The sequence below is a fragment of the Bacteroides sp. AM10-21B genome (assembly GCF_003472565.1).
In the GTDB taxonomy this organism is placed as follows: domain Bacteria; phylum Bacteroidota; class Bacteroidia; order Bacteroidales; family Bacteroidaceae; genus Bacteroides; species Bacteroides propionicigenes.
In genome coordinates, this window is the sequence record NZ_QRME01000010.1 from 65,213 (window position 1) to 120,177 (window position 54,965).

At 45.8% G+C, this 54,965-nt stretch carries 40 protein-coding genes and 1 tRNA gene (1 of these 41 cut by a window edge); 9 read left to right on the forward strand and 32 right to left on the reverse strand.

Annotated elements, in window-relative coordinates; genetic code table 11:
• Nucleotides 1-2,024, forward strand: the 3' portion of a protein-coding gene (locus DW121_RS13550; RefSeq protein WP_118324080.1) for a TonB-dependent receptor. The gene continues 451 nt to the left of window position 1, outside the view; 2,024 of the gene's 2,475 nt are visible here — the last part of the coding sequence; the start codon falls outside the window, past its left edge; the stop codon is at nt 2,022-2,024.
• 169 nt (nt 2,025-2,193) lie between these two features.
• Here DW121_RS13550 and DW121_RS13555 read toward each other — a convergent pair whose 3' ends face one another.
• The 3 genes from DW121_RS13555 to metA are packed head-to-tail and all read right to left on the reverse strand — an operon-like array spanning nt 2,194 to nt 6,013.
• Nucleotides 2,194-3,231 (reverse strand): hypothetical protein, encoded by a 1,038-nt coding sequence (locus DW121_RS13555; RefSeq protein WP_117712969.1) that lies wholly within the window; start codon nt 3,229-3,231, stop codon nt 2,194-2,196.
• 3 nt (nt 3,232-3,234) lie between these two features.
• Nucleotides 3,235-5,094, reverse strand: a complete 1,860-nt coding sequence (locus DW121_RS13560; protein ID WP_118324115.1) for a peptidase U32 family protein — start codon at nt 5,092-5,094, stop codon at nt 3,235-3,237.
• 1 nt (nt 5,095) lies between these two features.
• On the reverse strand, nt 5,096-6,013 hold the full coding sequence (gene metA / locus DW121_RS13565) for a homoserine O-succinyltransferase (protein WP_118324081.1): 918 nt from the start codon (nt 6,011-6,013) through the stop codon (nt 5,096-5,098).
• Nucleotides 6,014-6,356: 343 nt separating this feature from the next.
• On the opposite strand from metA, the gene DW121_RS13570 reads away from it, so the two are divergent.
• The 5 genes from DW121_RS13570 to DW121_RS13590 all read left to right on the forward strand — a co-directional run bounded on the left by DW121_RS13570 (nt 6,357) and on the right by DW121_RS13590 (nt 12,327).
• A complete protein-coding gene (locus tag DW121_RS13570) occupies nt 6,357-8,270 on the forward strand; it encodes a fimbrillin family protein (RefSeq protein ID WP_118324082.1) in 1,914 nt (637 codons plus the stop codon).
• Nucleotides 8,271-8,360: 90 nt separating this feature from the next.
• Nucleotides 8,361-9,314 (forward strand): methylenetetrahydrofolate reductase [NAD(P)H], encoded by a 954-nt coding sequence (gene metF / locus DW121_RS13575; RefSeq protein ID WP_117713003.1) that lies wholly within the window; start codon nt 8,361-8,363, stop codon nt 9,312-9,314.
• A 15-nt stretch (nt 9,315-9,329) separates the two neighbouring features.
• Complete coding sequence (locus tag DW121_RS13580; protein WP_118324083.1) at nt 9,330-10,454, forward strand: ATP-binding protein; 1,125 nt, start codon at nt 9,330-9,332, stop codon at nt 10,452-10,454.
• A 63-nt stretch (nt 10,455-10,517) separates the two neighbouring features.
• Nucleotides 10,518-11,864, forward strand: a complete 1,347-nt coding sequence (locus DW121_RS13585; protein ID WP_117713002.1) for a stage 0 sporulation family protein — start codon at nt 10,518-10,520, stop codon at nt 11,862-11,864.
• Nucleotides 11,842-12,327 carry a gliding motility lipoprotein GldH gene (locus tag DW121_RS13590; protein WP_117712964.1) on the forward strand — a complete coding sequence of 162 codons (486 nt, stop codon included), beginning with the start codon at nt 11,842-11,844 and terminating at the stop codon, nt 12,325-12,327. The genes DW121_RS13585 and DW121_RS13590 overlap by 23 nt, the downstream gene beginning before the upstream one ends.
• Before the next feature lie 23 nt (nt 12,328-12,350).
• Here DW121_RS13590 and rodA read toward each other — a convergent pair whose 3' ends face one another.
• From rodA to DW121_RS13645, 11 genes are all read right to left on the reverse strand, one after another.
• Nucleotides 12,351-13,808 (reverse strand): rod shape-determining protein RodA, encoded by a 1,458-nt coding sequence (gene rodA, locus DW121_RS13595; RefSeq protein ID WP_118324084.1) that lies wholly within the window; start codon nt 13,806-13,808, stop codon nt 12,351-12,353.
• A 26-nt stretch (nt 13,809-13,834) separates the two neighbouring features.
• The gene (gene mrdA, locus DW121_RS13600) at nt 13,835-15,700 is read right to left on the reverse strand and encodes a penicillin-binding protein 2 (protein WP_118324085.1); all 1,866 of its coding nucleotides are present in this window, start codon (nt 15,698-15,700) and stop codon (nt 13,835-13,837) included.
• Nucleotides 15,701-15,725: 25 nt separating this feature from the next.
• Nucleotides 15,726-16,226 (reverse strand): rod shape-determining protein MreD, encoded by a 501-nt coding sequence (gene mreD / locus DW121_RS13605; protein ID WP_118324086.1) that lies wholly within the window; start codon nt 16,224-16,226, stop codon nt 15,726-15,728.
• A complete protein-coding gene (mreC, locus tag DW121_RS13610; protein WP_117712960.1) occupies nt 16,223-17,065 on the reverse strand; it encodes a rod shape-determining protein MreC in 843 nt (280 codons plus the stop codon). The genes mreD and mreC overlap by 4 nt, the downstream gene beginning before the upstream one ends.
• Before the next feature lie 2 nt (nt 17,066-17,067).
• The gene (locus tag DW121_RS13615) at nt 17,068-18,090 is read right to left on the reverse strand and encodes a rod shape-determining protein (protein WP_117712959.1); all 1,023 of its coding nucleotides are present in this window, start codon (nt 18,088-18,090) and stop codon (nt 17,068-17,070) included.
• 114 nt (nt 18,091-18,204) lie between these two features.
• Nucleotides 18,205-19,728 carry a bifunctional phosphoribosylaminoimidazolecarboxamide formyltransferase/IMP cyclohydrolase gene (purH, locus tag DW121_RS13620; protein ID WP_118324087.1) on the reverse strand — a complete coding sequence of 508 codons (1,524 nt, stop codon included), beginning with the start codon at nt 19,726-19,728 and terminating at the stop codon, nt 18,205-18,207.
• Nucleotides 19,729-19,950: 222 nt separating this feature from the next.
• The gene (locus DW121_RS13625; protein WP_118324088.1) at nt 19,951-21,987 is read right to left on the reverse strand and encodes a M13 family metallopeptidase; all 2,037 of its coding nucleotides are present in this window, start codon (nt 21,985-21,987) and stop codon (nt 19,951-19,953) included.
• A gap of 28 nt (nt 21,988-22,015) precedes the next feature.
• A complete protein-coding gene (locus tag DW121_RS13630) occupies nt 22,016-23,986 on the reverse strand; it encodes an ABC-F family ATP-binding cassette domain-containing protein (protein ID WP_118324089.1) in 1,971 nt (656 codons plus the stop codon).
• Nucleotides 23,987-24,469: 483 nt separating this feature from the next.
• A complete protein-coding gene (locus DW121_RS13635) occupies nt 24,470-25,381 on the reverse strand; it encodes a nucleotidyltransferase (protein WP_118324091.1) in 912 nt (303 codons plus the stop codon).
• A 68-nt stretch (nt 25,382-25,449) separates the two neighbouring features.
• Nucleotides 25,450-26,742 carry a sensor histidine kinase gene (locus tag DW121_RS13640; protein WP_118324093.1) on the reverse strand — a complete coding sequence of 431 codons (1,293 nt, stop codon included), beginning with the start codon at nt 26,740-26,742 and terminating at the stop codon, nt 25,450-25,452.
• Between the two features lie 11 nt (nt 26,743-26,753).
• Nucleotides 26,754-27,434, reverse strand: coding sequence for a response regulator transcription factor (locus DW121_RS13645; protein WP_117712953.1), 681 nt, complete (start codon nt 27,432-27,434; stop codon nt 26,754-26,756).
• Between the two features lie 154 nt (nt 27,435-27,588).
• On the opposite strand from DW121_RS13645, the gene DW121_RS13650 reads away from it, so the two are divergent.
• Complete coding sequence (locus DW121_RS13650; protein ID WP_118324095.1) at nt 27,589-28,605, forward strand: hypothetical protein; 1,017 nt, start codon at nt 27,589-27,591, stop codon at nt 28,603-28,605.
• Between the two features lie 101 nt (nt 28,606-28,706).
• Here the strand turns inward: DW121_RS13650 and DW121_RS13655 are convergent, their stop codons facing one another.
• The 6 genes from DW121_RS13655 to DW121_RS13680 all read right to left on the reverse strand — a co-directional run bounded on the left by DW121_RS13655 (nt 28,707) and on the right by DW121_RS13680 (nt 41,554).
• Nucleotides 28,707-31,052: a BamA/TamA family outer membrane protein gene (locus tag DW121_RS13655; protein WP_117713001.1), complete on the reverse strand. Its 2,346-nt coding sequence runs from the start codon at nt 31,050-31,052 to the stop codon at nt 28,707-28,709.
• Nucleotides 31,053-31,081: 29 nt separating this feature from the next.
• The gene (locus tag DW121_RS13660) at nt 31,082-35,635 is read right to left on the reverse strand and encodes a translocation/assembly module TamB domain-containing protein (RefSeq protein ID WP_118324097.1); all 4,554 of its coding nucleotides are present in this window, start codon (nt 35,633-35,635) and stop codon (nt 31,082-31,084) included.
• Between the two features lie 105 nt (nt 35,636-35,740).
• Complete coding sequence (locus DW121_RS13665) at nt 35,741-38,041, reverse strand: ATP-binding protein (protein WP_117713000.1); 2,301 nt, start codon at nt 38,039-38,041, stop codon at nt 35,741-35,743.
• Nucleotides 38,042-38,043: 2 nt separating this feature from the next.
• Nucleotides 38,044-39,396, reverse strand: coding sequence for an MATE family efflux transporter (locus tag DW121_RS13670; RefSeq protein WP_117712950.1), 1,353 nt, complete (start codon nt 39,394-39,396; stop codon nt 38,044-38,046).
• A 76-nt stretch (nt 39,397-39,472) separates the two neighbouring features.
• Nucleotides 39,473-40,708, reverse strand: a complete 1,236-nt coding sequence (locus tag DW121_RS13675) for a M16 family metallopeptidase (protein ID WP_117712949.1) — start codon at nt 40,706-40,708, stop codon at nt 39,473-39,475.
• Nucleotides 40,709-40,714: 6 nt separating this feature from the next.
• Nucleotides 40,715-41,554, reverse strand: a complete 840-nt coding sequence (locus tag DW121_RS13680) for a peptidylprolyl isomerase (protein WP_118324099.1) — start codon at nt 41,552-41,554, stop codon at nt 40,715-40,717.
• Between the two features lie 92 nt (nt 41,555-41,646).
• Here DW121_RS13680 and DW121_RS13685 point away from each other — a divergent pair, with 92 nt between their 5' ends.
• Nucleotides 41,647-43,068: a sigma-54-dependent transcriptional regulator gene (locus tag DW121_RS13685; RefSeq protein ID WP_118324101.1), complete on the forward strand. Its 1,422-nt coding sequence runs from the start codon at nt 41,647-41,649 to the stop codon at nt 43,066-43,068.
• Between the two features lie 225 nt (nt 43,069-43,293).
• Here the strand turns inward: DW121_RS13685 and DW121_RS13690 are convergent, their stop codons facing one another.
• From DW121_RS13690 to DW121_RS13710, 5 genes are read right to left on the reverse strand one after another with little or no spacing between them, the layout of a single operon-like run.
• On the reverse strand, nt 43,294-43,506 hold the full coding sequence (locus DW121_RS13690; protein WP_117712946.1) for a hypothetical protein: 213 nt from the start codon (nt 43,504-43,506) through the stop codon (nt 43,294-43,296).
• On the reverse strand, nt 43,507-46,044 hold the full coding sequence (locus DW121_RS13695; protein ID WP_118324103.1) for a prolyl oligopeptidase family serine peptidase: 2,538 nt from the start codon (nt 46,042-46,044) through the stop codon (nt 43,507-43,509).
• Between the two features lie 22 nt (nt 46,045-46,066).
• On the reverse strand, nt 46,067-46,738 hold the full coding sequence (locus DW121_RS13700) for an RluA family pseudouridine synthase (RefSeq protein ID WP_117712944.1): 672 nt from the start codon (nt 46,736-46,738) through the stop codon (nt 46,067-46,069).
• Between the two features lie 19 nt (nt 46,739-46,757).
• Nucleotides 46,758-47,504, reverse strand: a complete 747-nt coding sequence (fabG, locus tag DW121_RS13705; protein ID WP_117712943.1) for a 3-oxoacyl-[acyl-carrier-protein] reductase — start codon at nt 47,502-47,504, stop codon at nt 46,758-46,760.
• Between the two features lie 29 nt (nt 47,505-47,533).
• A complete protein-coding gene (locus DW121_RS13710) occupies nt 47,534-48,118 on the reverse strand; it encodes a TetR/AcrR family transcriptional regulator (RefSeq protein WP_117712942.1) in 585 nt (194 codons plus the stop codon).
• A gap of 232 nt (nt 48,119-48,350) precedes the next feature.
• On the opposite strand from DW121_RS13710, the gene DW121_RS13715 reads away from it, so the two are divergent.
• Nucleotides 48,351-48,423 (forward strand) — tRNA-Met (locus DW121_RS13715).
• Between the two features lie 260 nt (nt 48,424-48,683).
• Here the strand turns inward: DW121_RS13715 and DW121_RS13720 are convergent.
• The 7 genes from DW121_RS13720 to DW121_RS13750 form a co-directional block, all read right to left on the reverse strand.
• Nucleotides 48,684-50,129 (reverse strand): tetratricopeptide repeat protein, encoded by a 1,446-nt coding sequence (locus DW121_RS13720; RefSeq protein ID WP_118324105.1) that lies wholly within the window; start codon nt 50,127-50,129, stop codon nt 48,684-48,686.
• 5 nt (nt 50,130-50,134) lie between these two features.
• A complete protein-coding gene (locus DW121_RS13725) occupies nt 50,135-51,085 on the reverse strand; it encodes a PstS family phosphate ABC transporter substrate-binding protein (protein ID WP_118324107.1) in 951 nt (316 codons plus the stop codon).
• A 10-nt stretch (nt 51,086-51,095) separates the two neighbouring features.
• A complete protein-coding gene (locus DW121_RS13730; RefSeq protein ID WP_117712939.1) occupies nt 51,096-51,911 on the reverse strand; it encodes an energy transducer TonB in 816 nt (271 codons plus the stop codon).
• A 22-nt stretch (nt 51,912-51,933) separates the two neighbouring features.
• The gene (locus DW121_RS13735) at nt 51,934-52,587 is read right to left on the reverse strand and encodes an ExbD/TolR family protein (protein WP_117712938.1); all 654 of its coding nucleotides are present in this window, start codon (nt 52,585-52,587) and stop codon (nt 51,934-51,936) included.
• An 11-nt stretch (nt 52,588-52,598) separates the two neighbouring features.
• A complete protein-coding gene (locus DW121_RS13740; protein WP_117712937.1) occupies nt 52,599-53,204 on the reverse strand; it encodes an ExbD/TolR family protein in 606 nt (201 codons plus the stop codon).
• A gap of 53 nt (nt 53,205-53,257) precedes the next feature.
• A complete protein-coding gene (locus DW121_RS13745; RefSeq protein WP_117712936.1) occupies nt 53,258-54,070 on the reverse strand; it encodes a MotA/TolQ/ExbB proton channel family protein in 813 nt (270 codons plus the stop codon).
• 202 nt (nt 54,071-54,272) lie between these two features.
• Nucleotides 54,273-54,719: a hypothetical protein gene (locus DW121_RS13750; RefSeq protein WP_117712999.1), complete on the reverse strand. Its 447-nt coding sequence runs from the start codon at nt 54,717-54,719 to the stop codon at nt 54,273-54,275.
• Nucleotides 54,720-54,965: the final 246 nt, after the last annotated feature.

The following is a 54,965-nucleotide window of genomic DNA, read 5'->3' on the forward strand; positions in this document are numbered from 1 at the left end:
TGATTAAGATTCACACCAAATCACCTTTCTCCTATCAAGGCACAGACTTCCGTATGGGTGCAGGCACGCACAATGCCTACAACACTTCGTTGACGCACTACCACCGGATGTCCGAGCGTTTCGCTTTCTCCACAGGAGGTTTCTATGACTACGAAGGCGGCTTCTTCCGCAACGCAGCGCTGAACAACAAGAAGATAGATAAAGGCCAGTCGGCAGGCGGACGCTTCCGCGGCATCTACCTGCCCTCCGAAAACTGGAAAGCAGACCTGAACGTGAGCTATGAATACAGCGACCAAGGCGGATATCCGTACTATTATACAGGTAGCGTCAATCACGCCGCCCAAAGCGAAGACATGAAATCCTATATCGGTACAATCTCCAACAACCGTGAAAGCAGTTACTACCGCAACTTGCTGAATACAGGGCTGAACCTCGAATATCAGGCGCAGCGCTTCACCCTGAGCGCCGTAACGGGCTATCAGTACCTGAAAGACCGCATGTCCATTGACCAAGACTTTACGGCAAAAGACATTTATACACTGGAACAAAAGCAGCGCATCCATACCCTGAGCGAAGAGATTGTGATGAAAAGCAAAGGCAACAGCCGCTGGCAATGGGCTACGGGTGTATTCGGCTTCTACCAATGGCTGAAGACCGATGCCCCGGTGACCTTCAGAGAAGACGGCATGAGCATGCTGGGCCGGATGCTGGGCAGTGTAATCCCGTCTAAAATAGAAGTTGCCATGATGCCGGGTATGGGACTTAACATCTTACCGTCCTTGCAACTCAGCAGCAGTAACCTGCTCATTAACGGCAATTTCGACACGCCGCTTCTCAACGGAGCGCTGTTCCATCAATCCACTTTCAGAGACCTATTCGGCCTGACGGGATTATCGTTCACAGCCGGGCTGCGTCTGGACTACGAGAAAATGAAGATGAACTACAACTCCGGCACTGCGATGGACTATACGGTAGGCATCAAGGGAGAAATGGTACGGGGCGGACAGGTTATCAAAGAAATAGCGATGATGCCCGAAACAGCACTCACCGTACAGTCACGCTACCAAGGTTCCATCGATAAAGACTACTTGCAACTGTTGCCGAAGTTTGCCCTTCAATACGATTTCAAAGACAATCTGGGCAACGTCTACGCAACCGTAAGCAAAGGCTACCGTTCGGGCGGATATAACATCCAGATGTTCTCCGACCTGTTGCAGTCCAGCCTGCAGAACGACATGAAGCGACAGACGAAAGAAGAAATACTGAAAGCCATAGAGAACTCTCCCGGTGCATCTTACAAGGATTTTATCAGCGAGAAGTTCCCCGATGCAGGCGAAAACCCCGATGCCCGCTCTGCCACGGAGTACAAACCGGAGCAAACCTGGAACTACGAAATCGGAACTCACCTGAACCTTTTCAATAACCGTCTGCGTACCGACGCCGCACTCTTCTGGCTGGAGACACGCGACCAGCAAATCTCACGCTTCGCGGGAGCGAGCGGCTTAGGACGCGAAACGGTCAACGCAGGCAAAAGCCGCAGCCTCGGCGCCGAACTGGCTTTGGCTGCCGCCATCACCACTGATTTCACCCTAAACACCAGCTACGGCTATACGTACGCCACTTTTAAGGATTACGTAACCAACGCCCGCGTCAACGGTCAGCTACAAGAAATCAGCTACAACGGAAACTACGTGCCTTTCGTTCCCAAGCATACACTGACCGTAGGCGGGCAATACATTTTCCGCATCAATCCGGGATATTGGCTGGACCGCATCCAGCTGAATGCCAACTATACCGGTGCAGGACGTGTCTACTGGACAGAAGAAAACACCGTCAGCCAGTCGTTCTACGGTACACTGAACGGACGTGTCAGCTTCCAGAAAGGCCGCGGACAGATAGATTTCTGGGTACGCAATGCGCTGGATAAAGATTATGCCGCCTTCTACTTTGAAAGCATGGGCAACGGGTTCATGCAGAAAGGACGCCCCATTCAGGCGGGAATAGAAGTACGTTGCAGATTTTAGTAAAGGGAGTACCACACTTTGGTACACAAAATACCAACCGGTTGGTACGGGAAGTACCAACCATTGATACATCAAATACCAACCGTTGGTACATGGAATACCAACCGTTGGTATACAGCATACCTGCCTTTGGAACGGAATGTACCAACCTCCGATACCGATAAAAGACTTATTCGTTGATTGCTCCGCAATGCGGGCAAACTCCCTTCGCCCCTATCTTCTGCCCGCAATTGCCGCAGCGATAGCGGGATGCAGCCAGTGACGAACGCAGTTTCCTAAGGAACACCCACACAAATACAGCAATAAACAAATAGCCGATATATATCTGGGTAGTCAATATAAAGAAGAAATAACAGAAGATACAACAAGAAGCCAGTCCCAACAGATAGAACACTGCCGCCGCCGGACTTAGCAGGCGAAACAAATCATCGAGCACCGCCAGCAGAACAATGACAAACAACCAAAGGCTCATAAGGAAGACAGAAAGCACAAACGGAACTTTAAACGGCGAAAGCGTAGGATTGAAATAAAAATGCTGCCACGTCTCCGGTACAAAAACCTGCATAGACTCGTACACGGTGGCGCTAAACGCCAGCAACAGGCACAACAGCAACGGATATACACTGTCTATATCGTTGAAGTAGACCATCTGCAACTGCTTGCGCCGAAACGCACGAAACAACCATGCCGCCACAAACAAAGCAAAGATTACAATGAAATAGGAAGCATGCGTATCACTAAACAGATAAATGGCCTGCGAGATACTGTCCGTAGGAACAAAAGCGCGCATCATATCCTTTTCCCGAAGCCAGCCCTGCACTTCCTGAGAATGGGCGAGTTTTACCCATACGCTATCCACACTGTCCGCCGGATGGATGGCAAACTCCGCCACTACCACCCTATCTCCCTTGTACAGCGTGTTATAGCAATCTTTCACAGGCAGACAGGCTATCGTCACCGAATCATCCCGCACTTCCAGATTCGTATTCCACGTATAATGACGCTCGTACAGATAAGTCAGCGAATCGCGAGTCTTTGCTCCCAGCTTCTCGTTTTCCAAGTCGGGACGGGGATAATGGCAAGACGTAAAAACAAAAGCAGTGAATATGAAGTATAAGGCATGAAGTATAAAGTATGAAGGGCAAGGCACACGTCGGGCGATGACGTTGCGTTTACAGCTACTTATGTTTACTTCCTCTTTCTTCATACTTTACACTTTCTCTTCACAGACTTTCATCTGGCAGTTCTTGCAGTCAAAGGTAAGGCGGAAACGTTTGCCGTCTGTTCCTACCAGATAATAAGGTTCCCGATACGGAGACTGTCCCTTTTGATGCGTAGGACACCAGCCCATACTATAACGCAGGCAATGTTTGCAGAACATAAGTACGGCTTCGGGCACCGCCTGTTTCTCGTAAGCCGGTTCTATGGCAACTACTCCGTGAGTCTGATAAAAGCTGCGGGCGGCAGTATTCATCACATTGCCCAAATAGGTCAGAGATGCTGTCGGGAAACGATGGCGGGTAGCTTTCCACACGTGCAACTCACGGCGGTAAGTAATACGACGGGCGGCAGTCAGCCTGTCTATCGCTTGGCGGCGCCAGTCAGCTATCACCGAAGCGGGTATGAACCAGTTCTGCGACAGGCTGATTGCAATGGCGGGAGTTGCTTCCGGGGAGCTGTCCATTACCTCAAAAGGAGTGTTTCCCAATTTGCCAAGCTGGGTGCACAGGTTGTCCTGTTGCGGAGTACGCGCAAGTTCTTTTGAATAGGGGAATGACAAGGTTATGCGATTGTCGTCTTCGTCCGCAACTGTCAGTGCAAAACCCGAAGGGGTATCTGTCAGCTCCCATTTAATACCGATTTTACGCTCGGCGGACTTGCGTGCAAGGACACGCTCAAAGTCCTGGTCGAAATTACGGTAAAGACGGGTACGCGGTTTGATGCGGGGCATATCGCCTGCCGGATACAGCTTGTTGCCGTCCACCCGATTGATGCGGAAGCCTTGCAAACGCCCCTGTTCATCGAGGAAGCAAACACCGTCTCCGTTATGGAAAGGCTTCACTCCGGCTACGGTAAGGTAGTTACCGCGTTGCTCTTTCATCGTTCCCATCTCCTCGCCCAGTGATTTCGGCGTATCGAAAGAGGATATTTCCCGGTCGCGGCCTTGCAGGAAGTAATGGGTGAAACCACGGCTGAAACTCTTGTCCAACTGGGGCTTGAAGTCGAAACGGCAAGTGCCCGAGGAAGCGCGTACATACTCCTTGCGGCGGGCAAAAACAGCATCCAGTTTCTGACGGTAGGCGGCTGTGACATTCTTCACGTAAGAAACGTCTTTCAACCGCCCTTCTATCTTCAGGGAAGAAGCGCCGGCATCCAGCAGGTCTTCCAGTACTTCACTTTGATTCAAGTCTTTCAAAGAGAGCAGATGCTTGTCGCGGACGATGGTTTTTCCGTCAGCATCTGCCAGACTGAACGGCAGGCGGCAGAACTGGGCGCATTCCCCCCGGTTGGCGCTTCTGCCGAAGCACGCCTGACTGACGTAACACTGTCCGCTGTAGCTTACACAAAGCGCGCCATGTACAAAGACTTCCAAAGGCGTCTCCGGACAGGTCTCGTGGATATTGCGTATCTCCTGCAATGAAAGCTCGCGTGCCAGTACCACCTGACGAAAACCGGCATCCGCCAGAAAACGAACTTTCTCCGGTGTACGGTTGTCCATCTGTGTACTGCCATGCAACGGTATGGGCGGCAGGTTCAGACGGGTAATGCCCATGTCCTGCACAATCAGCGCATCTACACCGATACGGTACAGTTCCCAAATCATCTTTTCCGTTTCGGCCAGTTCTTCTTCTTTCAGGATAGTGTTTACCGTGACATAGATACGTACATTGTATAAATGGGCGTATGCCACCAAAGCGGCAATATCTTCCAAAGAATTAACCGCCGCAGCACGTGCACCGAACTTCGGAGCGCCTATATATACCGCATCCGCACCATGATTGACGGCTTCAATGCCACACTCCAAATTCTTGGCGGGCACCAACAGTTCTATTTTCCGTTGCTTTATCATGCTACTTAATATCTTCAATGTTGAATGGAGTTTCCTGATACACAAAGTAGTTCAGCCAGTTGGAGAACAACAGGTTGGCATGCGCACGCCAACGCACCAATACGCCTTTGTCCGGGGTATCATCCAGATAGTAATTGCGGGGCATCTCGATAGACAGTCCCTTATCCAAGTCGCGACGGTACTCCGTATCGAGCGTCAACGGAGAATATTCGGAATGACCGGTTACGAAAAACTCACGCCCGTTACGCGCCATCACCATGTAAACTCCCGCATCTTTCGATTCCGAAAGCAGTGTCAGTTCGGGAACTTTCAGAATATCTTCCTTGCGAACTTCCGTATGGCGGCTATGGGGTACATAGAACACATCATCAAAACCACGGAAAATGGGATAAAGAGGTTGCAGAGTACGGTGCTCGAATATGCCGAACATCTTTGCGTCCAACGGATATTTGGGCACACCGTAGTGGTGATAAAGTCCGGCCTGCGCCGCCCAACAAATATAAAGAGTGGACGTGACATGTGTACGCGCCCAATCGAAAATCCCGGTAATCTCGTCCCAATAGGTCACTTCCTCAAAATCCATCTGCTCCACAGGAGCTCCGGTGATAATCATACCGTCATACTTCTCGTCACGCATCTTCTCAAAATCCGTGTAGAAAGTCTTCATGTGCTCTATCGGAGTGTTCTTGGAGGTATGGCTCTTGATTTTCATAAACGAAATCTCCACCTGTAACGGAGTGTTGGACAGCAAACGCACCAAATCAGTCTCCGTCGTAATCTTCAACGGCATCAGATTCAATATAACAATCCGCAACGGACGAATGTCCTGTTGGGTGGCACGTGAATTATCAATAACGAAGATATTTTCCTCTTTCAGCAGCTCTATCGCGGGAAGTTTATCGGGTAAATTTAAAGGCATAAGCTCTGTTCTATGGTTTAACTAATTACTGTTTACGATTTTAGTGTGTAAAGTTAGATAAAAAATCAAAGTGCTATAAATAATTTATAGAAGTTTTTATCGAATTAGAATAGGCGATATGAAATATTAGTATACTTTTGCACCCTTGTTACTTAAAGATATATATAAAAAGAGAAGAAAAAGCACCAAGCTATCAAGCGTGATAACTCATAATAGAAATCCGGAAGCGTAAATAACTTTCTCATAATATTTGTGGTTCTGCCCAATCTGATATATCGACACATAAGCTTTTGAGTGTGAACCGAAGACGAAGAAATTTTCGTCTTGTAAAACTACTATAATTATGAATATAACGAGAAACGTTTTCAAGAGAGTCTGTAATGTACTGTGCCTGGTTCTTGCCTTATTGTCTGCATCCTGCGTTAATAAGATAAGCGATGAAATTCAGGAAAGTAATATTCCCATCACCTTTTCTACAAAAACAAGTAAGAGTGCTACCAAAGCAACAAATAACACTTTTGAAACCGGAGACAGGATGGGTATATTTGCCATGCTGACCGGAAATGACCTAAACAAAGAACGATATATCGACAATTTACTCTTGGAGTGTGGAGAAGGAACTACATTGCTTCCCCAAAAAGAAGTTTACTACCCGGAGGGAGACGCTACACTGGATTTTATAAGCTACTATCCCTATCAAACCAATGGAATATCCGAAGGTGGTTATTTACTGAACGTCACAGTACAGACAGACCAAAGCAAGTCTTCAAACTACAGCCTATCCAATTTTATGACCGCACGGACAGAGAATGTAGCCAACAATGAGGAAACCGTGCAATTGGAATACAAGCATCAGTTTGCGAAGATAAAGTTAGTTCTTACTCCCAAAGAAGGCGAGAATGCGGATGATATGCTCAAAGCCAATCCTAAAATCATAGCTACCGGCTTCAAGACACAAGCCGTATATGACCTGCAATCGGACAAATTATCAAAAGTGCACGAAGAAAGTGAAACAGATATTATACCCGCCGGTGTATGGAAGAAAGATGGCAACGGTCTGTCCGGCAAAGAGTTCATAGTCATTCCGCAAATACATTCCGACAGCGAACAGGCTTTCACTTTAGAATGGAATGGCAAAATTTATGCATGCTCTCTGCCTTCGGCTACTATCAAAGAAGATACAGAATTGGAAATTCGTATCGATGCACTCCAAAGCACAAGTGAAGCACTGACAGGCATCATCGCCAATATCAAAGAATGGGGATACAGCGAACAAGGTGAAAGTGAAAATAAATATGACATTACCACTGTCCACACAGCTTCCTTCTCATTCAAGACATCCGACGTGTACAGAATCTATTATCAAGGAAAACCAGTTGCAGAAGTCTGCCGGGAATTTCTCAACAGCACCGTTGCTGATGCAATCTACTCTAAAGCGATTGTCGTCTACCCCATGCAAGACAATGAGCAAACCGACCTAAGCAATGGGCTCGTCTTGCAACTCCCTGACAAAGAAGCCACGATACATGGCGGTAAAGTAAGTTGGGATAAATCTCAAAACTCACTAACCTATACTGCAGGACACTCCAAACCTATCGAGAAATTCTACATCAACGGAAACAAAGAAATAGTTACAGAAAAAACGTCTGCCGTATTGGCCATCAATATCAGCAACTATGTAATCAGGGATATGCGATTTAAAATACCGCAAATCTACCCCATTGTAAAAATAGGTACACAATACTGGATGAAGGAGGATTTGAGAGCTACCTATTACAACAACAGAGAAAGCATCCCCCTCAGAATGGTCTTAGGGCAAGGTGGAGGCTATTTTAAACAGGACAACTTCGACGCCCATTTTTATAACGGAGAAGCCGTATTGACCGGTAAATTAGCACCGGCAGACTGGAAGATACCCACGGAAAATGACTGGAACAGATTAATAGAGTATATAGGCGGGAGTGCCTCTACACTTAAAAAAGCAGAAAGCTGGAGCACCGACACTTACCCGGCAACAAACGAAAGCGGATTCAACTCCCAACCCAGAGGGCTGATTCTGGAGAATGAAAAAGGAAAAACCGTTATTGTGAATTCCAACTCATCCACTGCATACTGGGTATATGACGGCACACAAAAGCAATTGGACAAAACAATAATGCTTGACAACAAGAATAATGGCGTAGAATTCAAAACCAAAATCAAACCGGAAGGTAAAGATTATTATAACGCCTTTTCTATTCGTTGCATAAAAGAATAGCCTGTCAAAAAGGCATTTCTCATTTCTTTTTCGTATTTTTGTTCCCAATGTGCAAGATTTTGCCAATTAGACAAAGACAACGAAGAAGAAATGAGAGTAATCGATCTGATAAACAGTAACGAAAAAACAGCTTTTTCTTTTGAAATATTGCCCCCTCTGAAAGGTACAGGCATCGAAAAGTTGTACGAAACAATAGATACACTACGGGAATTTGACCCTAAATACATCAATATAACCACACACCGCAGCGAGTATGTGTACAAGGACCTTGGCAACGGACTGTTTCAACGCAACCGGCTTCGCCGCCGTCCGGGAACGGTATCTGTTGCCGCAGCTATCCAAAACAAATACAACATAACGGTTGTTCCACATATTCTTTGCAGCGGCTTCAGCCGTGAAGATACCGAGTATGTATTGCTCGATCTGCAATTTCTGAACATCACAGACCTTTTGGTATTGCGCGGAGACAAGGCAAAGCATGAATCTGTCTTTACTCCCGAAGGCAACGGCTATCATCATGCAGTGGAATTGCAAGAGCAAATCAACCAATTCAATAAAGGTATCTTTGTAGACGGTTCCGAGATGAAAGTCACCAATACTCCTTTCTCATACGGAGTGGCCTGTTATCCGGAGAAGCACGAAGAAGCTCCAAATATTGATACGGACATTTATTGGCTGAAAAAGAAAATGGAAACCGGAGCGGAATATGCCGTTACCCAATTGTTTTATGACAATCGGAAATATTTTGACTTTGTAGAACGTGCCCGCAAAGCCGGGGTCACTATCCCCATTATACCGGGCATCAAACCATTCAAGAAGTTGTCACAGCTCAGCATGATACCCAAAACATTCAAAGTGGACTTACCAGAAGAACTCACAAAGGAAATTTTGAAATGTAAGAATGATGCCGAAACACAGCAAGTAGGTATTGAATGGTGTGTACAGCAATGCAAGGAATTAATGGAACACCATATTCCCAGCATTCATTTCTATTCTATAGGTGCGGTAGACAGCATTAAGGAAGTAGCTAAACAAGTTTATTAACTAAATATCAATACCGTGTTTTTTAAAGATGTAATCGGCCAAGACGCAGCCAAACAGCGATTGATACAGGAAGTGCAGGAAGGACGTATTCCTCATGCACAACTGTTCTGTGGTCCGGCAGGAGTAGGCAAGCTACCTTTGGCTATGGCTTACGCACGCTACATCTGTTGCCCGAACCGTACGGAAGCTGATGCCTGTGGCACGTGTCCTTCGTGTGTGAAATGGAACAAGCTGGTACATCCGGATGTACACTTCGTATTCCCTATTGTAAAAAGCACCAAGGGGAAAAAAGAAGTCTGTGATGATTATATAGCCGACTGGAGGCATTTGGTACTGAACAATCCCTATTTCTCACTGAGCCATTGGCTGAACGAAATGGGAGCTGAAAACGGTCAGGCAATTATCTACGCAAAGGAAAGCGATGAGATTACCCGAAAACTCAGTTTGAAATCCAGTGAGGGCGGATATAAGGTGACCATTGTATGGCTGCCCGAAAAGATGCACGAAGTTTGTGCCAATAAATTGCTGAAGTTATTGGAAGAGCCCCCTGAAAAAACCGTATTTCTTTTAATCTCAGAAGCTCCCGAAATGATATTGTCCACCATACTCAGCCGTACACAACGTTTCAATATCCGCAAAATAGAGGAAATGAGTATAGCCAATGCCCTGCAGCAAAAGTATGGCGTACAGCCTGCGGACAGCCAGACCATAGCGCATTTGGCAAACGGAAACTTCATCAAGGCATTGGAAACAATTCATCTGAATGAAGGAAACGAACTCTATTTTGAACTGTTCGTCAGTTTAATGCGTCTTTCCTATCAGCGGAAAATACGGGAGATGAAGCAATGGAGCGAGCAATTGGCAGCTATGGGACGCGAACGCCAAAAGAACTTTCTGGAATATTGCCAGCGTATGATACGGGAAAACTTCATCTATAACCTGCATCGGAAAGAAATGAATTACATGACACTGCCTGAGCAAAACTTCGCTACCCGATTCGCCCCATTCGTCAACGAACGGAACGTTATGGGTATCATGGATGAACTCAGTGAAGCACAGGTACATATTGAACAAAATGTAAATGCCCGTATGGTTTTCTTTGATTTTTCACTGAAAATGATTGTTCTGTTAAAGCAATAGGGTAATCTTTTTCGGCCTGAATCTAAATAATAAACAGTAAATAGTCAAATAATAGATAGAATGATGGAATTTAAACTACATAACGGAAGCGGTGGTCTCTGCTGCAAAAGCTGCGGCAGACAGGACAAGCAACTAAATACCTACGATTGGCTTGCCGATATTCCCGGCAATGCAGAAGAATCGGATATGGTGGAAGTCCAGTTCAAGAATACCCGTAAGGGCTATTTCCGCAACAGCAACAAAATACCTCTGGAAAAAGGCGATATAGTAGCCGTAGAAGCTACTCCCGGACATGATATAGGTGTAGTAACTCTTACCGGACGACTCGTCCCTCTACAAATGCGCAAAACCAATATCAAGTCGGAAGCCGATATCAAACGTATCTACCGTAAGGCAAAACAGGTAGATATGGATAAATATAATGAAGCGAAAGCACGTGAACACAGTACGATGATTCGTGCACGTCAGATAGCCCTTGACCTCAACCTCAACATGAAAATCGGTGATGTTGAATATCAAGGAGACGGCAACAAAGCTATCTTCTACTACATTGCAGATGAGCGTGTAGATTTCCGCCAGTTAATTAAAGTTCTGGCTGACGCCTTCCACGTACGTATTGAAATGAAACAGATTGGCGCACGCCAAGAAGCCGGTCGCATCGGCGGTATCGGACCTTGCGGTCGCGAACTATGCTGTGCCACATGGATGACGTCTTTTGTATCCGTATCAACCAGTGCCGCTCGTTTTCAAGATATTTCACTGAATCCACAAAAGCTTGCCGGACAATGCGCCAAATTGAAGTGTTGTCTTAACTATGAAGTGGATTGCTATGTAGAAGCACAGAAACGCTTGCCTTCCAAAGAAATCGAATTAGAAACCAAAGACGGTGTATTCTATTTCTTTAAGGCGGACATCCTTAACAATCAGATAACCTACTCCACCGACAAGAACATTCCGGCCAATCTGGTTACAATCAGCGGCAGACGGGCTTTTGAAATAATCGGTCTGAACAAGAGAGGTATCAAACCGGACAACCTACTGGAAGAAACGCGTCGTACCGAACCAAAGAAACCGGTAGACCTACTCGAGCAGGAAAGTTTAACCCGTTTTGACCGTAACCGTAAAAATAAAAATGGAGGAGACGGCAACAACAGTAACGGCAATGGCAACAATGGCGGCAATCGAAACAAGAAGAAGAAAAAGAATGCCAATAACCGACCACAAGGTGGTGAACAGCCTGCCACTCCGCAACAACAAGAGCAGTCTAAACCGCAAGGAGACGAAAAACGGGTACAGGGAGACGAGAAACGCCCGCAACGAAATAACAACAATCGTAAACGTCCCCACAATAACAGACCTAAGTCTCAAGGAGATAAACCTGTTCAAAATGATAAACCTGTTCAAGAATAAGACAAAGTTTCTGAAAATCACCATACTACTGTTTGTTGCAGGCATATTAAACGCCTGCGACAAACAAACTGTATATCATGCATTCCAGTCTATCCCGCAAGAAGGTTGGAAACGACAGGACACACTATTTTTCAATGTCAGCATACCCGATTCACAAACTTACTATAAACTGACTATCGAAGTCCGTAACCGTAATACCTACCCTTATCAAAACATAAATTTATCCGTTTGTTACGATAGCCCGGAAGTCAAAAAGCTACAGGCTGACACACTGAAAGCCGTCATAGCCAGCGAGGAAGGCATCTGGAAAGGAGATGGTTGGGGCGGATTATATCAATCCGCATTCCCTGCCGGAAGTATCAAAATAGAGAAGCCCGGTGATTATCTTTTCAAAGTAGCCCATACAATGCCCGATGACATCCTTCCCGGCATCAACGACATAGGAATCAAACTACAACGGTAATATTACGTAAATCTATGACGAGGTTACACCAACCTCCTATTCCTTCCGGCATCAATACGCAGGAAAATAAACAGCAGTATCGTAAAACCCCATAACGACGAGCCACCATAACTAAAGAAAGGCAACGGAATACCGATTACAGGTGTAAGACCGAGTACCATTCCGATATTTATAAAAAGATGAAACAGGAAAATACTCAGTACCGAGTATCCATATACCCTGCCAAATGCCGACTGTTGCCGCTCTGACAACACTATCAAACGAAGTATCAGAATCAGAAACAATAGCAGCACAGCCGTTGAACCGATAAAACCCTCTTCCTCCCCCACTGTACAGAAGATAAAATCCGTATCTTGTTCGGGTACATATTTCAGTTTAGTCTGTGTACCGTTCAAAAAGCCCTTCCCGGTCAATCCGCCCGAACCAATAGCAATCTTTGACTGGTTTACATTATAACCTGCCCCTGCCAAATCTTCCTCCATGCCCAACACAACCTTGATACGTATCTGCTGATGAGGTTCCAACACTTTATTGAAGAAATAATCGCTGGAATAGAGAAAGCCTATCGAACCTATAGCAAATAATCCAATAAGAAGACAACTCCAATGGCGCTCACTCAAAGAAAGAAAGAATAAATAGCACACTGTCACAACACATAATCCCCATTGCGCCCACACCAAATTAAAGGGAGTGATGTACTCTGATATAAAATATGCGATAAGCAACACTATAAAAGAGCCTCCGATAATATTACGAACCGGCTCCCATTTCTTTTTATATATCCATACCATTCCACCGGCAAAGAGCAAAACCATTGACAATACGGCAAACTCTCCGATAGGTGTTGGAGTATCCGCTATAAAAACCTGATCGAAACGAATTCCCACCACAAAATATACCACAGCGCAAATACCGGAAAAGAGCACCACACCGGGCATACCTTCACGATAAAGCATCAGAAAGAAAGCTGTATATACCAATGCGGAACCTGTTTCACGTTGAAGGATAATCAGCAGCATCGGCAAAAGGATGAGAAAAGCCAACATCAATGCGCTTTTCCAGTTTTTTATGGTAAATGAATAAGCACTCATATACTTTGCTAATGCCAGTGCTGTGGCAAACTTGGCAAACTCAGCCGGTTGCAAACTGACAGGTCCCAAAATTAACCATGAACGTGATCCCTTAGTATCAGGAGCTATGAAGATAGTGACAACCAATAATAGAATAAGTCCTATATATATAATGTAGGAAAACATATCATAGAGTGTATCCTCCAGCATCAGCAAAACAAAGCCCAGCCCGAATGAACAGACAATCCACATAAACTGTTTACCGGCACGAGTGGAAAAATCAAGAAAATCACGGTCACCATAATCGTAACTTGCTCCGCAAACGCTAAACCAGCCAAATACAATCAGCATCAGGTAGATTACAATCGTCACCCAATCCAATGATTTCCATATATTGTCTCTTCTTACCATTTATACTGTTAATATTTGACCGTTCACTACCTTTCTTCGTCTCCGTACAAAATTATACGGTTACTAAATTCCTCCGCACGTATTTCATTCTCCGGCGACAACTTACCATGTAAGTACTGATCCATCATCATAGCACCGATAGGAACACCGTAAGTCGCCCCGAAACCACCATTCTCCACATAGACCGCAATTGCTATTTTGGGGTCGTTCATCGGAGCGAATCCCATAAATACAGAATGGTCTTTCCCTCGATTCTGCGCCGTACCGGTTTTACCGCATGCTTCCACACCGGGCAGAATTGTACCTACCATACGGCAAGTCGCACTACCCGTACTTCCTGTAACAGCGGCACGCATACCTTCCACAACTTCATCATAATACTCCCGGGCAACCGAAGTGATACGTGGAGTACGGTAAATGCTATCCAGGTCATTGTCTTGTATTTCTTTTACAATATGCGGGGTTATGAAATGCCCCCGATTGGCAATGGTTGCACCTAAATTGGCTATTTGCAACGGAGTGGCAAGAATTTCACCCTGTCCGATAGCGATACTGATAACCGTAAGCCCGTTCCAAGAACCACGATATGCTTTATCATAAAATTTTGCGTTAGGAATCAACCCGCGTTGTTCTCCGGGAAGGTCTGTACCGAGACGATAACCGAATCCTTGAGAAACCATATGGTCTTTCCATACGGTAATGGCATTTTGAGGAGAACCATACTTTTTGTCACTGAACATTCGGAACAGCCCCCAGCAAAAGTAGGAATTACATGAAGTAGCTATGGCCGGAATCAATGGCAAAGGAGAACCATGCCCGTGGCATCCCACATGCAAGCTTCCATAGTTAAACCCGTGTGCACAGGGAAAAGTCGGATAATCTTCATGGATAATTCCTTCTTGCAAAAATGTCAATGCCTGCGCAGTCTTAAAAGTGGAGCCCGGTGGATATGCCCCCATTATTGCACGGTTCAACAAAGGTTTTCGTTTGTCTCTTTGTAACATTCGGTGATTCTTGCCACGCTGGCGTCCAATCATCAAGTGAGGATCGAAAGTGGGAGAAGAAACCATACAGAGTATCTCTCCCGTAGCCGGCTCAATGGCTACAATCGCCCCGATTTTATGCTGCAATAGACGCTCACCTAACCTCTGTAATTCGATGTCGATACCTAAGGTCAAATTCTTACCGGGTATGGAAGGGCGGTCGAGCTTCCCGTCCATATAATGCCCCTGAATACGCCCATGCGCATCACGAAGCAGAATCTCCACTCCTTTTTCCCCACGGAGATACTTTTCATAAGATTTCTCTATCCCTTGCTTTCCTATATAATCTCCCCGAATATAGTAATTGTCCGCTTCAATATCTTTCTTTGACACTTCGCCTATGTCTCCCAACGCATGCCCGGCGGCATCATAAGTATATTGCCGGATAGTACGCCGCTGGATATAGAAACCGGGAAATTTGAATAGCTTCTCCTGAAACACACCGCACTCTTCTGCCGAGAGTTGTGTCATAAATACCTGATGCGTATATTTGGAATAACCGGGATTCATCCAACGGTTCTTTACATCTTTCATACGCTTTTGGAACTGTTCGAGTGTAATGTTCAACGCACGACAAAAATCCAGCGTATCAAGTTGTACCACTTCACGAGGCACGAACGTAATGTCGTATGCAGGCTGGTTAAAAACCAACAGTTTACCGTTACGGTCATAAATAGCGCCACGCGAAGGATACTGAATCTTATTCAGAAAGGCATTGCTGTCCGCATTCTTCTTGTAGTCATCCGTCATGATTTGCAAGTCGAACAGACGAATCACGTAGATAAGGACAATGACAACAGCCGCCATGCCTATCACATATTTTCGTTTCTCCAGCGTATAATCCTTCATTCAATTGCGACTTATGAGTTCCTTTTTATTTCTTCCGTATACCCTCTACCGCCATTATACAAGTTACAGTCAGCAAAGTGCTTGTTACAATTCTCAACAACAACGTACCGATGTGAGCAAAAGAGAAGAATTCGAGAGTAAGCAGCATCCCGTGATGCACCAAGACACTGACAACCAAATATTTCAGAAAAGGAGAGATTCCCATTGTACGGACTGCCGGAATCAATGTATCCAGCGTATCGCGAGGTACAAACAAACGTAAGAATACAGGGCGCAGAAAGGCTAACAACACCGTGGCAGCCGCATTCATTCCCGGAGTATCGGAAAAGACATCAACCGCCAGCCCGAGGAAGAAAGCCCATAACATCAATGCGTTACGGGACACATCCGATTCAAACTTCAAAATCAGGTATATATATAAAAACGGGGTGGCATATCCGGCAATATGCACATTGTTCAGTATCAGCACCTGCAATAGCGCCAAACCGATAAACCATCCTATCTTATGCAAATAATTGATTATCATTTTTCCCCTTCTTTTTCCAGCATATTCTGTTCTACCTGTCCGCTACGCGAAATAACACGCACATTACTCACCTTACCGAAATCCGTAGCCAGCTTTATCTTCAACAGATATGAAAGTCCGTCATGAGAGTCAGACATATCATCAACCGTTCCTACCATAACCCCTTCGGGAAATACCGTGGAGTAACCGCTTGTCACTACTGTATCACCCAGATTAAATTCCGCATGCCGAGGCAAATCTTTCAGATAGGCAAAACGCGAATCTCCGCCTTCCCACTTCAAATAGCCGAAATAATCACTGCCCACAATCTTGCAGCTGATGCTCGACTTGCTGTTCAGCAACGGAATAACCAGCGAATAGCGGGGGGAAGTCTTATATACAATACCTACTACCCCATTTGCATCCACCACACCCATCTCCGGACGAATGCTATCTGACGAACCACGGTCCAATGTAATGTAATTATCCGCCTTATTCAGACTGTTCTTAATAATATTCGCCTTGAATATGCGGTAATCATCCGGAGCAAGGCGCGCCGTGCTATATAGTTTTACTGAATCCAATCCCCTTTCTTGCAGGCTTCTTTCAAGAAAAGCCACCCGTTGTTCCAACCACATATTCCGGTCGAGTAAATCCTCGTTGACCGATTTCAAGTGGAAGTAAGAACTGATACCTCCCGAAATCTCATAAACTTTCCCTGCCACTCCGTTTGCCGAGGTGAAATACACACTCTGTTGATAATGGTTGAAGCGGAACAATAAAACAAAACTGGTAACCTCTAACAAAAGAAAGAGGAACCAGTAATTGTATTTAATAAGAAAGTTCAGTAAGTTTCGCATACCTATCTCATCAGGAATGAGAAGCGGTCAACATTCTTCAATGCAACGCCTGTACCTTTGGCAACGGCATGCAAAGGGTCTTCCGCAATGTGGAACGGTATGTTAATTTTATCGGTCAGACGTTTATCCAGTCCGCGAAGCAGAGCACCGCCACCGGCCAGATAGATACCGTTATGCACGATGTCGGCATACAATTCGGGCGGCGTATTCTCCAATGCACTCAAGATAGCAGTCTCAATCTTAGAGATAGACTTCTCCAGACAGTGTGCCACTTCCTGATAGCATACGGGCACTTCCATAGGAAGAGCCGTGATACGGTTTGGACCATGAACAATATAATCTTCAGGAGCGTCCTCACCCAATTCGGTTAAAGCCGCACCTACATTAATCTTGATACGTTCTGCCATACGTTCGCTGACCTTCACGTTGTGCTGGCGGCTCATATACTCCTGAATATCGGCAGTCAGGTCGTCACCGGCAATACGGATAGAGTTATTGGAAACAATACCGCCCAATGAGATAACGGCAATTTCCGTAGAGCCGCCACCTATATCAACAATCATATTACCCTCTGGCGCTTCCACATCAATACCGATACCGATAGCTGCAGCCATCGGTTCAAATATCAAGTAAACATCACGTCCACCGGCGTGTTCGGCAGAATCTCGCACGGCACGAAGCTCAACTTCCGTACTTCCCGAGGGAACACCTATTACCATACGGAGTGAAGGAGAGAACAGACGATTACGATTGTTCACCATTTTAATAAGTCCGCGTATCATCTGCTCGCAAGCATAGAAGTCGGCAATTACGCCGTCACGAAGCGGACGGATAGTACGTATGTTCTCGTGGGTTTTTTCGTGCATCATCTTCGCCTTTTCACCCACGGCAATCATCTTGTCTGTACGACGGTCCAAAGCTACTACCGAAGGCTCGTCCACTACTATCTTACCGTTTGTGGTAATAATAGTATTGGCAGTACCAAGGTCCATCGCTATTTCTTGTGTAAAAGAGAATAATCCCATATTTCTTAAATGAAGAATTAGGAATGAAAAATTAAGAATGCTATGCAGAATAACAACGCGAGTAAAGACAGCGCAGTCAATTCCTCATTCTTAGTTCTTCATTCATCATTAATATTAGTGTTTAAAGTGGCGGAACCCTGTTATCACCATTGCAATGCCATGCTCGTTGCAATAATCAAACGAGAGTTCGTCCTTGATGCTTCCGCCCGGCTGAATCACAGCTTTAACACCTTCATTGCCTGCTATTTCCACACAATCGGGGAAAGGGAAGAAAGCATCACTTGCCATTACAGCGCCATTCAAGTCGAAGCCGAAGTTCTTAGCTTTTTCGATAGCCTGTTTCAAGGCATCTACACGGCTGGTCTGACCTACGCCGCTTGCCAACAGCTGTTTGCCTTTTGCCAATACAATAGCGTTGGACTTGCTATTCTTCACAATTTTGTTTGCAAAAAGCATATCTTCGATTTCCTGTGCAGTCGGAGCTTTTGTCGTTACTGTTTTCAAGTCTTCGGAAGTCTCCACTTTCAGGTCACGATCTTGTACCAGCACGCCGTTCAGCAAAGAGCGGAACTGTTTCTTTGGCAAAGTCGCCTGCTTACGAACCAAGATTATACGGTTTTTCTTCTGACCGAGGATTTCCAAGGCATCCACATCATAATCGGGAGCAATGATAACTTCAAAGAATATTTTGTTGATTTCCTCGGCAGCAGCCTTGTCAATCACAGCATTTGTGATAAGCACGCCGCCGAACGCAGATACAGGGTCACCGGCAAGCGCGTCATTCCAAGCCTCCAGCACGGTAGGACGTGAAGCCAATCCGCAAGCATTGTTATGTTTCAGGATAGCAAAAGTCGTATCCGTAAATTCATCAATCAAATCAACGGCAGCGTTGATATCAAGCAAGTTGTTATAAGAGATTTCTTTTCCGTGAATCTGGTCGAACATTGCATCTATATTGCCATAGAAGTATCCTTTCTGATGCGGATTCTCACCGTAGCGTAAAGTCTTCTGGTTGTTGGCAGATTGACGGAAAGCTGAGCCTTCTTCACCGTCAAAATAATTAAAGATGGCCGAATCGTAATGAGAAGATACGGCAAAGGCCTCTTTAGCAAACCAACGGCGTTCTTCGAGTGAAGTGGTAGCGCCATGCTCCATCAACATATCGCGAAGCGGCTGATATTGAGCCTGTGAAGCAACAATTACCACATCATTATAATTTTTGGCTGCAGCACGAATCAACGAGATGCCGCCTATATCAATCTTCTCGATAATAGCCGGTTCCTCAGCACCACTGGCAACAGTAGCCTCAAACGGATACAAATCTACAATTACAAGGTCTATTTCGGGAATTTCATATTTTTCTATTTGCTGCATGTCTTGTTCCAATCCGCGGCGGCAAAGAATTCCTCCAAATATCTTAGGATGCAGAGTCTTTACGCGTCCACCCAAAATGGAAGGGTATGTAGTAAGGTCTTCCACCGCTTTGCAGGGATAGCCTAAAGATTCGATAAATTGACGAGTTCCACCGGTTGACAGGAACTCTACACCTTCTTCATGCAGTTTGGTAATGATTTCGTCCAAACCTTCTTTATGGTAAACGGATACCAGAGCTGTTTTGATTCTTTTAGTTTCAGACATGGATTTGCGTATTAAAGTAATGCGTACATTTTACTATTTGATGTGCAAAGTTACGAATTTTGTTTATTCATACATACATTCATACACAATAAATTAGGTATAATTAAAAAAGGAACTTATTATTAATTCCAATAACTCTGTATGGCGGTATAAGAAAAGTCCCGCCAAAAAGGTGTTTATACCTCTCTGACGGGACTGAAATCTTTTATGAAAGCAAGGCTGTTACCAGATAGAAACTCGTTTTTCCACCGGCACAAACATCTGATCATTCTCTGTAATATTGAAAGCCTCATACCAAGCACCAATTTGGGGTAAAGCACCGTTTACGCGCCACTTGCCCAACGAGTGCACATCACTCTTAGTGCGATTCAGGACTTCTTCTGGACGGATGTTGTTTCCCCATACACCTGCATAAGCGAGGAAGAAGCGCTGTTCGGGAGTAAATCCATCCATTACAGGCAGCGGATTGGCAGCAGTAGCCCTCTTGAATGCCCGATAGGAAACTTGCAAGCCGCCGTGGTCGGCAATGTTCTCACCCAAAGTCATACGGCCATTGCCGTGTACCCCCGGAGCGACTTCAATGCTGTCGAACACATTCACCATAACCTGAGCACGTTCATCAAAACGTTTGGAATCCTCGTCAGTCCACCAGTCTTTCAAATTACCGTCTTTATCGTATTGGCGACCTTGGTCATCAAACCCGTGAGTCATCTCATGGCCGATTACCACACCGATAGCTCCGTAATTGAAAGCATCATCCGCATTCATGTCAAAGAACGGATATTGCAGAATACCGGCAGGGAAACATATTTCATTTGTTGTCGGGTTATAATAAGCATTCACAGTTTGCGGAGTCATCAGCCATTCCTCCTTATCCACCGGTTTGCCGGCTTTAGCCACCATTTCCGCGTGGTTCCATTCGTTGGTACGCTCCATATTTGCCCAATATGAATCATCTTTAATCTCCAATGTAGAGTAATCCTTCCACTTGTCAGGATAACCGATTTTCACATGGAAAGTAGCCAGCTTTTCCAAAGCCTTTACTTTGGTAGAATCTCCCATCCAAGCAAGCCCCTTAATGCGTTCGCCCAAGCTTTCTTGCAGATTCTTCACTAAAGCCACCATACGTTCTTTGGCAGCGGCAGGGAAATATTTCTCTACATACATCTGCCCCACAGCTTCACCCAAGGCTGAACTCACTGTACTGACAGCTCTCTTCCAACGAGGTTGCATTTCTTGCGTACCGCTCATTGTACGTTGGTAGAAGTCGAAGTTTTGCTCGGCCATAGCATCATTCAAAGTACCAGCGGCGGCATCAATCAATCTCCATTGCAGATAGAGGCTTTGTTGGTCAATAGGCAGAGTATCCAAAATATCGGCGGCTGCTTTCAGAGAAGCGGGCTGCCCTACGATAATCTCCTTCACGTCCTTCAAATCCAAAGCAGACAGATAAGCATCCCAATCGAAAGTGGGGTAATTTTTTTCCAATTCTTCCAGCGTCATTTTATTGTAGTTGGCATGCGGGTCGCGCAATTCCGTACGCGAACGGAAAGCCTTTGCAAGACGTGTTTCTACGTCCATAACTACTTCCATACCTTTTTTGGCAGTAGCCTCATCAAAGCCTGCCAATTGATACATCTTCTGTACGTGTGTACGGAAAGCATCACGAATCTTAGCGGTAGCCTCATCATTCTCCAGATAATATTCACGTTCACCCATACTCAAACCCGTTTGGTAAGACTGTACAGCGTTCATGCTACTATTCATTTCATCGGCCCCTACATACAGAACATTATAGGAAACAATGCCCTTCTTTTGCATCTCGCCCAACAAAGCATAAAGTTCTTTCTTGTCTTTCAAGCTCCCCAACCTTTCCAATTCGGTTTTAATAGGGACTATGCCATCTTTATTCAGTTTCACACTGTCCATTACGATTTTGTACAAATCGCCTACTTTCTGCGCTATACTACCGGCTTCATGTTGAGTGGCAGCCAATTCTTCGATAAGTCCCTGAATCTGCTTACGGTTATTTTCTGCGAGAACAGTAAAAGAGCCGTACTGTGAGTACTCGGCAGGAATCGGATTATTCTTCATCCAACCGCCACAGGCGTATTGGTAAAAATCTGTTCCGGGCAAAGCCATTGTGTCAAGATTGGCAAGCTGAATACCGGCTGTAAGCTCAGCCTGTTTCTTGCCTGTGCTGCAAGCACCTGTCATCAGACAAAATGCTGCAATGGGTAAAAAATGAAATACTTTCATACTTATAAAATATAATGTTATAAAGTTATCACTCCTTTCTCGTCTCCTCCAGTTCGCAAGAGGCTACATCCCACTCTTCCATTACATTATCCAATTGAGTTTTCAACTTTTGATGCTGTTCATAGAGTGTCATATCCGAAGCGCCTTCCGGTGTAGCCATTTTGGCTTCAAGAATAGAAATGGCCGATTCCAGTTGTTCTATCTCCGCTTCACAATCCGCTACACGGCGTTCCAGCTTTTTAAGTTTCTTATTGAGTTCCTTTTGCTCCTCATAGGACAATTTTGCGGCAGAAGGTTGTACAACCGTTGTTGCGGCATTATTACCGGTTACCATTTTTCCGACAGGGGAAGAGGACAGCGAAGGAGACTTCTGCAAGTCATTCAAACTCTCTATCTGTTTTTTCTGCAGGAAATCGTAAATACCGCCAAGATGCTCCTTTACCACTCCGCCACCGAACTCATATACTTTAGTCGCAAGTCCATCCAAAAAGTCACGGTCATGGCTGACAATTATCACTGTACCGTCAAAATCGCGTATCGCTTCTTTCAGTACATCCTTGGAACGCATATCAAGGTGATTCGTAGGTTCGTCAAGAATCAGGAAATTCACCGGTTCCAGCAGCAGCTTTATCATGGCAAGACGAGTACGTTCTCCACCGGAAAGCACTTTTACCTTCTTGTCAGAAGCCTCTCCGCCAAACATGAATGCTCCCAAAATATCACGTATCTTCAACCGGATATCCCCTACCGCCACACGGTCAATAGTATCAAAAACAGTCAGATTCTCATCCAACAATTGCGCTTGATTTTGCGCAAAATAGCCTATCTGCACATTATGCCCCAAAGTCAACCTTCCGGTATAATCCGTAATTTCATCCATGATACACTTTACAAGCGTAGACTTGCCCTCACCATTTTTACCGACAAAAGCAACCTTCTCACCACGATTAATCGTAAGATTAACATCGTGAAAAATAACATGGTCTCCATACGCCTTGGCAACATCTTCACAGATAACCGGATAATTGCCGCTGCGACTGCTGCAAACAAACTTCAAACGCAAAGAAGAGTTATCCTCTTCGTCCACTTCTATACGTTCTATCTTTTCAAGCTGTTTGATACGGCTCTGCACCTGTACCGCCTTAGTAGCCTTATAGCGGAAACGCTCAATGAAATCTTCCGTATCCTGTATCTGTTTCTGCTGGTTTTCGTAAGCGCGCAACTGCTGTTCACGACGTTCTTTGCGCAACACCACAAACTCATCATACTTCACTTTATAATCATAAATACGTCCGCAAGTTATTTCAATGGTACGGGTTGTGACATTATTAAGAAAAGCGCGGTCGTGGCTGACGAGTACCACCGCATTGGCACGAGTGGACAGGAAATTTTCCAACCACTGAATACTTTCTATATCAAGGTGATTCGTAGGCTCGTCAAGCAATAATACGTCCGGACGACGAAGCAATAACTTGGCAAGTTCGATGCGCATACGCCAACCTCCGGAAAACTCGCTTGTAGAGCGGTCGAAATCCTCACGGCTAAAACCCAAGCCCTGAAGGGTTCGTTCTATTTCAGCACGATAGTTTGTTCCGCCCATCATCAGGAAACGCTCATTCTCATGGGTAAAACGGTCAATCAGCTTCTGATAATCTTCACTGTCATAATCAGTGCGTTCGGCAAGCTGCCGGTTCATACGCTCAATATCAGCCTGCATCTCAAAGATATGCTCAAAAGCAAGTTCCGCCTCCTGCATTACAGTACGCTCATCACTGAGTATCATCACCTGAGGCAAATACCCGATAGTACATTCGCGGGGAACAGCCACAACGCCGGAAGTCGGTTGCTGGATGCCGGCCAATATTTTAAGCATGGTAGACTTGCCTGCGCCATTCTTGCCGACAAGAGCTATACGATCCTTTTTGTTTATAACATAAGAAACGTCTTCGAACAGAGGGGTGGCATTAAATTCCACCTTCAGTCCTTCTACAGATATCATAGTGTCAATGAATTAATCGTTCAAGACTGCAAAGGTAGCGATATTATTTTTATTCTCACGCAATCATGTATTCAAAGCATACGACTGCACTCATTTTAAAATTCAAGGTTTATATGAATGTTTGTATGAATGACAGATAGTATAAGATAATTATGTATATTCACTTAAAATATCGGATGATACGGCAAACGGGTAATTAGTTATTTATATTTACAGCATAATATATTTACCTTTTAGCAGTACTTTGAGGCAGGCTTAGTCGTATACTGAGGTAGCCTCAGTCGTATACTTAGATAGGCTCAGTCGTATACTGAGCCACACTCCATAAAAGCACACTGACAATCAGGTAGTTACAAACAAGCATCCGCCACTCATAAACCTTTACAAAAAAAATCCCCTCTTTCCCTTCCTGTTCAGCCAGTTTGGAGAACAAAAAAGGGAAAGAGGGGATAATCTTTTCAAAGAAAGCGCTCTAACGTTCCTTTAAAATAACTTAGCAGGATATTCTCCGGCATCCACCAATGCCTGAATCTTGTCGACCACACTCTGGCGATCTTCCGGATAAGTCACACCGAACCATTTACTGTTCGTATCAAGCACCTCAACCGTAGCCGTACCGTCGTTAATCAGTTTATCTACCATCAACGGTATGAAGAATTCGCTCTTCAAGTTCTCCATATTCTTAGGGTCGCTGAGGAATGTCTTGAAGAACTCTTGGCTGTAAGCAAAGTAATCGGGAGTAAAGCCCCAGAAGTTCATACTGACTGGAGTAGTATCGGGAGTAGCTGTCCATTCGCCATTATCATCAATATATTTCACTTCACCGTCCATACGCTGAATCTTGGTACGTTCTACAACAGAGGTCAACAGTTTTTTTGCATCCGTGCCGCAAAGACCGCGTGATACGGTACCGCTTTCGCTTAATGTATTGCCAATGCGGAAACCTACCATTGAATATACATTCTTGGAGCCTTCGGGAAGCGCAGACAGGAACTTACCCATAACTTGGAAAGAATCACGGCCATAGAAGTCATCACAATTGATAACGGCAAACGGTTCCTTTATCACATCGGCACCCATCATCACGGCATGGTTGGTGCCCCAAGGTTTCGTGCGGTCTGCCGGGCAAGTAAATCCTTCGGGAAGTGCATCCAGTCCCTGGAACACCAGTTCGCACGGAATATGTCCTTCGTATTTAGAGATAATCTTATCACGAAAATCCTGTTCAAAATCTTTACGGATAACAAAAACGAGCTTACCGAATCCGGCATTGATGGCATCGTAAATAGAATAGTCCATAATAGTCTCACCATTCGGACCCAGTCCATCCAATTGTTTCAAGCCACCATAACGGCTACCCATACCGGCTGCCAATAAAAATAAAGTTGGTTTCATATTAGTAATTATTTAAAAAGGTTAGTGTATCATGGTTGATAACAGGTGCAAAAGTAGTAAATTTTATATCAGAAAGGGGGCGATTTTAGTTCATTCTTTACAACAATCGTACAAAACTCTACCTTATTGACCGATACTTCCACCTTTAATCCGCTTTTTTGGCAAATACTTTTTACTATTGTCAATCCAAGGCCGGTAGATTCACTATCGTGCGAAGAGCGGGTGAACCGGGCAAATAAATCACCCGATGGAATAATATTGCCGTATGTGTTGGCTATCTTAATACTGTTTTCTGTAGTTTCCACGCGCAAGCATCCTCCTATTACATTGTAACGCACAGCATTCACAATCAAATTCATTACCAGCCGTTCCGCCAACATACGGTTCATCGGTACAACAAAAGGCGCCTGGCTATCCCAAACTATCGTAACCGACTTATCTTGCAAAATATCTTCATAAGCGGATAAATACTCTGTTATGTACTCGTTTAGATTAACCTGCTCCACATTGGCAAACTGATCGTTGTTGATACGGGCTATCAACAGTAATGCACGATTAAAGCGAGTCATTCGGCTGACAGTATGTTGCATATCCCTTACCAAATCCATGACCTTCTCATTGTCCGTTTCTTGCTGTTGAAGCATCTCTAATTTCATTTTCAATATAGATAAGGGAGTTTGCAACTCATGCGACGTGTTTTCTGTAAGTTCTTTCAATGAGAGATAATCATTGTGCATCTTCCCCATCATATCAGATATAGTATTCCCCATTTCGTCAAACTCTTCAATACCACAAACAGGCATCCTATCCGGTTGTTGGCGATCTATGCGGAAACGTCTCAACTGTTCCAGCAGAAGATAAAAAGGCCGCCACAAAATACGGGTGTAATAGGTAGAAACCCACGAATATGCAATCAAAAAGAAAAGCAACAACAGCGATAAAGATATGACCACCGCAGACATCAAATCGTCTTCTTCCAGCGTAGGCTGGCTCAAGAGTACTTGATAAGTACCCTCACGGGTATCTACATTAAACTTTAAAACACGGTAGATCACTTGTTCTCCTTCATATTTACTATAAATCAAAGAGTCGTAAATGGCACATTCCTTTCCTTTTTTTGCAACCTTACCCACTTCATGGAAAAGAAGACGGCTGTGCTTCAGTTCCAAATCATGAAGGGAAAGCAGCGTATCATGACTCGCCGCATACTCTTGTATATCCTGCTTATACTCTTGCAGCACATCATCGGTGGAACGATGAATAGAATTACGGAAGATATAATAATGCGTAATGCTTCCCAGTACCAATACAACAAGAAAGGCATACACAGTATATTTCCAATAAATAGAAACTAATTTCATACTCAGTCTCCTCAATATTCCGTAAACTTATAACCGACGGCATATACAGTCTTAATATAATCCTTTGCATCAGCATCCAGTAATTTCTTGCGAAGATTACGGATATGCGTGTACACAAAGTCGAGCGAATCGGCTGAAATTCCCATCATATCTCCCCATAAATGCTCTACAATAGTCTCCTTCGTCAGTACCCGTTCACGGTTCATGACAAAAAACAGAAACAAGTCGTATTCCTTACGGGTCAGCACTACCTCTTTCCCATGGACAAACAATTTATGAGCATCCGTATTAATACAAAACTCGTGAAACACATAATCATTACGCCCTTCGAATCTGCGGCGACGGATAACCGACTTTACCCGCGCATTCAGTTCAGGCAAGCTGAAGGGTTTGGCCAAATAATCGTCTGCACCAATGTCCAATCCCAAAATCTTATCATCAATGGAATTTAAAGCCGACACAATAATAATGCCGTAATCCAATCCTTGTTCTTTAATGTAGCGGATAATATCAAATCCGTTTCCGTCCGGCAATGTTATATCCACCACTACGCAATCGTACTCATACAATCCCAGTTTTTCCATAGCCGAAGCAAAATCATGGGCACACTCGGTAACGTACTTTTCCGTATTAAAAAAATCAACAATCGCCCGGGCTATCTCGCGTTCATCTTCAATAATTAATATATTCATAGAGGCAAGGTTATATGTATAATCAGACAAATGTAACTCATTTCTCCTAAAGCATCAACCCGTTCACACAAAATCTACGCAAAAACAGAATCTTCAGAAAAACTTCAGAATTGTCTCTTTTCTTTGCCTCGTCTAAACTTTAAAAAAATAAATTATGAGAAAGAAAATGAATTTGGCAGCGTGGTTGCTGGGAGCAGCCATGATTGCATTCACAGCATGCAGTGATGACAACGAAAACAACGGTAACAACAACGGCAACATTATTCCCGAAAACTTACCTAAACCGGTAGCCAACGTATTTACCAAACAATTTCCTGATGCTGTAAATGTAAAATGGACTGAAAAGAAGAACTACTATGTGGCAACCTTCGACTTGAAGAAAGGTAAAACCCGTGCCGATACTGCTCCGGCTCCCCAATGTGAGGCTTGGTATACCCAAGAGGGACAATGCAGCCTGAGCGAAAAAGAAATTTCAAAAGAGGACTTTAAAACCCAATATACCAAAGTATGGGATGCTTACAATAAAAGCACCTACAATACGGAAGGTTATATCCTTGATGACATCGACCTGTTACAACGCAACCTTAGCGAAACAGGAGAAGCCGAAATCATCATCAAGCTGGAAGTCGAAAAGAAAGATGCAGAATACGAACTGTACTATACGACAGAAGGTATATTAGTAAAAGAAGTGCCCGACAATGACGAAAACGATGAAGACGAGAACCTCCCATGTCCGCAAAAGTTGGTAAGCTACATTGCAAAGAATTATAAGGATGCCATCATCGTTGACTTTGAGGAAGAGAAAAACGAAACAACTAAAGCATTGGAATATGAAGTAGAAATTCTCCGTTCAGCTAAAATAGAGAATTTATCTATCAATATTGAATACGAACTACTCTTCGACAAGGATTACAAATTCTTAGGTAGTGAAATCGACCTTGACGACCTAATAAAAGTTGCGTTCATTCAGATGTTTGTCAAAAAGCTCCCTCAAGAGAAACTTGATGAGTTAATTGCCCTTACCGGCGAAAAGGATCCAAGTAAATGGGAGATTGAAATCCGTGAGAATACTAAACACGAGATTGAAATCTACACGGAAGTGGAAACTGCAGAAGACAAGGAAGAACTGGTATTGATTGCAACTATTAATCCTGCCGACTTCGGGTTATAACCCGCCAATAGTTATACACAAAGATAGACCTTCATCGTAACTATCAACAATATCAACTCACAACAAAGCAGACCTGCAATCAACAGGTCTGCTTTTTTTAATCAGAACGGATAGCCAATAGCGAAATGCAAGGCAAGGCTATCCTTGAACTTAGGAATATTGTAATATCCCGATTTACCGGTTTCATACGGGTCGTGCAAACCGACTCCGCAATCCAGACGGAAAACGAGAAAATCCATATCATAACGTATACCTGCCCCCGTGCCCAAAGCCACCTGTTTGGCAAAATTCTTCAAGGTGAATTCACCGCCGGGACGTGAATCGTCCTTACGCATCAACCACACATTACCTGCATCCAAGAACACCGCTCCATGCAAGTCTCCGATGATACGAAAACGGTACTCTACATTGGCCTCCATACGTATGTCGCCCACATGATTGATGAAAGAATACTTGCTTTCCTTATCCGGAGCATAACCGCCCGGACCTATACTGCGGGCGGAAAATGCACGTATGCTATTAGCGCCGCCGATATAGAATTGCTCTGTATAAGGAGCCGACAACGCATTTCCATACGACCATATCACCCCGCCGGCAATACGTGAAGCAATCATCTGGTTCTTATCAATCTTATAATGATAACGAAATTCACTGTTCACCTTTAAGAACTGTGCAAAGGGCACACCCAACAGTTTTTTATCTTTTTCGCTGAACGGTTTTCCGAATATGCGATAGATACACGAAGTAACATTACCTGCCGAACCTACCGTTGTCTGCCACCAAATAGGATTTCGCACTTGGCTTATGGACGCATTATCGTAAGTATAGGTATATTCCATGGCAGGAATAAACTGGTCGCGCAAGCTGACATAAAGCGCCGGGTTATCTGCCTGCAATTGCTTGAAGGCCTCTGTGGGATTACGAAGCACGTTGAATGTCAACTTAAACGGTGTGAAGCTATGCTTGCTCGTGCGTTTGGGTTGGAAATCATAGGTGGCGCTTCCCCCGAATGCCAGAAGTTTATAATACTTGGCACGATTCAGCTGGTCGATATACAGTTTAAAAGTTGTCATGGCCGGAAAGTCATACTCTCTGTCACCAAAACGAGGAAAGACTACACGCGGAAACATAAGCGAAGTTGACAGACCTATTTCGTAGCTGTTCATTAACGAAGACCTATCCTTTCCGGTCTGCCACTCGTATGAACCATCCAACTTGACATTCCAAGACTCACCACCCCCGAAGACGTTATTCTTCGTTACAGTAAACGAGGCTCCCGGACCTGTCTGATTATTACTTTTCATCTTCACGTTGAAGTCCAATTCAGCATCATAAGGTTTGTCCAAGGCTGCATGTATATTTACATCAAGCGTATCACATACAAAGGTTGTATCACGCGGCGTATATCTCATTTCGAGATAGCGGAAGATACCCACATTGTTCAAGCGTTCTTGAATACGGGTCTGGCGATACAAACTATACATATTCTGCATGGAGCGCCGCTTCGAAATGCCCGTACTGTCCTGTACCTGGCGTTTTTGCCGATAAGCATGATAGTTCAGCCAGCGGTAAAGCATATTGGGGCGTACCCGCAATTTGTCATGATAGTAAATATGCAGACCTTTATAATCTATGCTATCATTAGGCATCTGCCCTTGTTTGCCATAAAGATAAAAAGATTTCTTTCCCACAAAAAACGGTTTCTCCGCCACAGCAGGCATGCCGGCAACGGGCACCATACGCATCGCCACATGACCTCCCGGCACTTGGGTCGTATCTGCCTGATACGTCAAATATTCAGGACTGAAATAATAACACCCCACATTACGCAACAGGGTACTGATACGTGTACGTTCCCCATCGAGGTCGAGCACATTGAACTGCTCTCCCGGACTAATCAGTGAACGACGACGGCTCATATTCATAATACGTAATGTACGTTCACTGAAACCATGATAGAAAACCGTATCTATATAATAGGGATTACGCATATCCACCGTATACTGTACTTTCGCTTTCAGAGAGTCTTTCGGGTCAACAAAAGTACGGTAACTGACCTTACCATTAAAATAGCCATAGTCACGCAACAGGTTGGCAGCCGCCTTCTGACGAATATCAGGATTGACAGCGGACATCAATACCGGCGTAGCTGCAAAGGTATTGAATACCCATTTGCCTAAACCTTTCTCGTATTTCACAAATCCGTTATATATCCACAGTCCTAAAGGGAACGGATAACGTATTCCAAATATAGAGTTGTTAGGAGCTTTATCCAAAGCGGCATTCACTTCTTCCAAAGCAATTTCTCCAACCGGAGTGGACTTATAATTCTCTACAATCGTCTTCTTCTGTCCCACATACAGCACTTCACCTTCGGGCAGATGTTTAGTAGTGGAACAGGCTGCCAAAAGGATTACACCTATTATATATAGTATCAGTCGTTTCATATCGTTCATTACTTTTCAGATTAATGCCGTCATCTCTTCTCTTCGGTCTCCACCGGTTTCTTCTTTTTCCTGAAAAGGAAAAGCTCACTCAAGCGATCCATTTTACGACGAAGCACCATACCTACACCGGTTTCGGTAATCTCGCCATCGAGTACGCTTTCATAGTTTTTATTATGGAAGACACGGACATAACGAGTGCCGGATTTGTCCAGCCTGTATTCCAAAGACACATTGTCTATAAACGATTCCGCATCATTAGTGGCATTAGCTCCCGTAGACACCTTACCGCCAATAACAATCTGTACTCTATCATTGAAGAGACGCTGCGAGTAACGGAAGCTGATGTCTTTCTGCGTATCGCCTGTTTCCGCAGCCGTACGGTCTTCAATCCCCATTGAGAAGCTGGCATTGACGCTTTGCAGGGCGGAACCTGCCAATGAATTAATTTGACTTTGCAATACACTGTTCAAAGCGCTGCCCATCGTCAGTCCGGCACCTTTGGCACCACTGTTCAGATAGACGCCCGTAGCCATCATGGCAATCGCTTGTTTACTCCGTTCTTCAGCACCCATTGCCTGCAACTCATTTTCGATGGTGGCATCATCAGGCGCCGAGATGTCAAATACCAATTCCGGAGCTGTCATCTTGTTCTTTATGGAGATAGAGACATCAAAGTTCACCATACGTGTACCGCCGTCGTCACCGTCAGCCACCGAAGCACGCAAGCGTTCCGTTGCCTTCAAGTTCAGTGTAGGATTCATCGGATCGCCCCGCCAATCCACATAACTGCCACTATTTATCTGAAAATCTTTCAGAGGTATAACAGGCAAGGAGTATTTCAAGATACCGCCTGAGAGAGTATAACGTCCGGTAAGGTTCAAGTCGCCCTGAGGGGTGTATTGCAGATTCAGGTTACCACCGCCTTCCAATTCAACAAACTTGCTGCGGTCGGTACTGAGGTCGGCACGCAAACGCACCGCATCATCAATATGTACGGTCATTATCATATCCATACCGCCCAAAGACATGACCGGGGCTTCATCCGTATTCACCGAAGTTGTATCGGCAAAGGAAGTGAAAGTAACCAGCCCGTCCAAGCGGTCTTCCACAGCCAGCGGCGAATCTGTCCACACATAAGTGGCATTTGTATTTCCCAACAGATTCATATTACCACGCATAGTCAGAGCATCCAAAGGTCCCCGCACCGTAGCATTCAAGTCAACAAAAACTTTACCATAAATCATGCTTTCGCGAGTACGCGGCGCATCCAGTAGAGTATAGTTTTCTGCCTTCAGCTTCAAGTCCGCCGTAGGACGTTCCAAATTACGGAAGTCAACCTTTCCGTCAATCGTAAAAGGATTCTTACTGGTGGTATAGATAGCAAACTTATCAAATATCAGTTGGTTATCCTTAATCTGCACCGGACGTTCATCAAACCAGTAACGAGCTCCTGCCTGACGTGCATATACCGACACACTGTCCAGCGTAATATCTCCGTGCATCTTGGGTTTATCCAATGGCCCGTAGATGTACATTCCGCCGTCAAGGTCACCGGTAAAGGAAACCATCTGATCCGGAACAAAAGCATTGGCTATCTTCATCGGGAAATGTTCAAAAGTGGTAGTTACTTCCAATGTATCCCTACCATTTTTTTGCGTCAGTATACCGTCGGCAGTCAGCACTTCCTGATTATCATAACTGAAATATGTATTTAAATAATGTGTAGCCCCTTTGTCACCCGGCAACCATGTAGCACCCATGCCAATGTCTCCCACGTGCTGACGTTCGTATGTCAATTCATCAATATTGGCTTCGGCAGATACCTGCAAGGAGGTAGCCGTCTGTATATACTGAGCTTCTGCGGAGAACAGGCCGGTCAACCGCGGCATATAAGGAAGAACCTCACTCAACTCACCCAACTGGAAACGGCTTAATTCCACATTCATATTCTGCAATGAGATGCTGTCGTTCTTATCCGACTGCATACGGAAGGACAAACCATTGTCACTGTCCATATCAATATTGGCATAGACGCGCATATTCTTATGCAGGTAAACCCAGTTGCTTTTATCCACAAAATGGAATTTACGATACGCAATAATCGGTTCGGCAGGCGTAAGATTGAGCAATACCCCGTTGCCCTTGCCATGTCCCTCTGTCAATGGGCGGGCATTAATACCAAACAAGACTCCGGTCTGCCCCTCGCCGTCCACATAGTTCACTGTCAGTTCGGCATCTTCACTACGAACCTCACCGGTGAGCGTACTACGGAATACGAACTGTGGATTCTTCGGTCCATTAATCACACCGCTTTGCAACACCATGCGTGAGGTATCCTGCCGAACTGCAAAGAAGACTGTGTCCAGTTGCAACGAATCCACCTTCAACCCATGTACAGCTGTCCGTCCGTTGATGCCCCGCGTCGGAGTAAACCCGAAACGAAGAGTAAAATCATGGAACGCCACGTCCTTTGTTTTTAAGAAATAACTGACCGGATTAGACTGTCCCGCCGTCAACTGCATACCGGCTGACGGCAGCACCCGCCTCAAAGCCGCATGATCCAATTTCCTTTCGTCTATCTGCTTCATAAGAATGGCAACAAACTCATCCGACTGTTCCAACAGTTCTTTCAAAGTACTGCGGGCCCGGAACTGCAGATTCATATCACCGGCGTCCATTCTTAACTTAATGGAGTCATGGCGTGCCTCCGCACCTAAATTAAACGCAAACGGATGCTCTAAAGGTTCGGATGCTACTCCCAGTTTATGCAAGTCCAATTCTTCCACATTCACGGTCAGCTTACCGTCCATATATTTACGGTCAAGGCGCATATCCGCCTCAGACTGCATTTTCAATAAAGTATTATCACTCGTCAGGTGCACGGAGGCTACCGATGACTTTAAGCCTGCATTCAAATCCACACCCGATATATTCCAGCGGGCATATTGCAGTTCGGCCAGTTTGGCTTCTACACGAGCTATTGTTTTATGGGAAGCAATATCCACTCCTTGCCCTTTGGCGGAGACTTGAGCCGTAAGTGTATAAATAGAATCTTTGGGCAAGAAATGATGGAGTTGCAAAGCATCTATCGCAAGGTCGGCATGATAGGCCTCGGTGGCCAAGTTGTAGGCAGCATCCAAATTCAAGCTGCCTTCACCTTCCTTTACTTTCAGAATGGCATTGCATTGTGGTCCGTCAAGCCCGAGACGCGCCATGAGATTCATGCTGTCGGGTACAACGATAGACCCGTCGGGTGTTACTCCGGTAAGTCCGGTAAGGAAATTGAGGTCCTGCGTCTGCATTTCAAAGTCGAGTTCTCCGCTACGCTTCAAACTATCTGTAAGATTCCACAATTCACCGCCGCCACTTAAATAGAAAGCGCCCGGCAGTTCGGCTGTGAAACGGGAAATCTGCATTTGCTTCAGATTTCCTTCCGTACCGGCATGAATTACCAACGGACGGAAAGGATAAGCATCCTTAAAGGTTTCGGGCAATCCTCCGGCAAAGAGCAGCACATCCTGCTTGCCGATATTGGCATTAAAGCGGGCGGACAAATGTCCGGTGGTAGGTATATCTACGAGTTTCCAATAGGTTTGCGCCGTCAGATCCATGTTGCTGTGCGGGGTCTTGAGTTGCAGATAAGGCACACGGATAACGGTTGAATCGGCAAACAGACGGCCGGTCAGAGAAGTCACACTCAGTCCGGAACGGTCATACATGGAGAATTCACGAATAATGGCGTTCATATCACGACCGCAAGCCATTACCGAATCAATGCCGATGCGAATATCACGCAAAGCAATATGTGAAGCGTCAAAACCTTCTATAGGAGCAGCTGTACCCGAATCATAATTCACAGTAGTACCCGTAAGGGCAAACTTCCTCCAACCATAGCGCTGACGTTTAAAGTCGGCATTCGCATCTTCAATGCTTGCATCACCGATATTGGCAGCCAAAGCCATAGAATCGAGCGGCATCTGCAAATCTACCGAAACATTTTTCAGTTTCAAATCATGCAGGGCTATCTTCCAGTTTACGACGGTTTCAGTAGTATCTTTCGGGGCTTCGGTAGTGTCCGCAAGCATTACTTGCATATGGGTATTACTCAGCTCCACACTATTCAATACGGCATTTTCTCTCTTCAGGTCAATGCCATGACTCTCAAGGAAGAACCGTCCAAGCGTTCCCTTTATATGCATACCCTCCAGCAGATTGGAAGAATTTACGGCAACCTCTTGCAAGGTTATATTATCCACCTCTACCTTGCCCTGCAATAAAGGCCATACCTGCACACTTATGTTCAAACTTCCAAGATTCAGCAAAGTATCGGGATGTTGAACATCAGCGGCGGCGTTCTCCGACTGCACCACCTGTACGCCACGTACAAGCAAGTTCAAAGGGAAGCGAAGATCAATTCGTTCTACGGAAATATTCATGCCCGTAGCGTCCGATGCTATTGCAATAGCTTGCTTCCGTATAAAATTCTGTACGGGAGGCACGTAAAGCAATATCATCACTATTACAAATAGGATAATAGGAGTGAGCAGCACCCAAAGTGCCCCCTTTAACCATTTTCTTCTCATTGGAACGTTAAGCTGTCATCTATTAAAAGTTGTACAAAGTAAACAATTAATTTTGAGATAAAGTTCCTAAAGAGTAAAAATACTGCGCTATACCGGTGTTTATGGCTACTTATCCGAATCTGTATGGGTCTGTAAGCGGATAATATCCTCAATGAAAGCAAGCGACCGGAGTGCCCGTTGCTTTTGTTCCGCAGTAAAGGAGACGCCTCGCAGACCTTCCAATACTTTAAGTTCCTCTACCAGCTCCGCAGCCCCAATCAACGTAAAAAGAGGAATCATTTTATGTGAAACGGCAGCCACCTCGTCCATATCAGCTGCATCTACCGCCTTCTGTAAGCGTTCGGCATTAAGGCGGCTTTCGGAAACAAAGCTTTCAAGAATGGAGTGTGCAGCTTCAGGGTCATCGCCAGAGAAAGCGGTAAGCGCCGAGAAGTTATACGGATGATTTGGAGATGAAGCCTCAGCAGTGCCTCCCGCCACTTCTTTCCCTTGCCGGGCAGCTTCTTGCCCGAAGCCTTCCGTATTCAATTCGCGGAAGAGTTCCGCCATCGTAAACGGTTTGTGCAGGCAACCGGCAAAGCCATATGCCTTGAACTCCTCCGGCTTCATATCGCTACGTGCCGTAACGGCTATCACAGGGATAGTTTGTGCCTGAGGAAGATTCGATGCACGCAACAGTTTCAGCAAGTCGAAGCCGTTTATGGCCGGCATCTGCACATCCGTGAGCAACACATCAAAGGTATCGGAGCGCAAAGCATCCAGCAATTCATCCAGTTGCATACACGACACCGAAACGATACCGCTATGTTGGAGCATGGCTGCAGTAAGTGTAAGTTGAATACTATCGTCGTCTATGAGCAGTACCCGAAGCGAGGGTTGTGGAGATGCGGATATTTCCTGCGCTTTCTCACCCGCACCTTCCGATACGCGTACAGGAAACAAAGGCACACGTAGCGTGAACGTACTTCCTTTGCCCGGCACACTATCCACATCAATCGTCCCCTCCAGCAATTGTACGAGCATACGCACAATGGATAGCCCAAGTCCGAATCCCTCTTTGCCCTGCGCACCGGGCAGACGGGTAAACTCTTGAAATATCCGCTCCTTGTCGGCAGGTTCCATACCTTTGCCCGTATCGGCGATGGCAACGACCAGCCGACGATTTTCGTAGCGTGCCGTCAACATTATACTGCCCTCGTCCGTAAACTTCACAGCATTGGAAAGCAGGTTATTGATAATCTGGCGAAGCCGGAGCGGGTCGCTAATATATGTGCTCTCCAGTTCGGGAGCAATATCGCAATGCAGTTCCAGTCCTTTGGCAGAGGTCAACGGCTTAAAACTGACATGAATCTCCTCCAACAAACGGGCAGGGTGGAAAGTAACCCGGTTTATCTCGGCTTTATGAAGATCGAGCCGATGAAAATCAAGCAAATCAACCACCAGTTTCAGCAGGTGCTCCGAAGAGGTTTTCATATTGTCCAAGTAGAAACGTTGCCTTTCGTCCACCGTCAGACGGGAGAGCAAGTCGGCATAGCCCATGATGGAGCCGAGCGGCGCCTTAAAGTCATGGGTAATGGCAAGCATCATCTTCTCCCGCGTAGCCAGCAAGTCTTCGGCACGACGGCGGGCCTCTTCCAATTCGCGACGATAGCGGTTGCTGCGCGTGATATCGCGTCCTATTATTATCAGGAAAAAGACAGAAAGCAACACTGCCCCCACTGCAATGCCGCTGATTATCTTAACGGAGTGGCGGCGCACGGATTGCTGATATTCCGCTTCTTCACGGGCACGTTGTAAGGTTTCCTGTTCATAACCTTTCAACAGGCTGTCTATACGTGCAGTCAGCATCTTGTCCATACGCTGCAAAGTACGCCTGCGGCGTTGTACAACCGCACTGCTTTCTTTCTTCTGCTGCGCCACGGCGCGTAGTTTTTCCTGAAGGGAATCCACCGGATTATAGATATCAATCACCGTATCCGTGGCATATTCAAGGGAAGTCTTCACTTGGATGGCGGTATCTTTTTTGGGCGGCACAAACACCTCTCCCAAGCGGCGGAAGAAGCCTTTTTTCTTGGGTTTGGTGACCACAGTGTCACGATGCGTTATAATGCGGTGTTGCACGCGTCGGTTGGTAACCACCGAATCTTGCTGGGTAGCGATGATGTTCTCTATCTCGCGGGTGGACACCATACTATCGTTCGTCTCGCTCAACACACGCAGCATATAAATCGTATTTTCATCCTTCTCCCGGAGCAGGGTGATGAGACTGTCCGTCCAGTGCACATCCTGATTATCGGAAAGCATAAGATTCTCCATCTCCCGATGCACAAAGAACAGGGAAAAGAACAACACTCCCAACAACAGAGTGTAGCCGACAGCTATCTTTACTTTCGATACGCTATTCATCATTAAAAAGATTCCACCTTCTTTCCCGTTTTATAGCGGAAGCGCAACCACAGCATCAATCCGGCACTGGTCAGTCCGAACGGGAAAGCCATCCAGACGCCGACCAATCCCCAGCCCAGTACAAAACCGCAAAAATATCCTACGGGCAAAGATATAATAAAATAAGAAATAAACGCAATAATCATCATCGGCTTTACATCCGATATGCCTCGCAGTGCATTGGCAAAGTTGATTTGTAATCCGTCACCAAACTGATAAATCAAGAAAGGGAAGAATAAAGACGCTACCAACGCCGAAGCCTCGGCACTGTCCGTAAACCAACCGCCCACTTGTCCGCGCATCACAAAAACAATACTCATCAGAACTATCTCCATAGCCATTATCAGGTGGAAGCCAGCATAGGTGGAACGGCGTACGTTCTCCATGTCGCCCTGCCCCTTGAAGTTGCTGACACGTACCGCTACCGCTGCGCCCATACCGTAGTACATCATAAAAGTGAATTGCGAAATAGTCAGCATAATCTGATGGGACGCCAAAGCGATAGTTCCCAGCCACCCCACCATGATAGCGCTAAGGCTGAAAGAAGCCGTCTCCATTCCCATTTGCAACCCGACGGGCCAGCCCAGCGCATTGAGTTGCCTGAACACCGGAAGCGACCACCCCATACGGGAGAACCCGACCCGGTAACGGATGAAACGGCGGCCGCGAAGCACTATCAGCGCAAAGACCACAACCATCATAATACGTGAAAATAACGTGCTGATACCCGCCCCCAACAGTCCCAACTCGGGAAAGCCCAACTTACCGTTGATAAGAATATAGTTGCCTATGATGTTCAGGCCATTCCCGCCCAGCAGTATCCACATGGCGGTCTTGGTATCTGTTATGCCATCCGTAAATTGCTTGAAGCCGTTGAACAGCATAACGAAAACCAACGAAGCAAGCAATACCAGATAATAAGGTTTTATCAATGGTAGCAACTCCTCGGGCTGCCCCAGACGTTCCACGTTGAAGTAGACCACCGTCATGATGAGAGTAAGGAGCAACGCCACCAGTACATTCGCCACCAGACTGCAACGCAATGCCTGCCCCGCTTCGGCAAACCGACGATTGCCGTAAAGACTGCCCACAATAGGTGTCAGTCCGTAGCTGAAACCGGTACTGAAAATGATGCAAAGCGTAAATACATTGTTTACAAAAGAAGCCGCACCCAGTTCCTCCGTACTGTGATGCCCAATCATCAGGGTATCTGCAAAACCGAGAATAATTACACCCACCTGCCCGATAACAATAGGAAGCCCCAAAAATATCAACGCTTTATAATGCTGTTTATAGCCGGCTATTAAATTCATCATCTTACTGTCTAAAATTTATTTCAAAGGGAAAAACTAACAGTTTTAAAGGCATAAGGGAATGTAGGAAACTTTTGTTTCATTTATCACTCTTATAATATAATACCACGGTATTGTTTTCGCAGAAGCTACGCTGCGCCACAGTATACAGCTGCTCTGTCGTAACAGAACGATAACGCTCTACTTCGAGGTCAATATCTTCCGCCTTTCCCGTCAGTTCAAACCAAGCAAGGTTTGTGGCTACATTCAGGTAATTGATATTGCCGAATATCTGGGTGGATTCAAACTTATTCTTGACCTTCTCCAACTCCTGCTCACCTACCGGAGACTGCCGCAATTCTTCCAATTCCTTGCGGACAGCCGCTTCCGCCTGTTCCAATGACACACCTGCCGCAGGTTTACCGCTGATTTGCAGCAACCCCGCATCACGCGTGCCGCTGATGTATGCGTCAATACCGGAGAAAATGTTCTGTTCTTGCACCAAACGACGGTTTAAGCGACTGGAACGCCCGTTACTGAGAATATCGGACAATATATCGAATGCATAATAATCGGCACTCTCACGACTGCACATATGATAACCCATGAACAAGGCATCCAGCGGCACATTTCTTTCTACCGTCAGCCTGCGTTCCTGCGTCTGCTCCGGCTCTTGCGGCAATCGCCTCACCGGAACGTCTCTCCGCGGAATGGCAGCAAACCACTTCTCGGTAAGCCTAACAGTTTCATCCCATGAAATGTTTCCCGTCACAGCCAACACGGCATTGTTCGGAGCATAGAAGCGATAGAAGAAACTCTTTACTTCGTCCAGTGTAGCCTGCTCTATGTGCGAAAGTTCCTTGCCGATAGTGGGCCAACGGTACGGATGTACCCGGAATGCCAGCGGACGGAGCAAATGTCCCACATCACCGTACGGCTGGTTGAGACAGCGCTGTTTAAACTCTTCCATTACCACACCGCGCTGCACTTCGAGGCTTTGCTCGCTGAAAGCCAGCTCCAACATCCTGTCGGACTCCAGCCAAAAGGCTGTCTCCACATTCGGTTTCGGAACAGTAAGGTAGTAATTGGTTATATCATTATTTGTCCAAGCATTGTTTTCTCCCCCCGCCAGTTGCAAGGGCGTATCATAATCGGGAATATGCGCCGAACCGCCGAACATCAGATGCTCAAACAAATGGGCAAAACCGGTATGTTCGGGATGCTCGTCGCGCGCACCGACATCATAAACTATGTTCAACGCCACCATTTGCGTACTGGTATCTTCGTGATGTACCAGCCGCAGGCCGTTGGAGAAGCAATGCTTATTTATCTTCATTCTTTATTAATCAATCACAGTCACCTTTTTAATCTTCACATCCTCTTCCGGACGGTCACTGCGGTCTGTCTTCACTTGTTGAATCTTATCTACGATATCCATGCCCTCAACCACTTCGCCGAATACGGTATATTCGCCGTCCAGATGCGGCGTGCCGCCAACAGTAGTATAAGCCTTCACCTGCTCCGGCGTGAAACGGAATTCCGGTTCGTTGGCTACCTGAGCCTCAGCCTGCGCGATGAGTGTATCTTGCAGATTCATCAATCCCTCCTGATCTCCGTCCTTACGCATCTTGTAGATTTCCTTCATATGCTTCTGCGCCAAAGCATTGAAAGCATTGTTCAGGCGTGCCTGGTTCATCTGATGTTCCATGCCGAGAAGCGTGGAGTCGTTATACACCTTTCCGGTCACGATATAGAACTGACAGCCGGATGACTCCTTATTCGGGTTCACATTATCTCCCTGACGGGCAGCCGACAGCGCACCTTTCTTATGGAAGTATTTAGGATAGACAAACTCCGCAGGAACAGTGTATCCCACATCACCGGCTCCCAGCATCTTGCCTTTCGGAGCATTCTTCGATTCGGGGTCTCCCGCTTGTATCATGAAGTCCTTGATGACGCGGTGAAACAGAGTACCCTCATAAGTACCGTCCTCGGCCAGCTTGATAAAGTTATCGCGATGCTTCGGCGTCTCGTTATACAATTTCACGATGATGTCACCCGCACTTGTTTCAATCTTCAACTTCGTTTCTTTTTCCATATTTCCGTCTTTCTTTTGTCCCGGTTTGCAGGCCGTCAGACCGCAAGCCAGTATAGTTAATAATACAATGAGATTTCTTTTCATCTGTCTTTTTGTTTAATTTAAGTCTGCAAATATACTAAAATCGAACAAAACGATTTACCTTTGCATCATAAAAGAGATAAAAAGCAGAAGGGATGAAATCCATATTAATCGTAGAAGATGACATCACTTACGGTATGATGTTGAAAACATGGCTTGGCAAGAAAGGTTTCCAAGTCAGTTCGGCCAGCAGCATATCCCGAGCCCAAAAGCATATTGAAAACGAAACAGTAGACTTGATACTGTCCGACTTGCGCCTGCCCGACCGTGACGGCATAGACTTGCTGAAATGGCTGGGAGAACATTCCTTGCATATACCTCTTATCATCATGACGGGCTATGCCGATATACAATCCGCCGTGCAAGCCATGAAACTGGGTGCGTGCGACTACATCGCAAAGCCCGTAAATCCCGATGAGCTATTGAAGAAAATGGATGAAGCCCTGAAACTCTCATCCGCTGTCTCAAAACAGACCATGCGTTCACCCCAAACAGATGATACGTTTGCCTCAAACAGACCGTCAGTTTCACCCAAACAGACCATGTATTCCGAGAGCAACAACAATCCCTGCCTGAAAGGCGCAGAAGGCGCTTCATCCGACTATCTGGAAGGCGAAAGCGATGCTGCCAAACAACTTTATAACTATGTAAATCTGGTTTCTCCCACCAATATGTCCGTCCTCATCAACGGAGCCAGCGGAACAGGCAAGGAGTACGTGGCACAACGCATCCATCAGCTGAGCCGACGCTCAGAACAGCCGTTCATAGCCATTGATTGCGGAGCTATTCCCAAAGAACTTGCCGCTTCCGAATTCTTCGGTCATGTAAAAGGTTCTTTTACCGGTGCGCTGACCGACAAAACCGGTGCATTCGTAGCTGCCAACGGCGGTACTATCTTCTTGGATGAAATAGGAAACCTCAGCTATGAGGTACAGATACAATTGCTTCGCGCCCTGCAAGAACGTAAAATACGTCCTATCGGCTCTAACAAGGAGATACAGGTAGATGTGCGCTTAGTATCCGCCACCAATGAGAATCTGGAACAGGCCATCGAGAAAGGTACATTCCGCGAAGACCTCTACCATCGCATCAATGAATTCACCCTGCGTATGCCGCAGCTGAAAGACCGCCGCGAGGACATCCTTCTCTTTGCCAACTTCTTCCTTGACCAAGCCAACCGTGAACTGGACAAGCATCTCATCGGCTTTGACGAGAAAGCGTCCAAAGCCTTATTGGAATACCAGTGGCCGGGCAATCTGCGCCAGATGAAGAATATCGTCCGCCGAGCCACCCTCTTAGCTCAAGACAGGTTCATTACCCTGAACGAACTTAGCGAACTGCAAAATCAGGTTACTCCGTCTGCCGGTATGCCGCTCCGCAACGAAGAAGCCGAAAAGCAGCAAATCATCGAAGCCTTGAAACAGACAGGTTACAACAAAAGCCGCGCCGCACAACTACTCGGCATAGACCGAAAAACACTCTACAACAAACTTAAACTATACGGAATAGAACTGTGATTGTGGAAAAACTCTACACTCCATTCCACACTTTCCACACATTTCCACACATTTCTACGATGTGCCATCCCGCCACTGCAACATTAGCATACTAATTATCAATCCCTTATCACTCCCTTGCTAATTTTGGCACATCATTTGAAGTATAGTTTATGTGGACATCAAGTCCACAGTAGTATTAAAGCAAAATCTACCTAAACTAAGACTGAACCAAATATAAACCTATTAAAGCAATTGAAAAACAAAAAGATTAGTATTAGTAGCAGCCCTGTTTATGTTTGTTTGTGACGGATAGTTCTTGGTCTGAGCACAGTTGCAAATGGCCAAGAGCATCCAAAACACAACTTGAAGTGGCCGAATAATAGTAAGCGCACTAACAACAAAAAAGCCGTTTCCTCCTTGTCTATTCCGGGAAACGGCTTTTTTGTTATCTTTCATTTACCAATGTCTTTCCGGGTAAAGGTCATTCCACCATGCCGGACTGTCCTGCAACCAACGTGCAAACCATGCCATGATAGAGTTGTGCCATAGCTCGCGCTTGGGATAATCACTGATGAAATGGTTCTCGCCATCCACCGTTATAAACTCCACCGGCTTGCCCAATATCTTCAACGCATTGTACAACTGGATGCTTTCGCCGACAGGCACATTCGTATCGACCGTACCGTGCAGCAACAGCAACGGAGTCTTGATTTTATCCGCATTGAACAATGCCCCGTGTTTTGTAAACAGGTCGGGATTATTCCACGGATAGCTCCCGGCAGCGGCAACGGAGTTATAGGAATAGCCCCAATAGCCCTCGCCCCAATAACTGGTCACGTTGCTGATGCCTGCATGCGAAACGGCAGCGGCAAACAAGTCCGTCTTTGTCTGCAAGTACATCGTCATGAAGCCGCCATAAGATGCTCCGATGCAACCGATACGCTTGTCGTCGACAAACGGATGAGCAGCGCAAAATTTCTTCGTTCCCTCGATAATTTCATCAGCGGTACGTTCTCCCCATGCGTTGACATGGCGGGCGGAGAATTCCTGACCGTAACCGATAGCTCCGCTGGGCTGGACAACATAAACCACATAATCGCGTGATGCGAACAGCTGCGCACAATAAGGGGAAGTAATGCCGCGTGTGGTAGGTGTAGTCCCGCCATAGTAATAAACGATAAGCGGATATTTCTTATTCGGGTCGAAAGACGGCGGCAGGCATATCATGCCTTTTATCTCCGTACCGTCTTCCGCCATAAAGTTCCATTCCTTCATGGCGCCCATATCTATTTTATCCAAAACGGGCTTCATCGGGTTGGCAAGCAAGACAGACGTTTTCTTCTTCACATCGTACGTATAGGCAACTCCCACACTGGTATTTCCACCACCGACATAGGCGGCAACCGTAGGATTGTGTTCCGCCAAATCGAAGGAAGAAATCACATCTTCCTGAAGCGGCAGCATTTCAAAGCTGCCCGTCTTCGGAACATAGCGGTAGATATGTCTGCAATCTTCGTCCGTTGTATTGAAGTAAATACAACCGTCGACACGGTTCCACTGCAAGAAGTCAACGGCGGGATTAAAATCGCGTGTGATAGGACTGCCCTTTTTCGTGGCTTTGTCCACAATGAATGCCTGGGTATCAAAATCATTGGCGACAGGATGCCCGCCGCAATTCTTCCCTATTCCGTCAAAAGCCATCGGACTGCCTATTACCAAAAGCTGTCCACCGTCGGGAGAGTAAGCCGCTCTGTTGACATAGGGGTCCCATGCCACCAGCGTATCCACCTGCAACGTAGCCAAATCGACCTCGAAGATGGAAGTGAGGGAGAAAGGACACTGAGTGATATTCGATTTAGAGGTGGAGCACAAGAGTTTCTTGCCGTCAGAAGATATGTCATTCAGATAGACGGCATGGCTGCCATAAGTGAGTCGTTCGGAGAGGCCTGTTGCCGGGTCGTACTTAACAAGATAGTTACGGGAACGCGCATCGGGAATACGGTCGTCGGGATGCAGCAGCCGTTTCAAAGGACCGCTGACCGCTTCTCCCTTATCATCGGGAGAGTAGATAAGATAGTCTTCTGCGGGCGACCATGCAAAATATCCTTCGGGAACATCCTTCAGCAGCACTTCCTCGCGCATGGTAACCGGGTCGAACACCACCAAATCATTCCGTTGCCTGCCGGTTGCAGTATAATAGAGCTTATTACTGCGGGGCATCCAGCGCATTTTCTCATCGGCAGCGGGCAGTATCACCCTGCCTGTCTTCAGTTCAGTCAGCTCACAACGTGTCCTTGAACGTTTCAACGAATAGTTATCCGCATAGCAGGTAAGCAGATACTTGCCGTTCGGAGAGAGACTGACCGAACGCACGCGGCTTCCGAAAGCCGTATTGTGCAGTGCGAAACGTCTTTTCAAATCGGGTGCAATCCGATAGCCGACATCGGCAAACTCCTTATCTTTCTCAAACTCGCACTTCAATGCGGGAACGGCCTTATCAGCAGCCGTCGACAACAATTTAACGACTATCTCATAATCCGCTTCCGGCTCCAGACGCAAACTGAGTACCGAAGGGGCAACCTGCGACAAGCTATCTTCCGCAGTCGTTTTGGATTGCTTGGAAACGCCATTCACAAACACCTCGAAACGCGCGGGAGAGTAAATACTCAGCTTTCCTTTCATAAAGCGTTCCGCACGCAGGTTGGTGGCAAACAGATAGAACAGATTATCCTTATCCGCTTTCTCCACCCGTACATAGCCTGCGGTATCTGCCGCTATGCGTTCGTAAGGACGTCCGTCGAAGTCAAGGCTGATGTCGGTCTTCAGCAGGTTATCGGTCGTGAATTTCTCTCCTGTAAAGTTGATGCTGTCCCCCTGAATAGGAGTACGCACCGCAACGGCAGGACGTACATTGTATTCGGTCACTTTATCCTGCGCCCGGACTGCAAACGCTGCAAGCAGGGACAGTCCCGAAAGAATCAGAATCTTTTTCATTGAATTTGTTATTAACAGATTATCAAATCATTTCAAAGCCATTCCACAGATTGCCGGCAGGAACAGGGGCTTCCACCTCTATCAGTTCCTTGGACACCGGATGTACAAAGCGCACAAAGCGCGCATGCAGGCAGATGCTTCCGTCGGGGTTGGAACGGGGAGAGCCGTATTTCAAATCTCCCTTAATGGGACACCCCATCTTTGCCAACTGGCAACGTATCTGGTGATGACGCCCCGTTTTCAGGTCTATCTCCAGTAAACAGTAGTTCTGTGACTTGGCTATGAGCCGATAATGCAAAATCGCTTTCTTGCTGTTCGGCACTTCCTTATCGTAGGCATAACTCTTGTTTTGCTTCTCATTACGTACCAAATAGTTCACCAGCTCGCCTTCCGGCTCCCGAGGCTGGTTCTTCACCACTGCCCAATAGGTTTTCTTCACCTCGCTGTTCTTGAACATCTCGTTCAGACGGGTAAGCGCCTTACTGGTTTTGGCAAAAACAACAAGACCGCTTACGGGGCGGTCCAGACGGTGCGTGACACCGATAAAGACATTGCCGGGCTTTTGGTATTTCTCCTTGAGATACAGCTTTACGGTCTCCGAAAGCGGCGTATCGCCCGTTTTGTCTCCCTGAACTATCTCGGAAGCGGTCTTGTTTACTATAATGATATGATTGTCCTCGTATACGACAGTCATTTATTCAGTAATTTGGATGTTACATATTCATACCACCGTCTACCTGAATCACCTGTCCTGATACATAAGAAGACATATCAGAAGCCAGGAAGGTAGCAATGTTGGCAACGTCTTCGGGTGTACCGCCGCGACGCAAAGGTATCTTCTTGCACCATTCGGCCTTTACTTCTTCGGACAGGGCATCTGTCATGGCTGTCATGATGAAGCCCGGAGCGATGGCGTTGGCACGGATGCCGCGAGAGCCCAGTTCTTGTGCGATGGACTTCGCCAATGCAATCATACCGGCCTTGGAAGCAGAGTAGTTGGCCTGGCCTGCATTGCCGTGAACACCTACTACGGAAGCCATATTGATAATGCTTCCGGCTTTCTGGCGCATCATAATCGGAGTACAAGCGTGAATGAAGTTGAAAGCTGATTTCAGGTTCACGTTGATAACCATATCCCATTGTTGTTCGGTCATACGCATCATCAAACCGTCGCGGGTGATACCTGCGTTGTTTACCAGAATATCAATGCGACCGAAGTCTGCATGGATAGCCTCTACCACCTTGGCGGTATCTTCAAAGCTTGCCGCATTGGAAGCATATGCTTTGGCTTTTACGCCCAACGCTTCGATTTCCTTTGCCGTAGCTTCAGCATTTTCGTCAATCACCAAGTCGGTGAATGCTATATTAGCTCCTTCTTGAGCGAACTTTAATGCGATAGCCTTACCAATGCCGCGAGCGGCTCCGGTTACAATGGCTGTTTTTCCGTCTAATAATCCCATACTGTTTTTAAATTATTGATTAAATGTTTTTATGTTCTATGCAGTGCGCCAAACACAAGGTTGACAACGTATTTGTCGCGGGTCTCATCATCCAGCTTTGCACCGATATGGCCGCGGATATAGGGCACTTCAATCCCTTTTACACAATAATGCACCAGTTCGGCGGTCATGTCGATATCGTCTATTCTGAACACGCCTTTCTCCACTCCTTCGCGCAATACCTCCTTAAACAGCAGTATCTCCTTGGCATCAAAACGCTTTCGCACCTTTTCTACCCGCCAAATGTCACGAAAGAAATTAGCCCGAAGCGTACCGTTGCGGAATACCACCTCTTTCACTGCGTCCAGACGTGTGTATATCATCTCAATCATCTTCTCGTCCGGCGATATGTCTTTCTCCGCCACACGCTTCATCATGTCCGAAAGCATATCCAACTCCGATTCGACAACAGCCATATAAATATCTTCCTTGCTCTTAAAATAGGTATAAAGCGTTCTCCTACCTTTTTTAGAAGCGAGGGCAATATCATTCATCGTGGTATTCTCAACACCCATTTTAGCAAACAACTGACGGGCTACATCCACTAATTTAGCTTTTGTCTTCGATACGGCCATAGACTAATTGCACATTGCTTAATAATTTGTGCAAAAGTAAGACATTTCCGCATATATCACAAACAAAAGCGCATTTTATTAACAATCAAGCTGAATGGCGGATGGAAGATGTTCTCATTTTATCAGACTATTTATCAGCCGATTATGTATATTAGTACATTTTTTATGAAAAATAATTCGGCTTTTATTTGCACATTCAAATAAAAGCCGTACCTTTGCACCCACAAAACATCGCGGAGTGGAGCAGTTGGTAGCTCGTTGGGCTCATAACCCAAAGGTCGTCTGTTCGAGTCAGGCCTCCGCAACTAAAAGAAGATCGCTAATTCAGCGGTCTTTTTTCTTTTTATTCCCTTTTCAGACAGAAAGCGAGGCAAGAATATTCTCTATTTTGATATACATGATAATCCGTTTTGACGTATATCAAAATGAGTTATGATATACATCAAAACAGGTCTTTGCAGGCTGAATACTTCTTGCACAAGTAGTGATAGGTTGATAAAAAGAATGAGAGGAGCTAAGAATCACTCTCCACTCCTCCCGACACGACAAACAACTAAAATTATTGCTATTTGATGCCGTCCAACGCCTTTTTAGCTGTGGCATTGGTGGGGTCGATAGCCAGAATTTTATTCCAATACTCTTTTGAAGCCGGATAATCGCTCTTCAGCAGATAGTAGTATCCCAGATAACTGTAACACTCAATCAATGCAGAGTTATACCTCGGCTCGTTCTTTGCCAGTAACATTTCCGCCACCTTCTCATAATAAGGTTTTGCCAGTCCCTCGGTAGTCTCCGGGTCCATGGCGGAATGGGTACGGGCACGCCACATATCACCCAAGTAGCTGTCGGGAGCTTGTCGGGCAACCAGCGCAAACACAGAGTCGGCAGCCTGCAATGCCGCTACACGGTCGGCAGGCCGAACGGAGAGCGTATCCGAAGATGTACCCTGACCGTAATAGAGACGTCCAAGCTGGAATAGTGCTTCGGGCGTCTTTTTGTCTTGACTTAAAGCATCATAATACTTTTGATAGGAGGCGATGGCCTGTGCATAGTCATTCTCCAATTCGTACGCATCGGATATCTCGCGCCAGACATCAATCTGGCTACTATCCTGTTCGAGCGCTTTGCCATACGCTGCAATGGCTTGGTCGTACTTCTCCAAGGCACTCAGCAGGACTCCGTAGTAGCGGTAGTCCAAATACGAATAGTCGGCATTGTCCGAAGCGTTAAAGAAGGCATTGGCAGCTTGCTCCGCTTCATCGTAGCGTTTCAGGTCGGTGTAGTTGTACATGGCCAGACGGTTGAATACCGCATGACGTCCGTTCTTCTGCAAACCTTTCTGAACCACTTGCAGTGATTTCTCAAAATCATGGTTCAGGAACAGGGCAAAAGCATACTTCAATATATCATCTTCCGTAGCAACGGGAGTGTCTATGAACTTGGCATAGGTTTCTGCCGCCTTGCCGAAACGGTTGGTGGCGTAATACACCCCGGCAAGTTCTTTATCGGCTTCCGGATAGTCCGGAGCCAGTGCTTTCAGCTGTTGCAGCTTGTCGATAGCTTGTGAGGGGCTTGCCGTTTTATAGGCCCGTGCATACTTCAGATAGGCTTCCTTGCAATCGGGATTAAAGTAGATGGCCTGTTCGTAAAGTTGGCAGGCACGCCCTACATCCTTTCCTGCAAGCGCAATGTCTCCTTCCAGTACAGACACGCTTGCATCCTTATTGTCTGCCTTTTGGGCTAATTTCAGATAGTTTTCCGCTTCTGCCCGCTTACCGGCATCCAGATAGGCGCGGGCTACGGAGACAATCAGTGATACATTTTTCTTGTTTTTCCCTTTCAACAACTCTCCGGCTGTTTCGGATGCTTGTTCGGGATTTGTCTTTATCAGGCTTTTTACTTCATCTACCCCTGCCTGCCATTCGGGCACAGGCGTTTGTGCGGCAAGCGTACCGGAAAACAGCAACGCTCCCATACAGAATAATAATTTACGTTTCATGTCAGCATTCATTTTAGTTATTCATCTTTGACGTTTACCACACGCACCGGTTGGGTGGCGGGTACTAATCCCGACTTCAATATAATCCGCTGTCCCCGGTCGGAAGCGAGGAAGGAAGCAAAACCCCACGGGAGTGCACTCCGCGGATCATTCAATAGAACATAGATGCTGCGTGCCAGCGGATAATCACCGTAGAACAGATATGCCTGATAAGGCTTGTAACTGTCGGCCGGCGTAGCCTTGTCGGCAGCGCTGACAGACATTACCCGCACTTCCTTACTGAAAGAAAGTCCCGTACTGTCGTTGCGGTCGCTCAGCCAGTTCACCCCGATTACGCCCATTGCATCCGGCGTACGTGCTACGTAGTCCATGACTTCCTTATTCGTTTTCAGTGCCTTCACTTGACTTGAAAGCGGTGCTCCTCGGGCTATGGAGTCCACAGCAAAACGTACAGTACTGGAATTCTTGTTATCGAATACCAAGTGAATATCTCCCAAACGGGATGAGGGATAAATATCTTTCCACTGCCCGGCATCCCCGGTAAGAATACGGCGGAAGTCCTTCACGCTAATCAATGTATCCGGATTATTCCGATTGGTGATTAATGCCAGTCCGTCCGTGGCAATCTTTATCTCTTGCGGGAAGAACTTGCGGCTGTTGAAGGAATTCATCTCTTCCGGAGTCAGCCTGCGGCTGGTTATAGCCAACCGCAAACTGTCCTTGAGCAAAAGGTTGACGGCTTCCACTTCCGTCACGTAACGGGGCACAATTCCCGCCAAAGGAAACAAACCCTCGAACACATCTATCTCTTCCTGCACAATCGGCCGGAAACTTTCGTCGGCGGCAATTGCTATGACGCCGGAAGTATAGGTATCCGTCAGTCCGTCCTTGGACTTTTGCCGACAGGCAGAAGCCAGAACCAGCATTACTATCAAACCTGAAAGCTGAAGTTGTTTCACCGTTTTCATAACACACAATTTACTGCAACCTAAAGACAATAGGAACTGTATATTTCACAGACACCGCCTTACCGTTTTGCTTACCGGGTATCCATTTGGGCATCGACATTATCACACGTATAGCTTCCTTGTCGCAATAAGGGTCAAGGGTCTTTACAACTTTGACATCCCTTACACCACCATCGCTACCTACCACAAACTGGCAGATTACCCGTCCCTGAACACCGTTTTCCTGCGCAATCGTCGGATACTTCAAATTGTTGGCAATGTATTTCATCAATTCGGTCTGACCACCGGGGAAGGTAGGCATCTGTTCCACCATATCGAAAACTTTCTCCTCTGCCACAGGAGCTTGTGTCACTACCTGTTTCAAGTCGGCAATATCCTTTCCGTTGGCTTCATCGTTGCCTTTCACGTCGGCAATGGAGATGGCAACCTTCGTCTCCGTCAGCTCGGTCTGGCTCTTGATTTCATCCTCATCCCTCACTTCTTCATCTTTCTTGATGACAGGAGCAGTGAACTTGATGGAACTCTTCAAAGCCGGCGGTGGCGGAGCAACAGGCTCTACTCGCTTCATCTCTTCCTGTTTCACTTCCGGTTCTTCCAACTGCGACAGAGTGGTAACCTCGGTCATCACCTCCTTTTGCTTCGGGGTAGCCATCTTTATCAGGGTGGGAATGCTGAAGCCTATCAGGGCTATCACTATCACCAGTATCACAGCTATATTGTGGCGGCGTGGAGAATCCTCACGCATCTTATAGGCGCCGTACGCTTTATTCTTGCCGTTGAATATAAGGTCACACCATTCCAAAGAACTTAAATCTACTTTAGCCATATTCTTCTGTTTTTAGGTGTTATTATTCGGCAATATTCTGCGACAGCTCGCCTTTGCTTTCATAGTTCTTTATCAGGAACCGGTCGGCATCGGCAATATCCGTTATCACATACTTACCTATATTACATATCTGCATTTCATCGAGGGCATCAATCAGATTCTTATACGAGGCTGCGTCGGTAGCCTTGATGATAACCGTCGGCGTATCTTTTCCGCTCTTTATCTCGGAAAGCTGCTTACGGAAATCGTCTTCTGATATTTTAAGTTCCAGTTTTTGCTGCTTCAGTTTGTTCACCTCATTTACAGCAGTCCTATTACGTCTCAAGAGCATAGCCCGCAAACCGTCAGCCTGATAGGAAGTCTCCTTCAGTGAGGTGTAGTCTTTATAGTTGGGCTCTCCTTCGTAGTAATACAATTTATCGTCATCTCCCAGCAACAGCGTGATAGCCTGCGACGCTTTCACTTTACTTTGCTGTTCTTCGGTGATGCTCTTGTCATTGCTCGGCATACTTATCTCCATTGTCTGAGGTTTGCTCAGTGAAGTACACAGCATGAAGAAGGTAATCAGCAACATATTCATATCCACCATCGGCGTGAAGTCCACCCGGACGGTCATCTTCTTTTGTTTACTTTTTCCACCTTTCTTATTACCGCTTTCTTGTATTTCAGCCATAATGTTTCCTTTCGTTAGTCTTCAGATGTGGTCTTCAGGGAAGTAATCAGGTTATACCGATTCTCTCTTAAGTCCTGAAGTGAGTTCATAACATTCTTGATTACGGAATAAGGAGTATCAGCATCTGCCTTGATAGCAATACGCAAATCGGAATTCGTGGCACGGGCATTTCGTACCCAAGCCTTGAACTGATTATCGATACTGTCGGTAGGTATCCCCTCATTCTTTAACACAGCGTCCTGCCGGTCTTGCGGCAAACTGAGGAATTTCTTCATGCTCTTCATCGGCACTCCGAAAGTGGATGCCAGCATAAACGTCTTTGTTTCCTCGGGAGTAAAGGTCACTCCGTATTCTTGCCCCATAGCTTCCAGCACATTGCGCAAATCGGACTGCTTGTCCAGGCTCATAAATACTTTTCCGTTCGGGTCAACCAATATTTGGAGAACGTTCGTTTCCGGTATCTTAATCTCGGAAACGGATGCCGGAGTGGTTACCTGTACCGGTTCTTTCTTCACAAACGTAGAAGTCAGCATGAAGAAAGTAAGCAACAATACGGTTACGTCACTCATGGCAGTCATGTCGATGAACGTACTTTTCTTTTTTATTTTCGCTCTACCCATAATTATCAAATTAAAAATTGAGAATTAATAATCGAAAAATCTCACATCTCAATTTATTTATGTGTAGCGGCAAAAGTCTGCACAATGGAGAAACCAACCTCATCAAGGCTGTAAGTCAACTTATCAATCTTGTTGGTGTAATAGTTATAAGAGATAACCGCCAAAGCACCCGTCAAGATACCGAAAGCTGTATTAATCAAAGCCTCGGAAATACCTTGTGACAATGCCATAGAGTCCGCACTGCCTCCGGCAGCCAAGGCTGCAAACGAACGAATCATACCGATAACCGTACCCAGCAATCCCATCAATGTACCCAAAGTGGTGATAGTACCGATAATCGGCAAGTTCTGTTCCATCATCGGCAGCTCCAATGCGGTAGCTTCTTCCAGTTCTTTCTGGATGGCAAGCAACTTTTGGTCCTTGGCCAATTCCGTATCATTCTCCATTTCGGCATATTTCCTTAAAGTTGCGTTTACCACATTGGCTACAGAACCGCGTTGTGTATCGCAAATCTCCTGAGCCTTCCTCATATCACCTGCAGCCAGCGCAGCTTTGATATTGGCTACGAACTTCACTAAAGAACCTTTACCAAAAGCGGCGCGAATAGCAATGTAACGCTCGATGCTCAGAGCAATAACGGTAAGCAAGAGAGTTTGGATTACCGGAACAATAAATCCACCTTTATATATAGTACCCAAGAAATTTCCGGGCAACGGGTGGTTATTCGGGTCATTGTTCATGAAGTTGGAAGGATTTCCAAGAACAAAATTAAAAATAAGTACGGCAATGATAAAACAAATTACGATTACCCAACCGGCGGACTTGATACCTTTAAAAGAGGCTGCTTTTTTTTGAGTTGTTTCCATGATTAAAAGTTTAATTGTTGGTATTAAAATTGATTTTGAAAATAAAGCGTAGGGGTATAACTTCCCTCTTACGGACCAATAGGGCGTAATTCATCCTTGCAACCTCATTCAGCACATATGCACACACAGGTCACCTGCTCTCACTTCCTTTCACAATCAAAGAAGGAAGAAAAAGGGGGAAATTAAAAAAGGAAGTTAGTGGCTAAATCAAAATCCGCCGAAGCGTATAGATGTAGTAATCACTACCCGTCACTGCATAGTACGGGTCTTTATCTGAAAAGTATTGTTTGGTCCTGCCATGTACAAGTAAGTTTTCATGGTTGGACAATATCAGGAATATATTTCTGAGGAATATGTTATCCTCTATCACTCTGCGTATGCGCTGTTGATTAGAAGAATAAATTTCCGAAACAGGCTTAATGCCCAATTCAACATCTGCTGTCCATGAATATTCGGTATCGGCAAATCTTGAATTGTCCTGCTTTAAATTTTTAGATGAAGTAGACGAACATGAAGACAAAGTTGCAGAAACCTCACAAGTTTCGGCAGACTTTATACAGACTTTGGCAAAGTCAGCAGCTTTCCCACTCATACTGCAAGTGAGTATCAGTAGCATACTAATCCAAAATGTCTTTACAGTTGTTTTCATGTCATTCTATGAGTCTACCTAATAAACATAAACCGATTGCAAAATGTTCGCTGATTAAAGTTCTTATTATACCTTCTAATATGTAGTAAAGATACAAAAAAGAATGGAATTACAGAATAAAACGGTAAGATAATTATCTGGTTTTAAGCACTTTTAATCATTGCAACAATCCTATTTCCAAAGAGATAAAGATCAAATGCAAGTTCTTAAAACGAATAAAGCCCCCGTATCATCCGATACGGAGGC

What these genes read in the sequence shown, in the direction of transcription:
- rodA (WP_118324084.1), bottom strand. Translation starts at nt 13,808, where the DNA reads ATGGTAAGAAGAGACAATATATGGAAATCATTGGATTGGGTGACGATT.
- metA (WP_118324081.1), bottom strand. Translation starts at nt 6,013, where the DNA reads ATGCCTTTAAATTTACCCGATAAACTTCCCGCGATAGAGCTGCTGAAA.
- DW121_RS13630 (WP_118324089.1), bottom strand. Translation starts at nt 23,986, where the DNA reads ATGATATCTGTAGAAGGACTGAAGGTGGAATTTAATGCCACCCCTCTG.
- DW121_RS13690 (WP_117712946.1), bottom strand. Translation starts at nt 43,506, where the DNA reads ATGAAAGATAACAAAAAAGCCGTTTCCCGGAATAGACAAGGAGGAAAC.
- DW121_RS13685 (WP_118324101.1), top strand. Translation starts at nt 41,647, where the DNA reads ATGAAATCCATATTAATCGTAGAAGATGACATCACTTACGGTATGATG.
- mrdA (WP_118324085.1), bottom strand. Translation starts at nt 15,700, where the DNA reads ATGAAGGATTATACGCTGGAGAAACGAAAATATGTGATAGGCATGGCG.
- DW121_RS13695 (WP_118324103.1), bottom strand. Translation starts at nt 46,044, where the DNA reads ATGAAAAAGATTCTGATTCTTTCGGGACTGTCCCTGCTTGCAGCGTTT.
- DW121_RS13660 (WP_118324097.1), bottom strand. Translation starts at nt 35,635, where the DNA reads ATGAGAAGAAAATGGTTAAAGGGGGCACTTTGGGTGCTGCTCACTCCT.
- DW121_RS13680 (WP_118324099.1), bottom strand. Translation starts at nt 41,554, where the DNA reads ATGAAAAGAAATCTCATTGTATTATTAACTATACTGGCTTGCGGTCTG.
- DW121_RS13590 (WP_117712964.1), top strand. Translation starts at nt 11,842, where the DNA reads ATGATAAACCTGTTCAAGAATAAGACAAAGTTTCTGAAAATCACCATA.
- DW121_RS13710 (WP_117712942.1), bottom strand. Translation starts at nt 48,118, where the DNA reads ATGGCCGTATCGAAGACAAAAGCTAAATTAGTGGATGTAGCCCGTCAG.
- DW121_RS13675 (WP_117712949.1), bottom strand. Translation starts at nt 40,708, where the DNA reads ATGAAGATAAATAAGCATTGCTTCTCCAACGGCCTGCGGCTGGTACAT.
- DW121_RS13730 (WP_117712939.1), bottom strand. Translation starts at nt 51,911, where the DNA reads ATGGCTAAAGTAGATTTAAGTTCTTTGGAATGGTGTGACCTTATATTC.
- DW121_RS13625 (WP_118324088.1), bottom strand. Translation starts at nt 21,987, where the DNA reads ATGAAAGTATTTCATTTTTTACCCATTGCAGCATTTTGTCTGATGACA.
- DW121_RS13585 (WP_117713002.1), top strand. Translation starts at nt 10,518, where the DNA reads ATGGAATTTAAACTACATAACGGAAGCGGTGGTCTCTGCTGCAAAAGC.
- DW121_RS13745 (WP_117712936.1), bottom strand. Translation starts at nt 54,070, where the DNA reads ATGGAAACAACTCAAAAAAAAGCAGCCTCTTTTAAAGGTATCAAGTCC.
- DW121_RS13635 (WP_118324091.1), bottom strand. Translation starts at nt 25,381, where the DNA reads ATGAAACCAACTTTATTTTTATTGGCAGCCGGTATGGGTAGCCGTTAT.
- DW121_RS13665 (WP_117713000.1), bottom strand. Translation starts at nt 38,041, where the DNA reads ATGAATAGCGTATCGAAAGTAAAGATAGCTGTCGGCTACACTCTGTTG.
- DW121_RS13740 (WP_117712937.1), bottom strand. Translation starts at nt 53,204, where the DNA reads ATGGGTAGAGCGAAAATAAAAAAGAAAAGTACGTTCATCGACATGACT.
- DW121_RS13650 (WP_118324095.1), top strand. Translation starts at nt 27,589, where the DNA reads ATGAGAAAGAAAATGAATTTGGCAGCGTGGTTGCTGGGAGCAGCCATG.
- fabG (WP_117712943.1), bottom strand. Translation starts at nt 47,504, where the DNA reads ATGGGATTATTAGACGGAAAAACAGCCATTGTAACCGGAGCCGCTCGC.
- DW121_RS13750 (WP_117712999.1), bottom strand. Translation starts at nt 54,719, where the DNA reads ATGAAAACAACTGTAAAGACATTTTGGATTAGTATGCTACTGATACTC.
- DW121_RS13645 (WP_117712953.1), bottom strand. Translation starts at nt 27,434, where the DNA reads ATGAATATATTAATTATTGAAGATGAACGCGAGATAGCCCGGGCGATT.
- DW121_RS13640 (WP_118324093.1), bottom strand. Translation starts at nt 26,742, where the DNA reads ATGAAATTAGTTTCTATTTATTGGAAATATACTGTGTATGCCTTTCTT.
- DW121_RS13615 (WP_117712959.1), bottom strand. Translation starts at nt 18,090, where the DNA reads ATGGGATTATTCTCTTTTACACAAGAAATAGCGATGGACCTTGGTACT.
- DW121_RS13570 (WP_118324082.1), top strand. Translation starts at nt 6,357, where the DNA reads ATGAATATAACGAGAAACGTTTTCAAGAGAGTCTGTAATGTACTGTGC.
- mreD (WP_118324086.1), bottom strand. Translation starts at nt 16,226, where the DNA reads ATGATAATCAATTATTTGCATAAGATAGGATGGTTTATCGGTTTGGCG.
- metF (WP_117713003.1), top strand. Translation starts at nt 8,361, where the DNA reads ATGAGAGTAATCGATCTGATAAACAGTAACGAAAAAACAGCTTTTTCT.
- DW121_RS13725 (WP_118324107.1), bottom strand. Translation starts at nt 51,085, where the DNA reads ATGAAAACGGTGAAACAACTTCAGCTTTCAGGTTTGATAGTAATGCTG.
- DW121_RS13670 (WP_117712950.1), bottom strand. Translation starts at nt 39,396, where the DNA reads ATGATGAATTTAATAGCCGGCTATAAACAGCATTATAAAGCGTTGATA.
- DW121_RS13720 (WP_118324105.1), bottom strand. Translation starts at nt 50,129, where the DNA reads ATGAATGCTGACATGAAACGTAAATTATTATTCTGTATGGGAGCGTTG.
- mreC (WP_117712960.1), bottom strand. Translation starts at nt 17,065, where the DNA reads ATGCGAAACTTACTGAACTTTCTTATTAAATACAATTACTGGTTCCTC.
- DW121_RS13560 (WP_118324115.1), bottom strand. Translation starts at nt 5,094, where the DNA reads ATGATAAAGCAACGGAAAATAGAACTGTTGGTGCCCGCCAAGAATTTG.
- DW121_RS13555 (WP_117712969.1), bottom strand. Translation starts at nt 3,231, where the DNA reads ATGAAGAAAGAGGAAGTAAACATAAGTAGCTGTAAACGCAACGTCATC.
- purH (WP_118324087.1), bottom strand. Translation starts at nt 19,728, where the DNA reads ATGTCTGAAACTAAAAGAATCAAAACAGCTCTGGTATCCGTTTACCAT.
- DW121_RS13700 (WP_117712944.1), bottom strand. Translation starts at nt 46,738, where the DNA reads ATGACTGTCGTATACGAGGACAATCATATCATTATAGTAAACAAGACC.
- DW121_RS13655 (WP_117713001.1), bottom strand. Translation starts at nt 31,052, where the DNA reads ATGAAACGACTGATACTATATATAATAGGTGTAATCCTTTTGGCAGCC.